The following is a 57671-nucleotide window of genomic DNA, read 5'->3' on the forward strand; positions in this document are numbered from 1 at the left end:
ACGTTGCCGGCGGCCGAACCATCGGCAGGGCCGCTTGTTCCCGCGCGGCCCTCCTCTGCGTCCTTCGTCACCTCAGGACGCGTGAAGTGGAACTGTTCTTGAATCACAGCCTGAGTGTTGCCTCGGCCGATATTCTGCTTCACCACCTGGGGAATCAGCACCTGCTCAGACAGCAGGGAGCGAATGCTCTCCTCAACGAAGCCGTTCAGCTCCGGCTCCTTACTGAATCGCACCTCCAGCTTGGCCGGATGCACATTGACATCGACCAGGGAAGGATGCATGTCCAGCATCAACACGCCAAGCGGATAGCGATTAATCGGCAGCAGCGTATGATAAGCGCGAAGCATCGCCTGATGCAAACCCTGGTTGCGGATATATCTGCCGTTAACGATCGTCGACATTCCGCTGCGATTCGAACGTGTCAGCTCAGGTCGGCCAATATAACCGGTTAGGCGATAATCCAGGTTTTCCGCCTCAATAGCTACCATGCCCTTGGAAGTGTTCACTCCATAGATCGCTGCAATGACCTGCAGCAAATCTCCGCCGCCCTGGCTTTGCAGCAGCATATTTCCGTTGTGCCGGAAGGTAAACGCAATCTCCGGATGGGAGAGCGCCTGCCGGTACATGACATCTGAGATATGGCCAAGCTCGGTCTGAATTGTCTTCATATATTTCAGCCTTGCCGGGGTATTGTAGAATAATTCCTTAACGGTAATATCTGTTCCTTGAGGGGTGGCGATTTCTTCGTTCAGCTTCAAATTCCCGCCTTCGATCTCAACAGCCCGTCCCAAGCCTTGATCGCTATTCGCTGTTACCAATCTTACCTTGGCAACAGCGGCGATACTCGGCAGAGCCTCACCCCGGAAGCCAAGGCTGCGAATCTGGAACAAGTCGCGGCCCTGCAGCAGCTTGCTCGTCGCATGACGGTAGAACGCTGCCTCACAGTCGTCAGGATCGATCCCTGAGCCATTATCAATGACCCGAATCAGGGACAGTCCCCCTTCCTCCACCTGTACCTCAATGCTCGTAGCACCGGCGTCGATTGCATTCTCCACCAGTTCCTTCACCACAGAGGCGGGCCTTTCTACAACTTCCCCCGCGGCGATCTGATTGGCAATATGCTCGTCCAGGACAACTATTTTAGCCATTGCTCATTCCCCCCTCAATCAATCCATTCCTCATCATGCTTCAGTATGGTGCTTCAACTAAATAATCGCAATAGTAGCCATAGTACAACTAATAAAGTAAAGCTAGAACTCGGACAAACATCATTTTAAGTATTTAACGTTCACCTAAAGTATTGGTGTTTACAGATACTACGAACACGAGCCCACTCCACCATGTAAAACACTTACCCATCGTTTTTGGGTTACCCTGAGACCCCGGATTAGGCCCAGACTTTCCTCTAACGAAACTGGATATCGCTATTTAACCATAATCGTAGTGCCAGAAATCGTAACGAAACAGGGTATCGTTATTTAAGCAAATTATCCGCTCAAGACGTTGATTTTTGCCGAATAACGTTCTGTAGTTTCGTTAAACTTTTTTAGCCGCTATTTTTACGGAAATAACGCTCTATAGTTTCGTTAGAGTTTATAATGACTTGTTCACAGCTCATTTGCCTTCATTTTCAGCTCATTAATCAACTGCATCGCCTGAATCGGTGTCATGTTCATCAAATCGGCATGCTTCACCATGCTCACCATCTGCTTCAACGCAGCCGGCTGATGAACAGCAGAGGCTTGCTTGCCTTGTCTTGGCTCGGGCAGATCATCCTCAAACATCGATAGTTGGACAACCTCACCGGCCGCATTCTGAGCTGCACCAGGGATATCCACATTGGCAGCACCTGACAGGGAGCCATTGCTTCCTGTTCCATTGCCGCTAGGACCAAGCCCTTCCGGCTGGCCTGTCCCCCCCGTTTCCGAGCTTTGCCGTACTGAAGAGTAATCCGTACCAGCCTCACCAACAACGGAGTCAGCTTCAAGTTTTCCCGTAGAAATCTGTTCACTCGAAGCTACGCTCCTCACATCTTCAGAAGTATGTTGACCGCTTATTCCAAGTCCGGCAGCATTTGTGCCCCGATTTCCGGCAAGCGGCGCAATAGGATCTTCCTGCCGAGCTGCTGCCGCTTCCGCCGCCGACAGTTCAAAGCCCTGCAGCAAACCGTATGCGCGGTCAATGATGCCTTCCGGCAGCCCTGCCAGACGGGCGCAGTAGATCCCGTAGCTGGAGTCTGCCGCGCCTGGGATCAGCTTGCGCAGGAAATGGACCTTGTCACCGCTCTCCTGTACAGCCATGCTGTAATTGCGGAGACTCGCCAGACTTTTATCCAGCATAGCCAGCTCATGGAAATGCGTTGAGACAAGCGCCTTACAGCCGATATGATCATGTACATATTCGATTACCGCTTGCGCGATGGCCATGCCTTCGCTAGTCGACGTTCCGCGCCCCAGCTCATCGATAATAATCAAGCTGCGCGGAGTCGCCTTCTCCGTCATGATCTGGATGTCGGCCATCTCGACCATAAACGTACTCTGCCCGCCGATCAAATCATCAGCGGCCCCGATCCGTGTAAAGATACGGTCCACCAGCGGTATTTCTGCTTTTCCCGCCGGTACAAAGCTGCCGATCTGCGCCAGGATGGAAATAAGCGCAACCTGCCGCATATACGTACTCTTCCCAGCCATATTGGGACCGGTAATCAATAGAATGCTTGCTGCATCCTTACGCAGATCAGTCCCATTGGCGATAAATGCCGCATCGCTCAGCACCGACTCCACCACAGGATGCCGGCCCTGTTCAATCACCATGTCGTAACCTTCACTGAGGACCGGACGGACGAATTTTCCATCCGATGCAACGATAGCCAGTGAGCGATACACATCGATCTCCGCGATTCTCTCCGCCAAGGACTGCAGCCTCGTGATCTCCGCCGCGATCTTCTCGCGCACCTCCTGGAACAGCGCGTACTCCAGGTCGACCATTTGCTCCTCTGCTTCGAGGATGAGACGTTCTTTCTCCTTAAGCTCCGGAGTGACATAACGTTCGGCATTGGCCAGCGTCTGCTTCCGTTCATAACGCCCTTCCGGCAGCATGGACAAATTGGCCTTGGTCACCTCGATGTAGTAACCAAACACTTTGTTATAACCGATCTTCAATGACTTGATCCCGGTCAATTTCCGCTCCGATGCTTCCAGCTCGGCGATCCAGCGTTTTCCGTTCACGCCCGCTTCCCGGAGCTCGTCCAGATGAGCGTGGAAGCCCTTCTTAATAATTCCACCATCACGCAGCGATATCGGAGGCTCGTCCGCAATCGAAGTCTCGATCATCTCGGCCAGGTCCTCGCATATATCGATGCTGTCAGCGATTTTACGCAGCGTGTCAGATGCTGAAGCCGCACACAGTTGCTTGAGTGCCGGTGCTTGCCGTAAGGAAGATTTCAGGGCGATCATATCCCGCCCATTTGCACTGCCAAAGGCAATCCGTCCGGTCAGACGCTCCAGATCATAGATCTCGCCAAGCAAGATGCGAAGGTCCTCCCGCAATATGAAGTCGCGATGCAGCGCATCAACCGCCTCCAGCCGCTCCTCAATTCTGCTTCTCTGCAGCAGCGGTTTATCAACCCAGCGACGCAGCAGGCGCGCGCCCATCGAGGTCTCGGTCTTATCAAGCAGCCACAGTAAAGATCCCTTCTTAGAGCGCTCCCGCACCGTCTCTACCAATTCCAGATTACGACGGGTAAATGGATCAAGGATCATATATTGCTCTGGCTCATAGGCCGTGATCTTTGTAAGCTGCCCCAGCGAACGCTTCTGGGTCTCGCTCAGGTATCCGACAAGCAGAGAAATTCCCTGCTGACGCTCCGGTTCAAGCCTTAGCCAGGCTGCTTCACCAAATTGCTTGCGTCCCGTCTCTTCCTTTCCCCGATCCCAGGGGGTATACACAACTGGCTTGCCAAGCGTGGACGCCTGACTTTTGATCCATTCAAGCAGCTCGGCGTCGCCAATGATCTCGGACGGATCATACAGTCCGATCTCGTCACGGAGCCATTCTTTATTGGCAGGAGCGGAAGTAACATAAAGCTCGCCTGTTGAGAGATCGCAGACCACCAGCGCCATATTGCCGCTTTGTTCGGTAACGCACAGTATGTAATTATTCGTATGCTCCGCCACCGTCTTGCCTTCCATGATCGTACCTGGCGTAACCACCCGTACAATTTCACGTCGGACGACGCCTTTGGCCGTGGCAGGATCTTCAACCTGCTCGCAAATCGCCACTTTATAGCCTTTTTCAATCAGGCGCTGAATATAGGTCTCAGCCGAATGATAGGGGACGCCGCACATTGGAATCTTCTCGGAAGTGCCTCCGTCGCGGCCGGTTAACGTAATCTCCAGCTCCTTGGACGCCAGAATTGCGTCATCAAAGAACATTTCATAAAAATCGCCCAAACGAAAAAACAGAAAGGAATCCTTCGCCTGAGCCTTCACACTCAAATATTGTTGAATCATCGGCGTATAGTTAGCCATGAGAAACCTCCACATTACCATTTATAATAGACATTTTTAGAGTCCATTTATAAACTCGCACTAGAAGTCTATTATAACAGAAAGGAATGGAGGCTTACGAGTGATTTTGTATTTTCCAGGGCCTGCGAATGTCGGTGGATTCATCCCAAGTTGCCCCTGACTTTACAGCCTTTAAAAATGGGTCCAGATATTTTTCATAGCGACCAAAGCCTTCGGCCTCCGCGATATCTGATAATAGCGAAAGGATCGATGGCCTGATCCGCTCCGGCTGACCATTGTAAAAAGCGCGGAACACTTCCTCATCTTGCAATGGTCTTCGCTTGAAATGTCCCGGATTCTCCGCAACTAGCCTGGCCAAAGCGATAACTCCTTTGGTGACTAGAGGCGAGATGAGAAAGCTGGGCAGTGTGCGATATTCGAAGCCGCCATAGCTTTTGACTCGGTAATCGCCCAGAAATCCGTAATTCGGCCTGCGGCGAAAGCTGCTGTTGTCCTCAAGCAGAAATACAGGGAGCGCCAAATAATTGTCAAGAATTCGTAAAAATTCGCTGGTCAGTGGAACTCCGCTGAAATGGACATGACCGCCTAACGGAAAGCCGCGTTGCGGCATCCCCCCGGCCTGCCAGAGCAGATTTCGGTCAGAAATGTGAGTATTTGCCGTTCGAAAAGCATGCAGCAGATGGCGGACAACCTCCTCTGGCTCACGCCCTGGAGCAGGGCGCAGTTCCGCCAGCGGCAGCAGTCTGCGGCCCTGAAAACGAAGCACATCGCAGCCCGCTTCTCCGTGATGGCTGAGGAACCGCGAAGCAGGCACAACTTTGCCCGTATGATGGTTATAGAGTATAAATTCCGGATCCATTCCGATGAACACCTCGGCTTCCTCGCTGGAGAACTGATCCAGCTCCCGCAAATGCTCCGTCATCGCCTCCGCGTACAGTTGCACCGTAGCAGGATCGGCAAAATCAAGGATGGGTGAGACCTCTTCAACCGTATACTGGCCTTCCTCGCCTGCAGCGATAACCACTTCCCCCATGTCAAGACCATACGCATACAGCGCTCGAATCGCCGTCTTCCCCAGCCGCCTCCATAAGGGTGTGCCCTGTTCCGGTTCAAGCCCGGGGGAACGGACAATTCCTGAGCGTCCTAGCGGAATTGCACGCAGGGCACGCAGATGAAATACGCTCACTTTGAATCGGCGCTTGTATATTCGTTGTCTACCGGGCCTGGAGGAGGATTCAAAAGAAGCAAGTAAACCAGCGGTAATCAGACGTTGCTCTCGCTCAGTTAAAGTAAGCTTCATATAACGACCCAGCTCGCGGTTGATATTCCATTCAATAACCTCATCCGCCAAATAGGCCTCTGGCAGCCCGTAGACGAGGTTGTTTATACCGATTGCAGAGTCATTCTCCCATGTACGAGGATTGGCAACAGGGTCTTGCAGAACACGGTAGGGCCCAGCTAACGCGTTAAGCTTATGGGTCATTTCCCGGGAAGATACACTGGTGGGCATACAGATTCGCAGGATATGGCTTTTTTTAGCATTCATTTCGTGACACCCCCACTCAGCTTGAATTAATACCATTTGGATCCCCGTCCATAGATAAACCGTTAACAACCCGACTACCCAGGCATGGACCATTCAATCCCTCAAAATTAAAAACAAAAAGAGGGCAGCCGCCCTCGACGACGACGCCCCTGCCGCATATAGTAGACTATAATCCAATTACCCGCTTCTTAAGAGGTAGCTCAAAAAGTCCGCTTTTGATCACGAAGTAAATCAGGATGTATTCTCAGCATCGAATCTTGAATTCAACCGGGCCCTCCGGGGTTCATGTACTCCCTACGTACACTCCACTCCTCGGTCCCTAGCTTCATTCAACCTTCTCGGTGCTGAAAACCGGTCTTTTTGAACCGTACTTATAAGAGGTAGCTCAAAAAGTCCGCTTTTGATAAGAAAACCGATCGAAGTTATTCTGAGATGAGCGACCGCGATGTAAAGGTAGGTTTTCTTGCGATATAGAATTTCATCAGCTTCCGCTGATAACGAAATAAATTCTATATCTAACACGAAGTAAATCAGGATGTATTCTCAGCATCGAATCTTGAATTCAACCGGGCCCTCCGGGGTTCATGTACTCCCTACGTACACTCCACTCCTCGGTCCCTAGCTTCATTCAACCTTCTCGGTGCTGAAAACCGGTCTTTTTGAACCGCACTTATAAGAGGTAGCTCAAAAAGTCCCCTCGGATCACGATTTAGACGATCAGCCAAAGCTTATCAAGACAACGCTTATCGGAGCAGGAATCTCGGTGCTGCTTGGTGCTGAAGGTCTGACTTTTTGAACATACGTTTTAAGGATGTCAAAAAGCTTCGGGGCTCAAACTGCAATGCAGCAGCTCGCTTCTTGAAGCACTCTCCTAAAGCTCGTCGTCGAGGAGGTCTGGATCTAAATCCTCGTAATCCTCGGAGTCAGATCCGAAATCATATTCTTTGTCTTCCGCATTGCCAGGCACGACAAGAATATTCAATTTCGTCTCTGCCACGAGTTCTACGGCGAATTCACGTTCTACACGAATCGATACCCGCCCGTCGCCAGTCACACTTGCCTCAACGGTGCTCGGCTCTTGCGTTGCCTCCGCAGTAACCTCCACCGTTGAAGGGCGGTGTCTGGAATCCAGGTAATTGAGCGGAACATTCTCTACATAAGACACCGTTTCTTTTGCTACCTCGGTCTGCGAATTTTTATCATAGGAGTACCAGATGTTGATATCGTAAGTACCAATAACTTCAATTCCGTCGCCGGCCGCTACCGCTTCATACTGGTGGTTGATAATCCAGGCCCCCAGAATGCTAGACGGCTTGTGAGGCGGAGTCACGGTATGTGTTACGGTAGAGAACTTACGACCTTTTCCGCAGATCGCTTTCGTGATAATCTCTCTACTTTGATATTTCAATGACATGTTAGAACCTCCTCCATACATCATTCCATACATATGTATGCGGGACATAGGCAAATGTTGAATATGTAAGCATAAATAATTATGTGAATGCCTATAAGTCAAGCATTATCCATCCATAATCCTTAAAAAATATATATGTAATGATAACTCAAAATATTTGTTGTCTGGTTATTTCGCAATCGATAAAGAACCTCTCGGCCCTTTGTGCAAAGGCACCCCGAGAGGTTCTTTATTCGCTACAATATGAACAAAACATGTGTATTTTCCTGGCTCAGGACTCTTCTGCCTCAGCTCCAGCCGTATTCTGAACCGTACGACGCGACTTGTCCTTCTTAGCGATATCAAGGAAATAAGCTAGCTCGCGGGAGAGTTGCAGGAGATGGGCACGCAGCTCGAATTCTTCCCGCGATGCTGGCAGTTTCATCTGCTTGAATTGCTGGTCAAGCTGGAGCTGCATTTCCTCCGTCTGCCCCGAATAGAACTCCCGGGTTACATCAATACTAAGCTGCTCAAACAGTGTAGCTACAGCTTCCCCTTGCGGAATCCGTTCATAAACTAGAGAGATCATCTCAAGCATCCCCTCAATTCGATCCAATTGCTGCTTGCGCATATAGAAATAAACATTCCATGCCTCATTCGGCGAGATCAACTGGTTCTCAAGGGCGCGATTCGCAGAAGCCAGACCTTTGTCTACCCATTTTCCAGCCTCAATCAGCTCTTTGCCATCCCATAGATGCTCCGGATCGCGCAGAGATGCCGCAATATGCTTAAAAATAACCGAAAATAGCCCGTCCACTTTAAAGCGGATTTTGAACAGCTTATCTTCCTCCTTCGGCATATAGAGCAGGTTTACGATCATAGCAGAGCCCAGACCGATCAATAGCAATTCGATCTGCGTTGCCATCACCTGCAGACTGATCATCTCGCCGCCGAATACGCGGAACACCACGACAGAGCTTGTAACGATCCCTTCTTTGAATTTCGCGCGGGAAAGGAGTGGGAATGCGATTAAGATGTAAACGGCCAACACCCAAATATGGAAGCCAAGTATGTAGAAAAGAATAAACGCCATTATTAATCCTAAGATAGAAGCGAAAAACCGGGAGGATACCGTTGCAATGCTGCGTTTTCGCGTTACATCAACTCCCAGAATGGCCAGCAGGCCGGCGGATAGTGCGCCTTCGATGTTAAACGCATCGGATATGATGATAGCCAGTACCGTGGCGATCGCTGTCTTAATAACTCTGAATCCCATCTAATTAATCACCCTTTAATTAACAGACTATAGATATACCATTTGAACATTTGCGCAAAATTAACCTGAAATTTCTAGGTATATCATTCGCTCTATTTCACTTCATCATCGTACTCGATTTGCTAACGACGGGCAATGCGGCAGCAACAAAAAAGAAGGAGCTTACCGCTCCTTCAGCAGTTTGCGTTCAATATATACGACCATCTGGTACATCGCCGTCGCCACAATAGCAATAATGACCAGACTGGACAGCACCAGGGTGAAGTTAAACACTTGAAAACCATAAACGATCAAATAGCCTAGCCCGATTTTGGCTACGAGGAACTCTCCGACGATGACACCTACCCAGGCCATACCCACGTTCACCTTCAAGGTGGATACGATCGTAGGAAATGAGGCAGGCAAAATCGCTTTTAAGAATACGTCGCGACGTGAGCCGCCAAATGTTCGAATCACCTTGATCAGGTTCTGGTCAACCTCGTTAAAGCTGTTGTATACCACCAGAGTCGTTACGATAACCGTAATGGACAGGGTCGTAATCACGATCGCTGTATAACCCGCTCCGAACATCACGATAAATATCGGCCCTAGTGCCACCTTAGGCATGCTGTTGAACACTACCATATAGGGGTCCAGCACTCTGCACAGAAACGGCGACCACCAGATGAGGACGGCCAGAGCTGTTCCGATCAACGTGCCAAGCAAGAACCCAACCGCCGTCTCAGCTACTGTGATTCCAAGATGCGGCCACAGTTCTCCGGACAAGGCATCTTTGGCAATTTGCCGGGCGACCTTGGACGGATAGCTGAAGATTAGGACGTCAATCCATTTCAATTGGCCAGCCAGCTCCCATAACCCGATGAAAATAAACAGAAGCGCTAATTGCGTACTTAGCACAAGACGTTTACGCCTGTTCTTTTGCCGGCGATGCCTGTGCCATTGATCCTTAATCCAATCCTTCTCCTCATGTTTAACCTTCAAAGTTTGTGTGAGCGACATCCTTCATCCCCCTCTCCTCCGAAGTCTCCAGATCGCGCCATATTTCCTGAAATAACTCATTGAAGCCCTCTTCCTCTCGAGCATAAAAAGGCTGCAGTGTTCGAATATTGTCCGGGATTTCATAAGTACTCTTCATTCTTCCCGGCTTTGCGGCAAGCACAATAACCCGGTCGCTTACCGCAATAGCTTCTGACAAATCATGCGTGACTAGTATCCCGGTCTTGCCCCTTTGCCTCAGCGTATCCACAACAAGATCCTCCAGCTGAAGCTTCGTCTGATAATCAAGCGCCGAGAAAGGCTCATCCAGAAGCAGCAGATCCGGGTCTGTTGCCAAAGTACGGACGAGCGCGACCCGCTGCCGCATCCCCCCTGAGAGCTGATGCGGGTACTGATTCGCTGTATTCTCCAGCCCCATCCCCTCCAGAAGCTCCATGACCATAAGGGTGCTGCGTTCATTTAATCTTCCGGTTAATTCAAGACCAAGCTGTGCATTACCCAGAATCGTTCGCCAAGGAAATAAATAGTCCTGCTGCAGCATATAGCCGATCTCGGGAGTTGGCCCCGTTATCGGCTTGCCATGCAGCAGCACCTGCCCCCGGGACGGGGACAATAATCCGGCAATCAGTGATAGAAGCGTGGTCTTGCCGCAGCCGCTTGGGCCAACCAGACTGATAAATTCCCCCGCATTCACAGCCAGATTGATCCCCTTGAGTGCAAGTATCGCTTCCCGATCCGTTAAATATAAATGATCCAAATCCTTCAGTTCTACGACAGGAACCACCGCTCACACTCCCTTCCATCCGGTTAATTATTTGGAACTCGCCTTAACGGCAGCTTCCGCAAAATCGTTGTTAACGACCTTTGCCATCTCTACGCGTTCTTTCAGTTCTCCCGCACTCTCCATAACATCAAGCAGGTTGTTCCAGGCATCTTCATGCAGGGCTGGTGTTGTAGCGTAGGTTCCCTGCTCGAGATAGCGCTTCACTGAACTGGTCAGAATGTCCATATCTGTATCCTTGAAGTACGGCGCTATCGTCTTCGCCGTCTCCTCCGGCGTATGGGATCCCACCCACATCTGGGCCTTATAGATCGCGTTCGTAAACTTCTGGACGGCATCCTTATGCTTATTCATATAACTCTGCTTGGTCATGAACACCGTATAAGGCAGCTGTCCGCTCTCTGTTCCAAACGAAGCTACAACATGGCCCTTGCCTTCACGTTCAAATATCGAAGCCTGTGGTTCGAATAATTGAACATATTGCCCTGTACCTGATGCGAACGCAGCGGCTATGTTGGCGAATTCAATATTTTGAATCAATTCCAGATCGGCATGAGGATCGATTCCATGCTTCTTGAGTGTGAACTCACCAGCCATTTGTGGCATCCCGCCTTTTCTTTGACCGAGGAAGACACTCCCGTTCAACTTCGACCAATCGAAATCACCTGTCGCATCCCTTGCTACAAGGAAGGTACCATCCGTCTGTGTTAGCTGGGCAAAATTAATGACTGGATCTTCCGCACCTTGTTGGTATACATATATGGATGTTTCAGCTCCCACCAGAGCTACGTCTATCGCACCGGACAGCAACGCCGTCATCGTCTTGTCTCCGCCAGCCGTCGTCTGCAGCTCGACATTCAGACCTTCTTCCTTGAAGAATCCCTTCTCCAGGGCAACATATTCGGGGGCATAGAAGACTGAACGCGTAACCTCACCGATTCTGATCTTCGCCCCGCCCCCGCCTGCACAACCCGTCAATCCCGACGTCAACAGCAGCAGAAGAGCCATCAGCAGCATCGCATTTCGCTTGAACATGCCTGTCACCTCTTTCACAGTCACCATAAAATTAGGCTTTGTTCTATGTGTATGCGTGAACTGGGCAAATGGTTAAGTCACCGGAGAGGTGTGATGCCGCTCTATTGTCGAGATCCACATCAGGTTTATCCCATTTCAATTTTTAGCTGTATAATGTTGAGAGGAACGTGATTTATATACTGATTTTAAAGTTGAAAAGATTTGAATGGGATTCGCTAAGACCTGAAGAAGTGTGCCAGGTTTGCTTCGAGCCGCTAATACGCATTTACAAGCAAAGAATGGCCGATCATCCTTTAGAAAATAGCGAAGTGATCAAGGAAGATTTTTATAGTGATCTTACCAAGCGTCAACGGGGATTGTTTTCATTTCACGTATTTTATGATCACGCGGTTGAGTCGCTAGAAGAATTTTATTGGTGGAGTACGTATTTTGGGGCACAGCCCAAAATTTGGTCGGCAATCCAATCCGGAGTCAACTATTTGGGGGATGAACCTATGCTGCAAATTCTCGATGACATCGGGTTGGTTCTTAAAGCCTACCCTCATCCGCGTAATTTGGACGAGTTTAATGTAACGCGTGAAGATTTCGTCCGTAACCAAGCATTGCTGGATTCCACCTCCCCCTTGTTCACTAAATTCAAAGCATCCTCTCCCTTAACCCTACAGAAGATCGCAGTTATATTGGCGATAACCTCAAGGAATTCATCGTGTTCGAAGATTAGCTCATAAATCAAATGTCCTCTGAATCTTTGGAAATATAGAAAAACGGATTTGAGATTACTCAAGTCCGTTTTTCTATTCAATCCAAACTGCTTATTAAGTGTTGTTTATTTATATCACATGTAATAAAATTATTACATATGAAAAACAATTTAACCGGTGATGAACTTTTAAAGATTTTGGAGGCATTGTCAAATCCATATCGGCTCCATATTATTGCAATGCTTCGTCAGGAAAAAAAATATGTGAGCCAGCTTGCCAGGGAGTTAGGTATTAGCAGACCCTTGCTCTATTTGCACTTGCAAAGATTGGAGGACGCCAATCTGGTCAATGGATACCATGAAATTTCCGATAACGGAAAAGCAATGAAGTATTATGAGATCAATCCCTTCAGCATCGAGTTGAATGAGGACTTGATCGCTAAGGCAGCAAGCAGTTTAACCGTCAGAAATCAATTGCAATGAGGAGCTGAATCATTTTGAGTATTATCTATCCCAATATTATTATTACTTTGATTCCTTTACTCGTATTTATCATCATAATCTATTATGTCATTAGTATTGCTCGACGAATGGGGAAGCGCGCTGACGAACGGCTGAAACTGGATAAGGAAAATGCACATCTGCTGCAACAACAAATGCAAGAAGTAAATCTGCGTTTAACCCGCATTGAAAAAATGCTTAAGGAAGTAGATTGATTCTCAAAAGAGAGTAGTCGCAAAGACAGTTGACACTTTGTAAAAAGAAAAAGGTACGAAACCTTATGGTTTTCGCACCTTTTTTCTTTGGATATCCAATTATAATTTGTAAACTTCTTTGTACTTCTGCTCCAAATAATCGGCCAGGTAGTCTGGATTGAGATCTTCGCCTGTCACCTGCTTAATAATTTCCGCAGGCTTGAGCGATTTGCCGTATTTATAGATTTTATCAGTTAGCCAAGCTTTGATCGGCTCCAGATTGCCAGCAGCAATCAGGCTGTCAAACTCAGGCAGCTCTTTGCGAATGGTATGGGCAAATTGGGCTGCGTACATATTGCCAAGCGCATAGGAAGGGAAGTAACCAAAGCTGCCTCCGGACCAGTGCACGTCCTGCAGCACTCCTTCACCGTCATTGGACGGGGTAACTCCGAGATAGGACTGGTATTTCTCATTCCATACCTGCGGCAAGTCGCTAACGGCCAAACCTTCGTTGAAGATCATCTTCTCGATCTCATAACGAATAATAACATGGAGGTTATAGGTTAACTCATCTGCCTCAATGCGAATAAGCGAGCTCTCCACGCGGTTAATCGCCCGGTAGAATCGATCGACAGACACATCCTTCAGCTGTTCTGGGAACTGCTGCTGCAGCTCTCCATAGTAGCGATTCCAGAACTCACGGCTGCGACCGATAAAATTTTCCCAAAAGCGGGATTGTGATTCGTGAATGCCCATCGAAGTCCCCTGGCTAAGCGGAGTCCCGTTCAGCTTGGAATCCACGTTCTGTTCGTAAAGCGCGTGACCGCCCTCATGCAGCGAACTGAACAAAGCGCTTGTCAGATCATCCTCATAGTAATGCGTAGTTATCCGCACATCTCCCGGATTAATCGTCGTCTCAAACGGATGCTCGGTCTCATCGACCCGACCCCCGTCGAGATCATAGCCGATCTCCTTCAGCATAGCCAGACTGAACTCGCGCTGCTTGGCGATATCAAATGTACTGTCCAGGAAGGACGCATCCGGTCTGTCCGCAGCTTCTGCAATTTGCTGGACCAGAGGTACAAGCCGATCACGAAGGCGTCCGAAGACTTCATCCAGCTTCTCCACCGTCAGCTCAGGTTCATACATATGTAAGAGCGTATCGTAACGAGTGGCCTTCGGTCCCCAGTAGTCGATGAATTCCTGTGTTTTTTCCACAATTTTTGTTAGGTAAGGCTCAAAGCCGGCATAATCGCTATTTCTCTTGAAGTCGGTCCACAGTGTCTCCGCATGTGAGACAAGCTCTGTATATTCTTGGAACTTCTGCGGCGGAATCTTTACGTTATAGTCATATTGCTCCTGCACGGTGCTAACGAGACGTTTGCCCGTCTGATCAAGCTCAGCGAGCACCTCCGGCCGATTCAAATAAGCTAAGTAAACGCCCATTTCCTCGGAAGTTTGCAGCTTGAAATGTTCCGTAGCCAACGTACCGATTGTAGCGGCACGCGCCTCGGCTCCGTTCTTTGGCGCTCCGGTTCGCAGATCCCAGTGCAATAAGGCAACTGCTTCATCATAACTGGTCATTTTGCGAAGAAGATCCCGGAACTGCTCCCAGATTTCCGTCGTTTTTTGATTCATCCCATATTCACCTCTCTTTTGGATTTGGGCCCATCTCTGTTCATTATCTAGAAGATGTTATCCAGCTACATAAATAGAACGAACACACCATGACATTATCACAGACGAGCCCTATAATTCAACGTGACTTCAAGCGGGATACCCCCAAGCTCGTATATACGGCAGATTTATATTTGAAATTTTACAGCGGTTTTCCTGGAAGTGATTGTATGGTGAACAGGATATCATATGCCTTCCACATCGAAGCTCATGGCAACCCGGCTTAGCGGATGACCACAAAGGGCCTTCCATTGACGATCCATTTACGGATTAGCAGAAGTTTTTTATTTGCACAGTTCTCTTGCTGATACTTTTTCAAATACGTATAATTAAATTTTAAGCGGATTTATTATTTGTTGTCCATATTAGAGCCCCGCTTAATTTGAAAGGAGGTTCACACTATGAACCGTGTAGAAACTATTCTAGAGCATAACCGCCACTTTGTTGCGAACAAGGACTATGAGTCTTATATCACTGACAAATATCCCGATAAGAAGCTGGCTATTGTTACCTGTATGGATACAAGACTGGTAGAACTGCTTCCGAAGGCCATGAATCTGAAAAACGGCGATGCAAAAATAATCAAAAATGCCGGAGCAATTATTTCGCAGCCTTTCGGTAGCGTTATGCGTAGTCTTATCGTAGCGATCTATGAGTTAAAAGCAGAGGAAGTGTTCATCGTCGGACACACCGGATGCGGGATGGCTGCCATAAACTCGGATAGAGTTATCGAAACGATGCGGGAACGCGGCATTTCCAACGAAGTCCTGGATACATTGGAGCATTCCGGAATCCGACTGAACAAATGGCTGCGTGGTGTGAATAACGAGAAGGAAGGCATCATTCATACGGTTGGCATTGTGAAAAATCACCCGCTCCTCCCGGCTAACCTTCCGGTTCACGGCCTGCTGATCGACTCTACAACCGGAGAATTGGAACTGATCATTAACGGGTATGAATAACTGCATGATATATCTGCAGATAAATAGATCATCTCGCAACTTAGAAAGGAAGGCAGTAAAATATGACTTATCAGTTTGATGAACAATTCGAACGAAAAGGAACGCTCTCTTTAAAATGGGACCAAGCTGAGAGCTTGTTTGGCGACCCGGAGGTTCTTCCGCTTTGGGTAGCCGACATGGATTTCCGTTGTCCGCCGGCCGTCATCGAGACCGTTAAGCAGCGGGCTGAATTAGGGATGTATGGTTATACAATTCGAACACAGGAGTATTTGGATGCTATAATGAGCTGGTTCAGCAGGCGCCATCAATGGCAGATCCGGCCTGAATGGCTGACGGATACGCCAGGAGTCGTTCCTGCGCTCGGGATTGCTATCCAGGTATTGTCCGAACCAGGTGATCAGGTGATTCTTCAATCACCAGTATATAATCCGTTCTACGATGTGATTCGCAAGAACGGTCGCCGGGTTGCCCTGAACCCTTTATTGCTTCGCAACGGCCGTTATGAGATGGATTATGAACAGCTTGAGGGTTTAATGCGTAACGGTGCCAAGCTATTGCTGCTCTGCAGTCCTCATAACCCGGGCGGCCGCGTATGGGATCGAGAGGAGCTGGAGCAATTGGGACGGCTGTGCGAGCAATATGATGTCCGCGTCATCTCCGATGAGATCCATTGTGATTTGATCCTGGCCGACAAGAGGCATATTCCGTTCGCAACGCTATCGAAGGGCATCGCCGACCGTACTGTCACCTGTCTTGCACCATCGAAGACCTTCAATATGCCCGGCCTTCATTCCTCGTTTACTTGCATCTCAAATCCCGAGATTAAGCAGTTGTTTGATGCGCAGGTTCAGACGCTTGCTGTAGGCGGAGTCAGCTTCTTCGGGCCCCCGGCTACTATCGCTGCTTATAACGATAGTGAAGATTGGCTTGAAGCGCTGCTTCAATATGTACGTGGCAATATGGAATATGCGGTTTCGTTCATTAAGGAGCAGATCCCTATGCTGAATCCGATTGTATCGGAAGGAACTTATCTGCTATGGGTAGATTGCCGCAAGCTTGGGCTGAATCCCGATGCTCTGAAGCAATTGATGTATCAGGAAGCCAAGATCGCCTTCAACGAAGGCTCCATCTATGGCGAACAAGGAACAGGCTTCCTTCGTATTAACCTGGCCTGCCCTCGCGCTCTGCTCAGCAAAGCGCTGGATCAATTCAAAGCGGCCGTTGAGCGCGTATAATATTTCAGGGGACCCTATCCAGGGTCCCCTGTTATTTTGGCCTCCATTACAGATGAAGTCCTATAAATCATTCAGAAGACAATACTGCTGCAATGAGCTTCCGGGCAGCGGAATGGTCTTTACGATATGGTAATGATAATGCTCATACATCGGCAAGTTGCTCTCCGTCTGCGTCTCCAGCGAGCATATTGCCTTTTCCTCCTGACATTTCTCCAATAGAGGCCTCATGATTTGCGAGACATAACCTTGCCCCCGATACGGTTCCTGAACGGCTAACATATCCAGATGTAAATATTTATGCCCTCCCAGCATAGAGAGCCAGGATGAGTCCATTTGGCGAAGAATCAAGATGCCGCGTACGAAGCCGTGAAGCCCTATATAACGGCAGATCGGCAAGGATTTACTTATTGCCCTGGCAATTCCAAGCCAATAGCCCATTTTTGAACGCCATGTTCTCGGCTCCCGTTCCGAATGAAAGATCAGGGCTACCGCTTCATAGCGCTCCGAGGTTGTTACCAGGTCAGAATAGGGGTATAACATCTCGATATAATGCTTGAAAAATATGTTCAGCACCTGTAATCTTGACTTCTCGTCCGGCAAAATATGACGGTATAGCGGGTCATCCATCGCAAAAGCTTCGGCCATTACAGCGGCCGCTCTAGGAATGTCCCGCCGACCGACTTGATGTAATTTACTACAAATAGTTCCACCTCATTTAGTATAAATCCAAGTGTATCTAATCCCCATTATATCACTTCCTAATCAGCCAGGATCAGGAGCCCTTCATATTGGGAGATATATTTGCCGATTCAGTATAGCAACCGACCGGAGGACCTAGAATAACTGCCTCCTGAATCGGTGCTACCGCCTTCGCGTAATCCTCCTCATTAATGCAATAGGCACGCTGCATGACCTCCTTCGGAATACCGCGCAGGAAATCCGCCCCGTAAACAATATCCGGTGTTGGCTGATCGAATATCGTAAGCAAATGTACATGTTCACTTTCAGCAATAATCCAATGGAACCAGCCCTTAGGCAGCAGCGATATTTGTCCTGGCTTCAAATAATAGCACATCAATCTTCTGGTAAAAGGATTAAACACAGCCGTAATAACCTCGCCGGATATGACGAACACCATTTCATCGACATTTGTATGCCAGTGTGGTGTAATGATAATCCCCTTCGTCATATGAACATTAAAGAACCCTGTCTTAATCGCCGGAAGCTGCCTGCCGAACACCTGAGTTATATAATTTTGCGGATCTCGCTTATAGTTCAACACCTGATTCGAATCTGCCGCGAGCTGCAAATTAGGCTCCTGCAATAAGTCCACCATAATCTTGTTCCTCCTCATATAGGTATGCGTCTATTCAGCATATGCCCAGGGCAGGAGAATGACACTGGCAAAGCAGCGAAGCGGATCCGTCTTTTTACCGCGAAGATGAGCTTCAGTGTGACGGCAAGGTTTGACATATTCTTTTACCGGACACCATAATATAATTACTTATGCCATAAGGGAGCTTATTTAATATGCAGCGCATTCGAAGTCTCATCAATAGATTACATATAAAAAAATGGATCTCCACCCTGTATCAAATTAAAGCACTTCGGCTCATTCCTCCCATTGTTATCATCGGTCTCGTGTATTGGGAAGGCCAAAAAGAATTCCGTACGATTCATTGGGGTAAAACCTTGTACTATCTGCGCCATATTCACCCGGAGACCTTATTGTTTCTATTCTGCTTCTCCCTCATCGCAGTCTCCATCATGACCCTATATGACCTGTTAATCAGACGTCATTTCCAGCTTCCGCTAAGCCGCGGGCAGACGTTCAGATACGGATGGATTGCGAATACCTCCAGCAACCTGCTGGGCTTCGCCGGGCTTACCGGAGCAGGCATAAGGACCGCGCTGCTGCGCAGCCGCGGAACCTCGTACTCCACAATTGCCGCTGCCGTTGGTTTCCTATCCACCATTCCGTTTACCGGATTATCTTTGCTTGCCTGGTTCAATATTTCCGCGGTCTTTCCCGCTGGTCAAATTACAGAGGTCCATCACTGGCTCATCTACGCAGTATGGGGCTCCGCATTATATTTGCCGTTATTTGTCCTTCTACAGCGAACGACGCTGTTCTCTAAATGGTTCAATCGCGACCGCGGGCAGATGCAGTGGCGAACCATCGTCTCGGTAATTACCGTCTCCTTCATGGAATGGCTTTTCGCCGGGCTTACTTTCTGGTTCATTTGCAGAGCTTTTTTCCCGAATCTATCCTTTACTGCAATCTTTGGGATATATATAGTAGCAGCGATTGCCGGTATGATCAGTATGGCGCCCAGCGGGATTGGCGGCTTCGATCTGACGGCGCTGCTTGGACTTCAACTGCTCGGACATTCTCCGGAGAAAAGCGCAGTTGTCCTCATTTTGTTCAGAATTCTGTATTACATTCTGCCCTGGTTGATCGGCCTTATTATGGCGGCCTTTGAATTTTCAGGGGATCGCAAGAAAGGGGCTCCTCCGGGTGCATCTGCTGAATTATCGCAAGCAAGACCTGCAAGGAAGTCATTGGACGAGAGCGTTGAGGCGGCAAATGTCGAAAATAAATGGCAGAAGCTGCGCCGTTGGCCAGGCCCTCTCGGTTTCATCGGGGAAGTTAGCGCCTGGTCATTAAGCAAGCTTGTGTTTGTCGCGGGGGCGCTGTTGATTCTATCAGCCGCTACCCCCGCCCTGCTCTACCGGTTCCACTACATTGAGAATATTCTGTCATTACCGATTATGCGTCTATCCCATCAGCTAAGCGTCGTCATCGGCATTATGCTGATCGTGCTGTCGCGGGGAATATCGCTGCGGGTCAAACGCGCCTATTCCTGGACATTCCTCCTGCTATGCAGCGGTGCTATTTTTACTTTGGCCAAGGGATTTGATTATGAAGAGGCCATCATTCTACTGGTCATCGCACTTTTGCTCTGGATGTCAAGACAGCAATTCTACAGATTATCGGTTCCTCTCCGAAAATATCATATTATCGGTTGGATGATCATTACGACATGTATTGCTGGAGTATATTACTTCATCGGGGCCAGTACACGTCCTTTTCTGAAGAAGCCTTTTCATTTTCACGTTGGCGAGCATGCGCCAAAGCTGCTAGGATCCAGCGCATTCATTCTCTCGGCCGTGAGCGGACTGCTTCTTGCCTGGCTTCTGCTGACCCTCTATTACTTGCTTCGTCCAAAACAGCTGAATATGCCTGGCATTAGTCATGCAGATCGCACTAAACTATGCGATTTCCTGGAGCACTATCCCGGCAATATGCTTACTCATATGTTATTTACCGGAGATAAGAGCTTCTTCTGGGCAATGGACCATCAAGTGTTGATCCCTTATGCAAAGATTCACAACAAGCTCGTTGTACTGGGGGATCCGCTGGGACCTAAGGAAATGGTTAGCGAAGCGATCCAGCAATTCCAAAGCTATGCCGATCAATATGCATTAGAGAGCGTGCTCTATCAGACGACTGCTGACTATCTGCCGCTCTATCATGAGAATGGGTACCGTTTCTTCAAGCTGGGTGAAGAAGCGCTGGTAGACTTGAGCAGCTTTACCTTGAGCGGAAAGCGTAATGCAGCTCTCAGAGCGGTGCACAACCGCTTCGAACGAGAGGGCTTCCGGTTTGAGATTGCACCTCCGCCCCATCCGGAGAAGCTGATGCAGAGGCTGAAATATATTTCAGATCAATGGCTTCGAGGAAAAAAAGAAAAAGGCTTCTCCATCGGCTGGTTCGATGAAAATTACTTGCAGCTCGCGCCCCTTGCTCTGATTAGCGATCAAGAAGGCCAGGTAATCGCCTTCGCTTCCATCGCTCCTGTCTATGACCATGACGTTACTTTGTCCGTAGACCTCATGCGCCATCTTCCAGAAGTGCCAAATGGAACGATGGATCAGCTGTTCCTCGGTCTGTTCGAATTCGCCAGGGAGCAAGGTTATGCCCGCTTTAATCTTGGAATGGCTCCGTTAGCCAGTGTAGGCAAAAGTCAGGCAGCGATGCGGGAAGAGAAGCTCGCGCATATTCTGTTCGAGCATGGTGAGAGCCTTTATGGATTTACCGGCCTCAGGAACTATAAAGAGAAATTTGCGCCAAGATGGGAGCCCCGATATCTGGCATATCCGACGAACGTCTCTCTGCCGGTGCTGCTGCTCGAACTAGTCAGCTTGGTGTCACGCAAGCCGTATAAACAGCAGAGCAAAACCAAACAGACCATCAAACAGATATGAAACCTAAAGCGCCAGAGGCCAAATGAAGGCCGCTGTCCGGGATATTCCGGCAGCGGCCTTCATTTGGCCAATTACATAAATACATCTGTAATCTCGATATTCCGTTCCGTCGATAAATCGTAAAACTTCTGCTCCGATTGCACTAACGGCCGGAAGATGTCCGAAGGATTCGTCCATACAATGGTTGCGGTATCATCGTTGCTGAGCCGTACCTTCTTCCCGATAAAGTTAGGCATCAGATTGCGGGTCAGCACTTGAACTGCCCGTTCATTTAATACACCAAAACCAAGTTCATATATTTTGCGAAGCACGGTCAATAACGCAAGCTTGTTGCCGTTGTCATCCGGAGCGGTCATATCAACATATGCATTCGCTACCGCCACGATTTGAGCGTACGGATGAATTTGATCCCTGTACAATCCATGCGGATGGCCGGAGCCATCCTCCCGCTCATGATGCTGCAAGGCCACCAAGGCAATCATTTCATCGGTCATCGAATCCCGGATAATGTCGTAGCCATATCTCGTATGTTTTCGAAGCTCCACCTTCTCCTCATCGCTCAAAGGATGGGATTGATTGCGAATTTCCTGCGGTACTTTGCTCTTGCCAATATCATGCAAATACCCCGCTTTACTAACCGCTATACACTCTTGCTTGGAATAACCCAACCAATAGGCGATGTAATAAGACAAGAGTCCTACTTGTAAGGAATGATTATAAATGTTGACGTCATCCTGCCCGAAATAAATCAGCAGGGACACAACATCCTTCTTCTCATCTATGACCTCAAGCATGGGCTGAAGCTTGTCATCCACCATCGATTGATTGAATTTCCCGGTAGTCAACGCCTCCAGGAAGATCGACTGGTATCCCTTGATCGTGAGCTCGAAGTTCTCATGCAATCGGCTGGAGAATCCCCTGCGATCAAGCCCGAATAAAGCGCTTGAATCAACCCGCGGCTCGATGTCGATATAGTCGATGCTCTGCCTGTACAGAAGAGCAATTTCTTCCTTATGTATGCTCGTTCCCTTTGGTAATACGTGAAGCCCGGCACGGGTAAACAAATCCGATTGCAACCGGTCCCCATCCTTGAGATCAGTAATATGCATTTTCATAAAATACTCAGCCTCCTCTCGACTTAGGCCTTCTTCATCTGACGAATCTATGACGTATAGGTGTATGTAACTGTATCACAATAATCGCGGCACTTCGCACTATTAATATCGAATAAAAAGCGCTTTCTCTAAATAGTACTTAAGATTCATTTGCATAAAACCCAGCCCAATCGCTAATCTTAACAAACATAATTTGGGTTGGAAAGGAGATGTTGTCATGTCACCCTGGGGTCGAAAGAAACGGATACAGGAACAAAATAATCATGTAGCGCCAGCAAAAACCGGACAACCTCCACAGACGGAATGGCCCGAGTTGGAAACAGACAGCCCTAGTCTAAAGACACGGCTTCATTGGTTCAAGCAGCGCTTCAACAATTGCTCCGACATCATTTTTCGGGAATTTACCCTGACATCCGGTGAGAACTGCGCGATTATTTATTTTAGCGGAATGATAGACCAGGATTCGCTCCAGCGCTTTATCCTGCAAGATTTGCAGACGGAGGCTTCGGAATCCGCAACTATATATAAAGCTCTGTTTCAGCGCAAATCTTTGTCTGTGTCGAACTATACGATTACCTCTGATCTCAATGAATGCCTGACCCATATTCTGAACTCCTGCGCTACCCTTATCATCGATGGCGACAAGCGTATGATCAATTTTGAGGTGGCCTCTTACCCGACGCGCTCTATTGAAGAGACCCCGAACGAATCCATAATTCGCGGCTCGCGGGAATCCTTCATTGAAGATTTGCCAACGAATTTGACGTTATTGCGAAGGCTCTTGAAGACACCTGACCTAAAAACCGAAAGCATTGTCGTAGGCAGAAAAACCCAGACCCCATTGGTTCTTGCTTATATAGAGGGAATCTGTAAGCCGGAGCTTATTGCCGAAATGAAGCGCAGGTTATCCTATATTCAAATCGATGGCATCATAGGTTCTTACTACATTGAGGAGTTCATCAAAGACAATCCTTACTCTCCATTCCCTCAGGTTGAATACACAGAGAGGCCGGATATCGTTATCGCATCTCTGCTGGAAGGACGAGCCGCGATTATGCTTAACGGAACTCCTGTATGTCTGCTCGCCCCGGTTACTCTGTACATGCTGATGCAATCGCCGGATGATTATAATATGTGGTTTATCGCCGGCTCCTTTATTCGGTTGATCCGCTATCTCTTCTTGCTTATTTCTTTGCTGCTGCCGTCTATCTATATCGCGGTTACGACATTCCACCCGCAGATGATTCCGTTTCCGCTGCTGATTACAATCGCTTCCGCGCGTGAGATTGTACCTTTTCCGGTCGTCTATGAAGCGTTCATTATGGAGATCACCTTCGAGGCATTGCGGGAGGCATCGATCCGTATTCCTAAATCAATCGGGCAAGCGGTGTCCATCATCGGGGCGCTCGTCATCGGAACGGCGGCCGTTCAGGCCGGGATCATATCGGCAACTATGGTAATCGTAGTATCGGTGACCGGAATTGCTTCTTTTATTATCCCGCATTACGATCTTGGTTTATCCGTCAGGCTGCTCCGCTTTCCGATCATCATTCTGGCATCTATGTTTGGGCTTTACGGAATTGCCTGCGCCTTGATCTTCATCTACATTCACTTAGTTAAAATGAAGTCATTCGGGGTGCCCTATTTATCTCCATTAACACCGTTGATTAAGGAGGATACGGGCGATACGTTCATACGACTGCCTTGGACGTTCATGCGTACCCGGCCGTCAATCACTTCCAATAATCGGCATAGAATTGCCAAGAATGCGCGCGGATGGTCCGAACCAAAGGGTGAAAATGAATGAAAAAGTGGCAGACTAGGCTATTCACTACAATATTTTTGCTAGTGTTGGTCCCCCTGTTGAGTGGATGCTGGTCATCTGTAGAATTAAATAATCGGGCCTTTCCAACCATGATGACCATCGATCGATTAGAAGACGGTGATCTGGAAATCTCTCTTGGCTTCCCCCTTCCCAATCGAATGATTCCAAACCAGACTGGGGGCTCCAACAATGGTGGCGGTGAACCGTTCACTTTCATCTCCAAAAAAGGCAAGGAGATTGGCCCCATATTGCGGGATATTCAACTGGATGCTTCGCGGGATATCTTCTTCGGCCAAACGCGCGTGATTGTCGTCGGCAGCCGTCTCGCCAGAGAAGGTCTGGACATGGTTATTGACCTGGTAAGCAGACAGCCCAATTTTCATATTAGCGCCAATTTATTCGTCACTGAGGAAAATGTAGAGGAGATAAAAAAAGCTCCGACCACATCGGAACGATTTATCTCAACGGTTCTCACCAAGTTTATTGACGACCGGCTGACCCTGAATACAACCATCAAGGATTTCTTGATGGCCAAGTATAAGACCGGAGATATTCTGATTCCAAGAATTGGCTTCGAGAAGCTGCCCACCAGCGAGGTGGTTACTTCGGGGAAAAATCTCTGGGCCAGCTCGGAAGGGGCCGTCATTATATCCAATGGAAAAATGGTCGCTGAGCGGCATTTATCAAATGAGGAGCTTCGAGGCGCTTTATGGATTACTTCGCAAGTCGATTCTGCCATATCGGTCATCAAGTCACCTACAGACAAGCAGGAAATTACATTTAAAATCAACAATATCAATACGAAAATTAAACCTACGCTCAAAAACAATCAAGTGGTCTTTAAGGTAAATAGCAAAGGCACCGCATATATCTTCTCTTCCAACTCAAATATTGACGTCAAAAATGCGGAAATGATGATCAAACTGCGGGAAACCTTAAACAAAGATATAGAATCCTTGATGCATCAAACCTTTAAAGCAACAAAACAGGTAAAATGCGATGCCTTCCGGCTTAGCGACTATCTGGACTGGCGTTATCCCCAAGTATGGAACCAAATCAAGGATCAATGGGATGACTATTATGCAGATCGAGTGAAGATCGAAGTTGACGTAGACATCGCGCTAAACCTTACCGGAACCTTCTACCGCTCGGCAGGACGAACTGAGAAAAATTAAAATTCGGAGGAAGAACATGGTCTGGATCGGACTTGCCTTTGTTCTGATCATGCTCTTTGACGGGCATAATCAGCATAAATTGAAAATGAGCCGGAGGAAGAAGCTGACCAGTCAAGCGGTCACAATGATCCTTCTGATCCTGATCGAGATTCAATACGTATTTAGGGAAAAGTACAACTTGCTGCTGTTCATCGAGTTCATCGCAAATCACATTTTCACGGGATCTGCGGGCAAATAATTGTGGGAGGCTGTGAAAATGAAAAAAATTACTTCCTTGCAGATTTTTACAATGTATAGCATGTCCATGTTTACCACTTTCACAGCCTTTCTTGAGAATCCCTTAGCTTCGTCCAGTAAATATTCTGCCCTGCTCGCTTCGCTGTTAGGGGCTTTTCTAGCCTGGCTGCTGATCTACCCCGGTCTGAAAGTAAGCCAGTCAAGACCGGATGAATTTGTAGTGGAATACGGTCACGAGCTGGTTGGCAAAATACCGCATACATTTTTTATGATCATGGTTATATTGGTGAATATTATACTTGGTGCCGGCACCATCAGACAGATGTCCGATTTTCTGCTCACCGAATATCTCATCGGGACACCGGCCTGGGCTGTTCTGCTAATCTTCTGCCTGGCTGTAGCTTACGCCGTCTATTCAGGATTGTTGACGATATTTCGGGCAGCGCAAGGGATTTTTCTGTTCAGCGCCCTGTCCTATTTCATTATTCCGTTCCTCGCTCTCCGCGAGCTCAACAAAGGGATGCTGCCTGCCTTCTTTACGCATATTACCCCTGCCGAATTAGGAAACGGCATTTATTTAAACGTCGGACTGTTCGGCGAAATTTCTTTTCTGTTTCTGTTAATGCCCTATTTGAAAGCTCCCCAAAAAGCATATAGGACCATATTTGCGGCCATTTTGTTCGCCGTAGTGATTAATATACTTCATATGTTCCTTGTCTTGTCCGCCTTCGGCCCTGAGATCACGGCAAACCTGTCCTATCCCGATCTGGAATTAACCGCCTTTATTCAGACGGGATCATTCCTGCAGACAGGGGACCCGATTCTTATCATTCTCTGGCTGACAAGCCTGTTTGTTAAAATATGCTTCATTATCTTCATCACCTCTATTTGCATCTCGCAGGTCACCAAGGTTAAGGATCATCGCATATTCACCTTGTCTACAACCGCGTTCATCCTGATACTATCCATGATTATGTCGCGGACACAGACCGAATTGCATGACTTCCTGTCAATGCGATTGCCGGGAGTAATGATCGCAGGCGAAATACTCATTCCTATCATCTATTGGATCGCCTATCTGATCCGCAGCCACGCCTCCAGGCGAAAACAGCAGCAATCATAAAATGCCGCCCCTGTTGGGGCGGCATTTATTCAATATTATTTATTGGTTAACGACTGAATATCAATAAACGGTGTTGCCCCGCCTGTTACAGATGGAAGCTTCCCATCCCATTTCTCCAGCGCCTTCTCTTGAACCTCGATCTGCTTCAACTGGATGAGCTCCGGCGTAACTTCCTGCTTCTTCAACTTAAGGGACTCCGCCTCGGCCTGGGCCTGGGCAATCTTCTGCTTGGCCTCGATCTCGACCCGCTTCAGATCATTGCTGGCTTTAAGTGCCTGTTGCTGAGCTACCTGCTTCGCTTCAATTGACTGATTGAAAGCATCGGAAAATTTAAAGTCCACGATGTTGATCTCATTGACGATAAGATCGTACTTGGCAAGCCGGGCTGTCAGCAGCTCGCTAATCTCTCCGGCTACGACATCGCGCCTGGCAATCAGATCCTCGGCCTGATATCTTGCGGTCACCTCTTTGACGATCTCCTGTACGGCCGGGTTGATAATGATCGTATCGAAGGACCCTCCAATATTGTTCATTAGATTGTAGGCCGACTCTTTATTTACTGAATAGTTAACGGCAACATGGGTTGACACCGGCTGCAAATCCTTCGAGGAGGCTGTCGTATCCGTCTCTGCCTTGGTCACCTGGGTATTCACCTGAATGACCGACTGAATGAACGGAATCTTGAAGTGAATTCCTGGGGATAACACGTCGCTATTCAATTTCCCAAATGTCTTATACAATCCAACATGCCCGTATTCAATCTGTGTGAAGCTGCCCATTGCAATAATTCCAACAATAATGACCGTAATGATAAGACCTGTTAATCCTCGCAGCTTGACTGGCTTCTTCGCTCCCGGGTTTGTTCCCGTCTCCATATGGATCCCTCCGTTTAATTTGCTATTCTGTAGAGGTTGCTCAAAAAGTTCACCCCAGCCTCATCCAATGGAAGCATTTTTGATAAAATTCACCTCAGTAGCCTAAGCTTCGGTACTGGCAACGGGCCTTTTTGATCATACATTACTAATAGTACGTTGCACCCTGAAAAAAGTAGCAAAATGGATAACAGAGTTTATTTTCGCGATAGCCAGGCCCGTCCTTGATTCCAATTCAGATCAACCGGCATCTCGAAGAAATCGGATAGTCGATCGCTATTCAATACTTCCTGTGTCTTGCCCTGGGCAAATACCTCGCCGCGCCGAATCAATAAGGAATGGGAGAAGATCGGCAAAATCTCCTCTGTGTGGTGTGTCACATAAATCATGCTTGGGGCTTCAGCTTGCTTCGCCAGTTCACTGATGCTGTCCAGCAACCCTTCCTTCGATATGAAATCAAGGCCGTTCGCCGCTTCATCAAGAATAAGCAGACGCGGTGCCGCCATTAAGGCTCTGGCAATCAGCAGCTTCTGCTTCTCTCCTTGCGAACAGGTCTGGTAGGTACGGTCCAGCAAATGTCCGCAGCGCAATTGCTCCATCAGGGACGCAGCTTTCTCAAAATCCGCCTCCGTCGGCTTCTCATAAAGACCAATCGAGGCAAATTTACCGCTCACAACGAGATTTTGCGCTTTCTCATTCCCATGCAGCCGCTCTTGCAGCGAAGAGCTGACCCAGCCGATGGATTTGCGCAATTCTCTTAAATCTACCTCGCCAAATTTATGGCCGAGTACGCTGATCTGCCCGCTCGTCGGCCAGATATAACCACAGAGCAAATTAAGCAGAGTGGTCTTGCCTGAGCCATTGAGGCCAAATAGAGCCCAGTGCTCTCCTTCTTGTACGGTCCAATCGATTTGCCGCAGCACCGTCTTTCCTTCACGCCGCCAGCTGACATCCTTCATCGTTACAACATTCTTCTCCATAGCTCTCCCCTGCCTTCCTCCGTTTTTTGTATAATAATCCCAAGCTACTCTGCTGAAATGAATTTGTCAAGAATTTGATGTATTTAGAGGGGGAATAAATCGCACTTTCTGTGACATTGCCAATCCACGCTTCCTTATACTAGAATACTAGCAAAGGATGGTAGATATATGTTGAGAGTAAATATAGATGAATTGCAAAAGCTGCAGACGATCTGTGAACAACATGATCAGATCAGCCTTAAGCTGAATTGGGATATGCTGCTTAACCCGGCGGAAGACAATCGCCTCCACCTCACAGAATACATGGATGGTCGACTCATCGCCTTCTTAGGCAAGTATATTATCGGTGGAAGTATGGAGATTTGCGGGATGGTACATCCCGATTTCCGGAGATTAGGGATTTTTACAAGATTACTTCAAGATGGAATTACTAGAGAAGATACAGTAAGGTACTCTTCCATCTTGCTTAATACGCCAGCGGCTTCTGTCTCAGGCCAAGCTTTCCTGAATAGGGTCAGCTGCCGTTATTCCTTCACTGAATACCAGATGCAATATGCCTCGGCAGAGAATAAACTCGGCAATGTGCGTCCGGGCATATCGCTTCGTACTGCCACGCCGGAGGATGCGGAATTGCTCAGTCAGCTCGACACGGATGGCTTCCAGGATGACTATGAACAGACGCTGCAGGATTATATCCGGCTGAGCCCACAGGACATGGCCGATAATGAATTGATCCTTGCGGATGGCCATATCGTCGGTAAAATCCGCATCTCCAGGCTGGAGGATCGAAGCTGGATCTATGGCTTTGTTATTCACTCCCGCTATAGAGGCAAAGGGATTGGACAAGCGGTGTTGCAGCAGGTTATCACTCGGGAGATGGCCGCCGGACACACCATATGGCTGGATGTCGCCATAGAAAACCCGGCTGCCATGAAGCTTTATGAGACAGCCGGTTTTCAACTGCGCGCTGCGCAGGACTATTTTACTTATAAGAGGTAGTTCCAACAATTTCCCTTTGATCACAAAGTCATTATCGATAGGCTGGCTTCTTAAACCTACACTATTAAGCTTGGATAGCGCCGAATTGCGCCTGATGCAGGCGGCTGTAATGGCCGCCTGCCGTCACCAGCTCCTGGTGACGTCCCTGCTCTGATATGCCCTCTTCCGTTACAACAACGATACGATCGGCATTCTTGATCGTTGCCAGTCGATGCGCAATCACCAGCGTTGTCCTTCCTTCCGATAATTCAGCAAGAGATTGCTGAATCGCCAGCTCCGTCTCTGTATCCAGTGCCGAGGTAGCCTCGTCAAGAATCAGAATTGGAGGATTCTTCAGGAACATGCGGGCGATAGCTAGACGCTGCTTCTGTCCGCCAGAGAGCTTGACACCACGCTCCCCAATCACGGTATTCATCCCCTCAGGCTGCGCTTCGATAAAGCCCTCAAGCTGGGCGCGCCGCGCCGCGGTCCATATCTCTTCATCGCTGGCTCCCAGCTTCCCGTAAGCAATATTCTCGCGAATACTGCCTGAGAATAAGTATACGTCCTGCTGGACAATCCCGATGTTGCGGCGCAATGAGGAGAGGGTAACATCCCGGATGTCTGTGCCATCAATTGTAATCCGGCCCTCATCCACCTCGTAGAACCGCGGCAGCAGGCTGCACAAAGTGGTCTTACCGGCACCGGAAGGGCCAACAAAGGCGATGGTCTCCCCAGCGTGGATGTTCAGACTAATATTATTTAATACCCTATCCTTGCCGTCGTAACCAAAGCTTACATTTTGGAAGGCGATATCTCCCTTTAACTGGCCCGCTTCCGATGCGTCCGCTCTGTCCGCTACATCTGGCTCGGTATTCATGATCTCCATATAGCGCTTGAATCCGGCTATCCCTTTTGGATAACTCTCAATGATCGCATTGATCTTCTCGATCGGTCGAACGAAGACGTTGGCCAGAAGCAGGAAGCCGACGAATTCCCCATAGGACAGCTCGCCGCGAATAACGAACCAGGTCCCGCAAATCATGACGAATAAAGAGACTAGCCGCATTAGCATATAGTTGACGGAGAAGCTGCCGGCCATAATCTTATAGGCGCGCAGCTTCGTGCGGCGATAGAGTCCGTTGTTCTCGGCGAACAGCTTATTCTCATGTTGTTCATTGGCAAAAGCTTGAACGACACGAATGCCGCCAATGTTCTCCTCCACCCGGGAGTTGAAATCTGCCAGTGCCCCGAACAGCCCGCGATAGGTTTTCGTCATTTGACGATTGAAATGCAGCGCAGCCCAGACGAGAACGGGCACCACCAAGAAGGTCAATACAGCCAGCTTCCAATTAATCGACAGCATCAGCAAAAATGAACCAACCAAGGTCATACCGGCGATAAATACATCCTCTGGTCCGTGATGAGCGACCTCCCCGATATTGTCGAGATCATTCGACAAGCGGGACATTAAGTGACCGGTCTTATGATTGTCATAAAATTTGAAGCTTAGCTTCTGTAAGTGCTCGAACATGTTCTTGCGCATATCCGTCTCGATGTTAACCCCTAGCATATGTCCCCAATAAGTAACAATATAGTTCAACACCGTGTTCAAAATATATATTCCGAGCAGCGCGGCACAGGCCATCGCGATTAGCGACCAGTCCTTGCCAGGAAGCAGCTTGTCCACGAATTGGTTAACTGCAATCGGGAATCCCAGCTCCAGCAGCCCTGCCACGACTGCGCAAGTGAAGTCTAACAGGAATAAATTCCGGTAAGGACGATAATATGAAAAAAAATCTCGAAGCATTTCGACGTTCTCTCCAATCTGTCATGCAGAAAGCATTTTTGTGTAAAGATTATCATAGTTATTCGTCTTTTCACAGTCCTAAGTCAGTTATAATTATTTTTGGTTCGGTCAAGATTCGTCAATCAGTAGCATGGAGACCCTATAATAAGGTACAATAACTACCGAATGAATCGTCCCGGAGGCTGCTCGTGATCGGGAATTCAATGAACTACCTTGTCTTGGAAGGAAGGATTATAGTAAATGTACGTTTCTAATGAATGGAATGACTATGAAGTTATCGATACAGGAAATGGAGAGAAGCTGGAGCGTTGGGGCGACGTAATTTTGCGCCGTCCGGACCCGCAAATTATCTGGCCGATCGCTAACGAGGATAAGGCATGGCGGGATGTGCACGGACACTATCACCGCAGTTCTTCCGGCGGGGGCAGCTGGGAGATGAAGAAGCCGATTCCTGAACGCTGGACGATCTCTTTTGATCCGCTCAAATTTTATATTAAACCGACCAGCTTCAAGCATACGGGGCTCTTCCCGGAGCAAGCGGCTAACTGGCGCTGGATGATGGACAAGATCTCCAATGCAAAGCGCCCGATTAATGTACTTAACCTGTTCGCTTACACCGGCGGCGCTTCCGTCGCTTGTGCGTCCGCCGGCGCTTCTGTTGTACATGTTGATGCGGCAAAAGGAATGGTGCAGTGGGCCAAGGAGAATCTTGCTCTCTCCGGACTCGGCGATCGTCCTGTCCGTTTTATTACGGACGATGTATTCAAGTTCGTACAACGCGAGCAGCGGCGCGGCAATCGCTATGATGCGATCATCATGGACCCCCCTTCCTACGGCAGGGGACCATCGGGGGAGACGTGGAAGCTGGAACAAAGCCTGTATCCGTTCGTGGAATCCTGCTTGTCGATCCTGTCGGATAAACCGTTGTTCTTCCTGATCAATTCCTATACCACGGGAATTTCGCCAACAGTACTGAACAACATTCTAACGATGACTGTAAAGCAGCGGTACGGCGGACGAATCTCTGCTGGCGAGCTGGGTCTCCCGATTACGAAATCCGGCATGAATCTGCCTTGCGGTATTCTCGGCCGCTGGGAGGAATAATGATGGTTCCTGCAGTGTCCTGGACGACGGGACATCCGGCAATGAAAATTTTGTATGAGGACAACCATCTGCTCGGCATTGAGAAGCCCGTGAACATTCCGACCCAAGAGGATGCCAGCGGAGATCCTGACCTGTTAAATCTGCTGAAGGCGGATATTAAGGAAAGATTCAATAAGCCCGGAAATGTATATCTGGGCCTTGTCCACCGCCTGGACCGTCCGGTTGGCGGAGCCATGATCTTTGCGAAGACGTCCAAGGCAGCCTCGCGCCTCTCCGATGCTGTGCGTACCCGGAAATTCGCTAAATCCTATGTGGCCGTCGTTCATGGACGGCCACCGCAGCAGCATGGACGCCTGATTGACACACTGCTGAAGGAGGAGCGGACCAATACGGTATCTGTCGTGGCCAAGGGGACGCCTGGCAGCAAGGAAGCCATTCTTGATTATCAGGTGCTTAGCGTCTCGGTTGAGCACGAACTGTCGTTGGTACAAATCGAGCTGCACACCGGGCGTCCGCACCAAATCCGCGTGCAGTTGAACCAGCTTGGCTGCCCGTTATACGGCGATCAGAAATATGGAGCACATATCAACAAGCCCGGCCAGCAAATTGCGCTCTGGTCGCTGTACGTTGGTTTCCCCCATCCGATCACCAAAGAGCCGGTCGACCTTGTCTCTTCTCCTCCTTCCCAATTTCCATGGAATTTGTGGGATTCTCGGATGTATTCGCAGATTGCGGAGAACTTGGTCTCGAGCACCCATCTGTGAATGGGCCTTCGTCTCGTGCAAACAAGCCATCCACACCTCTCCTACGGCTAGCCGGGTTGGCCCGGATATGAACGAATGCGGACATCAGCCGTTTCTAAAGATGAATAAAGACGCTTCAGACCCATGAAATTAGCGGGCGAAGCGTCTTTTTATACCTATTCATTGCCTCGTTGAGCATAAATTTGCCGATCAAACTGCACTATTGTATGTTCCCTTCCCCATTCATGGTTTTTTTTGCAGCTTCTCTTTGATCCGCAGCGCTTTATTCAAATGCAGAAAAAGATGGCGGGTCGCAGGCATCAGAATTAATCCGCCTAGCCTTTTGCTCCCCCAATAATCAAGCAGCCATGATTCTCCCTGCTTAACAGCCCCATGATCACCCAGCTTCTTAATTCGGGTCGGGTCAACCTTCTGATTAAACTGTCCAGGCAGCATTGAGGCGACGATCTCACGAGTCCTGCGCCCTACTTCGAACCGATATGCCAGCAAAGCGGAGTAATTTATATTCAAGCTTAGATCAGCGACCTCTTCCTCTGTCATCCCGTTCCCCGTATGAATATAATTCACCTGCAGCTTATCCTTCCAATCCCCAATCTCGAAAATCTGATTCTCATCGTTCAGAAGAACATTCATTGTCATATCCTCGATTCTGGTGATATGCCATAAATGCCAGGCAATGGAGTTCTTCGTACCCGGCACTTTCACAGGATACGTGCGAAAGACATGCTCCGCCATCTGATCCAATAAATGATCCTCCAGCGTCGTAACGCCCGAAGGACTCATTGGCGAGGAATGCAATAAAGCGTGCTGATTCAGAAAAAGCTCAATTGCCTGCGCATGCTTGTCCACCGCAAAGATCAGGCCAGTTAATTGCTTGTGATTCTCGTTCCAACGCTTCCTTTGTTCCAGATTCATATGCAATCCACCTTTTAACCCCTTATAAGAGATATTTCTCACAAGCTTAGCTAGAAATTCGGCTAAGAAACTGAAGGATCGAATCATTCACGAGCACCGGCTTCTCTCGAACTGTGTGTGGCCTATGGCTGCAGTCCGGGCAAACGAAATACTGCGACCTTGGAACGAGCGAGCTTAACTTCCGCAGTTTCTCTTCTCCTGCAAAAGGATCATGCTCACCGGAAATGAATAAGGCTGGGCAGCAAATCCCACTTAATTGATCCTCCGTCAACTGGGGGTAGTAACGCCATTCATTGGCCGATTGGCGCATAAATTCCTGCCAATTTCCGCGATACGCTTCTTCATGTCTTTCAAGCATTTGCCCGATCAGTTCTTGCTGTCCGTGCCGGGCCAGCCACTCCGGCTCAAACTCCTCGACGCCGGCGGGTTCGGCAAAGCCGCTTGTTCCGATCGTAACGATGGAAGCAACTCGCTCCGGGTGCTCAACCGCACAATACAGAGCTACATTCGCTCCCAAGCTGTAGCCAATCAGATGGGCCTTAGGCAGATGAAGCACATCCATGAAGTGAATGATATCCTCAGCCAATCGGGGAGAATTCCAGTCCATCCTCTCGCAACGTGTTCGACCATGCCCCCTAAAGTCGGGGTAATAACAAGTGTAACTCTTTTGAAAATCGAGCAGTTGGCTGGCAAAAGCCAATATCCCCCTTGAATAGCTGCTATGTAAAAAAATGATCGGTTCTCCTGTACCCAGCTGCTCATAAAACATGTGCAAATCCTGAACCTGTACGTGCGGCATACGCGCTAACCTCCGGCACTTGTGTAATCAAGAGAAATCCCCGTTTCTTGAGACTATCCTTCCTTTATCGGAACAAATACATCGACTTTTCCCGGCCATTCCGGGTCGGCAAATCGATATATTTCCAAAGCCAGCGCTCTTGGATGATGTTCGATTCGGCTGTCTTTGATGTAGGCATGGAGTACTTCATAAGGATCGGTATCCGATCTCGTTGTCACATAATTACGCGCTGGAATCGTGAATCCGATCATCCCTTCCGGGATATTTTCAAGCGCACTAACTTCCATACAGTAGAAATAAGTAAACAATACCTCTGAGGCGAAGTGTGGACATACGTATTCTTCAGGATGAACTACCTCTCTAATCTCATGCCTGCGCTCAAGGAACTGACGTTTTGCCTCCTCGATCCGGTTAGGATCATGGAATGAAAAGCTGGAAGTGACGGGGAAGCCGACGAATTTCTTCTCTTCCAAATGCACCGTTTTAATTGGGTTTGCACTCATCATACGCTCCTCCTGAAAAATAATTATTTTAAGCCCTGTACTGATTAATAAGCTCAATCAATTGGGCTCTTTTATAGACGACAAACTTGAATTCACTGCCATAGCGATTGATAATTTTGATGCCATTAGGTACCAGACCGATCGTGTTGCGCTTCTCGACTCCAACAATGTCGGCCATATTAATCTCAACAGGCTCTGTCTGAATGTTGATCATATGCGGAGTGAACAGCAGTCTTTCATTGGTAATGGTTAATCTCCCCCCGACCGCTTCAATACTTCTAAATAAATTGGCCGGTATTCGTTCTTTCACTATATATTCCGACGACCTTAATTCCATATTTCCACGCACCCCTGCATTATTTTCATACCGATCCATCCTGTTGTGCAATTCGACCTTGCACTTTCTGATTACAATACTATTTTCAGTTATATCATGCATTCCATATTTTGAGAATCACCCTATTATAATGAAATCAACTTATTTCATCTGACATATCCGCATGAGCTGTAAAACATAAAAAAGAACCGCCGAAGCGGTCCCTTTCCCATTTCATTTTGTTCCTTCTAAGGCTCTACTCCCCATACCAACGTGCCATTCTGATACAAGGTGACCTTATTCCAATCCGCAAAGGCTGTTTTGGTTGGATCAAAGGAATAGTCATTCGTCTCATCGAAGTTCGACCAGTCCGACTTGGCCATTCGCAGCTGAATTTCTCCCGTCTGGCCTCCTGCCTGAATTGAGCCTGCTGCTGATGTAAAGCTGAGCTCAACATAAGCATCGTTAAAGGTCCGCTGGATGTTAGCGACTCCAATGGATGCCCAATCGATCCAGGACTGCATACTCTGTGAACCATCCTTCGAGAAATAATAACGAAGCTTGAGATCACTTAGGTTTACAGCAGTCGTTCCATTGTTCTTAATATTGAAGAATGGCTTAATCTGATTGTCTGTTGCGTTAATATCGCCAGCCCGGTATTGAACTACCAGATTGCCGGTAGGAGTGGACCCTCCCCCTCCCGCTGGCGTAGCAGAGACTGCAGCTGAATTGGCACTTTCACCTGCGGAATTTACAGCACTAACTGCATAGTAATACACGGTTCCATTCGTTAGCCCCTGATCGGTATAGGACGTGCCTGCGACTCCCGTTGCCACAGTCGTGTAGGGGCCACCGCTCGTCGCTGCTCTCTTCACATGATAAGTGCTCGCTCCAGCCGAAGCCGACCAGCTGAGACTCACCTTCGCATCACCTGCCGTAACCGTCAATCCGGTTGGAGCAGCAGGCACATTCGTTCCCCCGCCTCCGCCACTCAGCGGCTGCATGATCTTATCCAGCATCGTCTGCTTCGGTGCGTTCCACGTAGTCCAGTCGTCCTGCAGGAGCCCCCCCGTATCCCCGGAATTCGGGTTCAAGCACCAATAAGTCCAGTAAAGATTGTTCGCTCCAATATAATCTACCAGCTTGTTCTGCCATTTGCCCTCGACACTGGTCAGATCAACACCGCGACCGCCAAATTCACCGACGATGACCGGAGCGATGTTCTGTTTGCTGATATATCCCCAGTACGCATCCCAAATCCCCGGCATATTATTTGGGAATGACGGATCTGAGAACCAGGTCTGATTGGACACGCCCGGACCATAATCATGGGCGGAATAGACAAGTTGATTCGGGACATTAAGTCTGACCGGATAGTTGGCAACTCCCTTGAGATTGCCTCCCCACCAGTAGCCGTCACTAAAGCCCTGCACATTCTTCTCGATTCCTTCTACAATGATAAGCCAGTTCGGATTCACGGACAAAATTGCATTGCCCGCACGCTCTGCGGCAAGTCTCCAATCTGTGGATTGGTTTCCGGTCCCCCAGCTGGCCGTGCCGTGCGGCTCATTGTGCAGATCCGCTCCGATAACGGTGTCATTTCCATTGTAACGAGTGGCCAGCATCTTCCAATCATCGATCCAGCGTTGTTCCGAATAGGCGGAAGTGTACCAAAGCTCGGATTGTCCGCCGGAATCAGGGCGATGACGATCCAGGAATATTTTCATGCCCCGGGCGCCCGCTTTGTCAACCAGCTTATCCATGATCTGGATCGGAGTCAGACCATTGAGGTCCGGATTCTTCGCATAATCAATTCCGTTCGCCGCTGAACCGGCATCAAACATCTGGTTGCTGTATGGGAGACGGATCAAATTGTAGCCGTGAGACTTCATCTGATCGAGTACATCATCCATAGATCTGGTCCACAAGCCATGGGGCGAATAGTTTGCTGTCTCGAATCCAAACCAGTTAATCCCGTTGAACACGGCAGGCTTTCCAGCGGAATCGACGATCTTATTCCCGGATGTATGGTAATAATTAGCGGCTGCCTTGGCCTGCTGGGTTCCCGCACCTGCGGCGCCTAGTCCCACGGCTCCGATCACGAGCGAACCGATCAAGAGAGTTTTAGCCAATATTTTGAACACTCATTCTCACCATCTTTCATGGATTCAACGAAATTGAATGAATATGAGATCGGTCGAGCTTATTAAGGCTCAATCCCCCAGACTAGTACGCCGTTCAAATACAGCGTGACATGATCCCAATCTGTGTAGGCTGTTTTTGTGGCGTCATAGGAATAATCATTGCTCTCGTCAAAATCAGACCAGTCCGCCTTCGACATCCGCAACTGAATATCCCCCGACTGCCCTCCGGCTGCGATCGATCCGGCTGCAGCGCTAAAGCTCAGCTCAATATAGGTGTCCGCCTTCGTAGCGGAGGCTGTGCCAAAAGTATTAGTAATATTGGCTGAACCTACCTGAGCCCAGTCAATCCAGGCATTAACGTCCTGATTGCCATCCTTCGTGAAATAGTAGCGAATTTTAAGGTCACTTAAATTTACAGCAGCAGTTCCGTTATTCTTGATATTCAATTGAGGCTTGATCTGATTGTCAGTAGCGCTAGTGTCTCCAACCTTATATTGAAGTACCAGATTGGATGTTCCTGTTCCGCCGCCGCTTGGCGTGGCCGTCACCTGTGCAGAATTGACACTCTCCCCTGCGCTGTTCACTGCGCTAACGACATAGTAATACGGCGTGCCATTCGTCAGCCCCGTATTCGTATAGCTTGTCGCTGTGACGCCGGTCGCTACCGTCGTATAGGGGCCGCCGCTTGTCGTTGCCCGCTTCACATTATAACTTGTCGCTCCGCTTGTCGCTGCCCAGCTCAGCGTTACTTGCGCATTGCCCGCAGCAGCGGTCAAACCTGCCGGCGTGGCTGGCACAGTCGCTGTCGCTTGCGGCGTGGCCATCACCTGTGCAGAATTGACACTCTCCCCTGCGCTGTTCACCGCGCTAACGACATAGTAATACGGCGTGCCATTCGTCAAACCCGTATTCGTATAGCTTGTCGCTGTGACGCCGGTCGCTACCGTCGTATAGGGGCCGCCGCTTGTCGTTGCCCGCTTCACATTATAACTTGTCGCTCCGCTTGTCGCTGCCCAGCTCAGCGTTACTTGAGCATTGCCCGCAGCAGCGGTCAATCCCGTCGGCGCAGCAGGAACTGTAGGTGTTCCGCCGCCACCTGTTGGAATCGCCGGATATGCATTTTGAACCAGCTCTACGAATTGATTATGGAACCAGTGTCCGGATACCGGAGCATTTGGCAGTGCGCCTGTTAAGGTTCCATTGGCATTGGTATAAGTCGGGTCACACATTCTATCGAAGCCTTTGCCTTCATTATTCGGAATCTCGGAGCTTGAGCCATCCGATTCACCTGGCGGCTTCACCCATACAAAGGCATCGAGATGCGAGTTCGAATAACCTGCTGGTGCCGCTTGTGGGGGCTGCCCAATGCCGGCACCGCTGGCATTACACCAGTTGCCCCGATGAAGGCGTTTGTCGACCCGCCCGGAATCAACATAGGCATTAACGGAAGTTCCGCTGGCACTAGTAGGCCGGTTTGGTCCGCCCCAGCCGTTCCGGGACGTATCAATCAGGAAGCCAATGCTGGATGGCCAGCCTTTGGCCACGAAGCCCGAATACAAAGCAGCGGTGAAATCAGCTTCATCGAAATACGGATTCCACTCATAATAAGTGGCTGACTTGATCTGATTGCCATTAATCGTCAAGTTCGGATCAGGCAGATTCGGCTCCTCAAGTGGGGTTGTATTTGCTGTATTCGTAATAAATCCGTCCACACTGGCGAGTCCTGCCGCTGTCCCGCTAACCACCGAAGTAAAAAGATCAATCGTCGGTTGACGGTTGCTGTCCCAGCCTAACCATCCGGAGTGTGCAATGTCCATGTAATTGTACACATTAGGAATCGCATGCAGCTTATCGAGTGCATAACGCGTGGCATCTCTGTAAATATTGGTGGAATTCGCTTGTGCGCATCTGGAATCACTCAGATTCGTCACCAGATTCGGCAACGAATCAGGCTCGATGATAGCGACGATCCGGATGCTTGAATATTTCGGATTTGCGAAGATCCCGGCAATTCGGTCGATATAATCCGTCTTATAAGTTTGCAAGCCTGCCGCTGTCAAAGGCAGCTCTCCATTGGAAGCCAGGGCATGACAGTCCCGGCCAGGCAGATTATAGATTACAAATTGAGCGACGATAGGCGTATTCCCCTGTTTCTGGGCGAGTATAGCATCCATCGTCTGCTCCAGGCTCTTCCGACCGCCATTCTCCTCACCGCCGTTAATCGCAGCGATGCGGTCCAGCCAGACGGCTGTTGGATATGATTTAACGGTCTCCATCTTGGCCTTCAAAGTGCTGTCGCTAACTTGAGCGATGGAAGTATCGATCAGCGCCGCGTAATCGGGGTTCACATACATCGTGGCCCCCAGGAACGGATTGTCGACATGCGCTTCAGCAGCATAACTCTTCTCTGCCCCAAAAGGCTGAAGTAACGTCAGCGCCAAAGCTGCAACTCCCGCAATCGCCACTAATCGTTTGAATAAACTCGAATTCATGGGATCACTCCTTAATTATTGATGGTTTGCGGTTCAATTCCTAACTGGCGTACCGTCCGGTACACCGTCACTTGTTCCAGTCAGCGGTCTCCTGTGCCATGAGGGAAAATCGTCTGCTTCTCATCCTTTTGAATGTATTGGCTACCACCCCCTTTATTAGAGCAAAGGTTTGCTCCGGGCCCCTGTAATAAAATAAACAGTAGGCTAAAAGCTGCAGGTTCCAACAAAGCTGTATCTGGTCCATATTCTATGAATCTTTGAATGTAATGAGACAGATTATGCGGCTAGGGGTTACGTGTATTAACAGAATTGAATAAACGTGCCGTCCTGGGGAGTATTGGTATGCGCTTTCAATGAACATCGCTGCTCTTTTGCTGACGAAATGATGAAAAATTTTCTTTTAAACCTATGTGATGGATAACGAAATAAAAAAAGATATTTATGTAATAAAAAGTAAAAACTTGCACCTTTATATTATTGATCTGCGCGATATTTGTATAGTTGAAATTTTTCTGTGTTCTGGTTTAAAATCTTCTATCCCCGGTGCCTATAACGGCATACAAAAATCCGCGCCTTCGCGCGGACTGCTTCTTCCTTCCCTATTTATTCTCTAAGAAGGATTCTGAACCAGACTTGTTCAATAGCCCTCCTTGTTGATACATTCATTAAACTGTTGTCTCTACTAATATTAACTTACTTTTCTAACTTACGGGAATTAGAAATAGAGGGCATGCACGATGCCCCCCTCTTCAATGCGTATTCTTGTATCTACATCGCGTATTTAATCGTCATCCGGGACACCTGTTTCTCCCAGGAATCACTGCCTGATAATTCGATCTTCAAATATTGTGTTCCCGGCGGTGGAAGCTCTGAAGAATAGTAGGTTTTCTGGTACCATTGGCTGCCCATATATACCCCTGGGGTGCTGGCATGAGCCAGCTTTGTCCAATTCACCTGATCGGAAGAAGCATAGAAGGCGATACCGTCCCAAACGCTGAATTGATACATATCCGCTCTAAAGGAGATCATGTTCGGGAGGGAATATACGAAGCTCTCTGTCGTTCCATTAAGGCGCTTAACCCGAGATTTATCGCCGTTGAAATATCCGCTATTGCTGGAATCCATCGCAAGTCCGCTGGTATGAGAGAAAGTCTTAGACCAATCGTCAAGCTCATCGATAAGGGTCTGCTCTTGGGGAGCTGGCGAGCCGTTCTGACCAACAAAGGTTACAACGCTGTGAGCCGGAATAATGGTCTGGAATTTTCCATTGTTAGCCGCTACAGCAGGCCCCTGGGCCAGATTCAATTGATCATCCGTCGTGTATGGAGTCAATGTTCCGGCGGTAAAGCCGTTTGGAATCAGATTGACCTCTGCGGTCGCATCCCCGGTATTGATCGCTACAATCGTGAACTTGTCTGTAGCAGGATCTTTGTAAGCCGAGAAATACACATTGGATTTAGGATTCTCGGTCGCACCGATCCGGACATATCCCGGCTTAATAAATTTACTGTAATTCCCGAGCGTATAAAAGCGCTTTGTTATCTTATAGGTACTGGTATCTTTATCCACATTAATCAAGCCTTCATCATTGTCGCCGGGTATCGCCCCTGTCCAGTACATCCAGGCATTGACACCCGCCTTCGTCATGAAGTCATGGGTTTGCTTGGCGAATTTGAGACCGGAATTGATGCCAGGATCATAGGAGTCCACCTTGGACACCTCGGTCATCCATACTTTTTTACCTTTGGAGACGGCTGTGGAGAACGGCGTAGTTGGCATCTCCAGATTCAGAATCGGAATCGGGTAGTTATGTCCCCCAACGATATCAAGCCTCTCGGCCGAGGCAGGATCATTTAACGAATCCTTGATCAGATCCTCAGACCACCAGGAAGATTCACCGGCGATGACTTTCGTCTGGGACACGCCTTCATCTATCATAGCCTGCTTCAAATAATCCTTCAGGAACACCTGGAAGTTCGTTGAGTTCCACTCCGATGAATCCCAGGTAAGGAAGGTCATTGAATTCGGCTCATTGGCGATGGAGACCGCATACAAATCGAGGTCAAATTGCTGCTTGTACTCCTTAATAAATTTGGACATCAGCAGCGCATAGTCACCGTAATTCTCCTGCTTCAGATACCCGCCATGCGTCGTTGAATTGTTGGTTTTCATCCAGGCCGGAGGACTCCACGTCGATGCAATCAGCTTGTCAACACCTCTGGCCTTGGCCTGCTGCATTACCCAAACCTGGTCCGGTCTGACGGTAAAATCGAATTGACCCGGTGCCGGGTTGTATTCGGCGAATAAAGCGCCCCGCAGAATAGACAAGCCGATTCCTTGATCCTGCGTAAATAAGAGATCCATAATTTCGCTCCTCGCCGGCTCCTGAAGGTCATATATCGCGCCTGACCAGCCAGCCTGCGAGACTCCAAATCCGTCGATTTCCTGCTTTACGTCATTCCAATTGATGCTGACATCCGCAGCTGCGGCATGCGTGGGAAGCGGCATTGTCATTACTGTCAGAAGCAATGTGCTCATTACGGCGGCCATCAGCTTGCTAACCATCTTTGTCCTCATTTCAAAACCACCTTTGATTTAGAATGATATGACTAAAAGATTGAACTAGTGAACCCGCTATCCATAAACGCAAAGCTTAATTAGTTCCCTCCCTTCCTTCCAAATACATGCTTACGCGCCGATTATAAACGGACAACGAAAATGGAAACTACTATTTTGGTGACCTTATTCTAGCATTTTGGTGACTTCTTGATTTTGATGCTGCTAGAAAGTACTAATGCATCAGTTAATCTCGTTCTATGTTTCGGGATAACCCGAAATTCCAGTCGCATTTTACCTATTTTCCCTTATAATGATTATGTACTGTGTATTTATCATTGATTTGTATTTTCATTAAACATAAGGCCCTATGAAAGGACACCCTATGAAAAATAAGTACGGTATGAATAGATGGCTTAAGGCATTGCTGTTTTTGCTAGGCGCTGCGTTTCTGACCCGGCTGATCCCGTTCTCCGGCTGGTTTCGTATTCTCGATACGATGTTTCATGAGCTTGGCCATGCCCTGCTGACATTGATTATGTCCGGAAGCGTACTGCGGATTGAGCTTAACCCGGATCATAGTGGGGTGACTTATTCTTTACTGCAGCCCGGCTGGAGCCAGATCACCGTCTCCCTCGCCGGCTATATCGTATCCTCCTTATGTTCCATCTTGATGTTCTACGGCTATTACAAGCGGAAGCAAACAGCCGGGCTTATCGTGATTAGCGCGCTGGCCTTGCTGACCATTGTACTGTTTGTGCATTCGGGCTACGGGCTATGGTGGCTGCTCATTTTCATCCTATTAAATGTACTGATTTATTTCTTGGGGGAACGGGTGCGCAATTTCTATTACTTGCTGCTGGCCTTCCTTTGCCTCGAAGAATCCGTTGTAGGTCCCATTTTCCTGCTGGCACAATCGATTATCAGCCCCGATCAAGCGGGGGACGCAACCAATCTGGCCCATATGACAATCCTTCCTTCGGTTGTGTGGGCTCTGCTCTTCGTAGTCATTGCATGCAGCTGCGCAAGATTAGCGCTGCAATTTTATTGGAAAAGCGGCAGCCGGACCTTGAGCAGCAAGTAGTATCCAAGGGCCAAGGATAGAACCATTTCATCAAATTGCGACTGCGCTTCTGCAGCAAGAAAGCCCCTCTTCTCGAGGGTCCTTGCCTAGTTGGACTTGTTCATTTCTGTACTGCTCCTGAAGTTAAGAATTGAGCATAAAGATCAACGATAGATTGCATTCGACTCAAATTCTCTCTAACGCTGCCTGTCTCCAGTCCATGATCCGCTCCGGGGGATTTCTATAATTCCATGACTATGCTGGGGAGCGATTTGCTGTAAAGCCTCATCTCCGAATAAAGAGTCCGCACTGCCGTAGATCACGATTCTATCTGTAGAATTGATAAATGGAACCGTCTCAATCACCGACGTCAGGAAAATATGCTTAACCGGCAACTGCCGCTTGCCATCCACTTCACCCGCTACGACGGTCCCCATACTCTTGCTAATAAATACCACTTCATCTTGGCCTCCATTCGCCATCGTCACCTTGTTGCTGATCTTTTACCTTCCACCCGCAAAGCGCTTTTATGCTTTTATGGACCCTCCCTTGATATATTTTATCTCAGGCTGGGTTAGGGGATTTCCGAACTAATATTATGTTATTTTCCTATCTCATATATCTCCTTGAGCACAATCCGTACATCTCGTTCCGGATTCAAGGCTAGGATCATCTCTTCACTAACGGGCTCACCTTTGTAAACCTGGGCTACTATGTCGACAGGCAGCTTCATATCATAATAGTCCTCCGCCCAGTCCACATAATCCTGCGGAGCTTCGTAGATCATTCCTAACAGAAAACGGGAACCGTCATCCAGTCCCTTGAAGTCTATCTCACCGCATCTCCATACTTGATCCCCGGATTCTCTCCATAAGCAGAAAGTAACGTCCTCCTTGCCAAGTGCTTCGTCATTCAACCTGTCAAGCAAGGAAGAGGGTGTCTGTTCATAGATGCCCGGCCAGATCTCCCCATCCTCCCTGGCATAGGGACTCATTCCCGATTCATGATCAAACCCCTTCACGATGACTCCTTCTGGCGTAAATACAATATAAATTTCGTCTCCTGCACCATTTCTTACAGAGGCCAAAGCGGCATCCTCATCCCACCGGGGGTTATACTGGTATCTGCGCAGCCAATCCTCTGAACACAAGATAACATCCAGAATACTCATCGCTGCTAACCGCTGCCTCAAGCTTTCCGGTTCCATAAACGTCGTAGGCCAATTCATCATCTCCGCTCCCGCCCCTCCTATTTAATCATGATTGAAATCGCACTATACACTAGCAAAACTGCCATAACCGCACGAAAAATCTTCTGATGACTCAAGATCAGCCTCTGAAACACGGTTCCGAATAATCCCCAGCTAAAGGTACTTAATAAACCGATAATCCCCAGAAGAAGCGCGAAAGCAAAATAGCTGGAATAACTATGATAATAAGGGAGAATAAAGGCGGAGACAACCGCTATGCCAAACAATATCCCTTTCGGGTTCATAAATTGCAGCAGTATTCCTGCCAGAAATAAATTATGGTCTTCCTTGACACTTTCAGCTTCATGTTTGTTACTAACCACGATACTGAACGCTAAGTATAACATATAGACTGCGCCAAAAATGGTTAACGGGAGCTCAATCACCGGCATGAATCGAGTAAGCGCTCTATTAAAACCGCTGCTTAACAAAATAATTAGAAAAAAACCTCCGGCCACACCAAAGCAAAACGTGATGATTTTTCTCAAGCCATATTTCTGTGCATAAGCCATAGCCATGATATTGTTGGGACCTGGAGTAAAACTAGTCGTTACGACAAAGATCATAAATGAAAACCAAGGCAATTCCCTCTCCCCTTCCATGATGTATGTTATAATGTCCATAATAGACAATATAACGTTCGTGCTATTTATTATACAAATCGGTCGTTATATTGTAAACCCGAAAAGAAGGTGTGTTTTAATTGGAGGAAATTCATCTTGCTCTAGCCAATAATCTGAAAGCCATTCGAGAGAAGGAAAAGTTAAGCCTGGAGAAGCTGTCGCAATTAAGCGGAGTAAGCAAGACGATGATCGGACAAATCGAAAGAGGAGAGTCCAGTCCCACGCTGGCAACCATTTGGAAAATAGCGAACGGATTGAAGGTTTCCTTCACTTCGCTAATTTATAGTCCGCAGCCTGATGCGACAGTCGTCCGCAGTTATGAAATGCAAGTATTATCCGAGGACAAGGGGAGATACCGGATAGCTCCCTGTTTCCATTTCCAGGAGGACAAGCGTTTTGAAATCTATTCGATTGAAATCGATCCAAAGGGAACGGTTCATTCGGATTCGCACCGGGAAGGCACCGAAGAATTTATTACGGTCTTTGACGGAGAAGTAACCGTTCGGCTAGGGGAAGCGGAATACACCATCCAGAAAGGCGATTCCTTACGATTTAAGGCCGACAGACCCCATACCTACCACAATTCAAGCAATGCATTAACCCGCCTGAGCATGACGATTTACTACCCAGTAAACTAGAGGTTAAGCCATATAATTCAAAAGAACCTCACCTCCGGATTTGTTCCAGAGATGAGGTTCTTATTTCCTATGCATTCGGATAGGTTCTCTTCAAAAACTCAACCGATTGCCGGATCAGTTCTTGCAAGACTGATACATCAATATCAGCTGTTTTGTTAATATAAACGCATGACTTTCCTGCTGTATGTTTTCCGAACTTTTGCAGTAGCTGCTCCCGTTCGGGGTCACCTGTGGCAAAATACAAGCTCGTCTTCGCTTTCCTGGGTGAGTAACCTACAAGCGGCGCATCCCCCTCATGACCTGAGTCGTATTTATAGTGATAGCTTCCGAAGCCGATAATGCTTGGTCCCCACATTTTCGCTTCGTAACCTGTCGTTTCCGTGAAAATATCGAGCAATTGATAAGCATCTTCACGCTTTTTAATATTCTCAATACATTCAATAAACTCGATAACACTGCGGTCGGTTTCTTTTGTCTTTAATTCATACATGGGGGTTCGGTTCCTCCTCAGTTGAAATCTAAGCAAAGAGTAGAGTAGTCACATAATTTCCTGTTCGCTATGCTTCTATCACAGTAAACGTGGAATCCCCTGCAAAGGCAAGCCGGCCGATCCCTTGTATGGAAACTCGCAGCGGGTAATACTCCGCAGGCTTCTGATTCGAGAAAAACCAGGTCCTCCCCTTCTTGACAACGATAAATAAGCCATGCTCATCTCCTACCGGAGTGAGTCCCTCGCTATCCTCTTTCCAATTAGGCAGACCGATCTTATTCAAGGCCCTTACAAACGGGATAACCTCATCAACAACTACACCGATCTCACTCACGCCGTTGATCTCACCGCTATGAAAAGAATGAGAGATCGCATTTGAGAGGTTATGACGAGCGATAAATTCTACAATATTGCCCGAAGGATCCTCGAAATATACCGAGTGGGCATTCCAGGAGGTGAAGAATACCTCGTCATCCCCTTCTTCCTGAATCAATGGCACCCGGGACTGAATCCAGCTCTTCGCTTCGCGGAATTGATTCTCGGGGATATTCAGCGCAAAATGATAGAATGGACAATTATAGCCCTCCGTTGCCTCAAATCGGATGCGGGTCGCCCCTGCCTGGACCGTAAAAGTATCTTGCTTGTCTTCAACAAGCTGCAATTCCAGCACCTCTTGATAAAATAATTTCGTGGCTTGCAGATTTGCTGTCAGCAATTCGAGTTTTTCCAGAATCATCCTTTTTCCCTCCACTTATCTATAAAGTTTCACTTGCCGTTTCTTTATGTCTAGCGCCGGTTCTTTTGTCTTCAATTCATAGGGGAGCTGACTTGATATTATAAGCCAGGATCGGCCTTGTATCTATCCGCTGTTCTGCTCTGGCTGAATTGCTTCAACCAAGTTCCACCTCATCATGATTATACATGGGGACGGGGAGGGAGTGAAGTTCCTTTCTACTCTAAAAGTCTGTTCAGACCATTGCAGGCAGCTCGATGATCGCTGTCATTCCTTGACCGTCCCCGCTGATCAACAGCAACCGTCCCTGATGCGCCTTGGCAATCCGGGCTACCAGAGGCAGCCCCAAGCCGTGCCCATGATGGGCCGGACGTTGTCTTCTGGATGAATAAGGAAGCTCAAGCAGGTCAGGCAGATCACCCTCCGCGACACCTTGCCCGTCGTCCTTTACAATAATCTGACAGGTCTGTCCATCTGACAGGGCACTCGTCTGCAAAATAATACGGCACCCCTCGGGGTTATGATGAATACTGTTCTGCACTAAATTTGTAATTGCCCGGGTCAGCAGCTGCTCATCGACATTCACCTGAAGTTGTTCCTCGGATATATCCACATCCAGCATAAATTTATCCTCCAGCCCCTGATTCAGAAAATCGGAAGCAATCTGCCGGGCCAGCACCGAAAGCCGCAGCTTTCTTGGATGAAGCGGCTGCATCTCGTACTCCAGCATAGAAACGAGGTTCAAATCGCTGACCAGGGAACGAAGCTTCTCGCCTTGTTGCCGGATAATGGCGGCCTGCTGACGCTGTTCTGCGGGTACGGCCTTGCTCTCCTCCAGTTCGCTTGCGTAGCCCAGCACCATTGACAATGGCGTGCGGATGTCATGCGATATGCCGGCGATCCAATTGGAACGGGCTTCATCTCTCGCTTTGAGCGCGGCATCCTTCTGCTCCAGCAATAAGGATGTGTGATTGATGCTCTTAGCCAGGCTACTAAACATTCCTTTAGGCTCTACATAGGCGTTCTGTTCATGAGCCAGCAAATGGATTCCGCGCAGAAGCGGTTGGATCGATTTAATCAGACGAGAGCCGATCAGAAGAGACAGCACAAGAGCAAGCAGCGCATTCCCAATGATCAGGGCAACGATTCGGAAAGGCAGGCTCTGGACCCATTCGACGGGAAAATTAAATTGATATTTGGCTATACTTGTCTTCGGGAAACCCACCACAACCAACCCGCTCGCATGTTCCCAGACATACACAGGATAATCCATTAAGTAATTGCGCGTAAATTGGGTTATCTCGGTAAGCGTATAGGATCGGGGCAGCGAGGGTGGCAAATCGTAATCCCATACTACATCCCCCTCGCTATTAATCAGCATGGCCCAGGCCTGGTTCTGTTCAAGGAGCCTCTGCCCCTCCTCAGGGAAGGAATACCCGTCGGCAGAGAATTGAAGGGCGTTTGCTGCCTGCTGTGTAACGCTATCCGGAGATTGCCCCTCATTCATTCCCTTGAAGATCCAGACTGCCAGCAATATGAAGTTTAGGATGAGCAAAAGCACGGAAATGACGATGGTTGTCCTGGCAAAACGCTTTAAAATGCGTGCAGTTCCGTCCATGTTAGCCCTCCTTCACCAGCAGCTTATAGCCAAGCCCCCTTACAGTTATTAAGTGCTCCGGGCTAGAGGGATTGGTCTCTAGCTTCTCCCGAATTCTTCTGATATGCACCATTAGCGTATTCTCATATCCGAAATAATCGTCTCCCCACACGGCCTGACATAACGCATCGCTAGTAACGATCCGCCCCCGTTCGCGATAAAGCTTCACTAACAGCGCATGCTCTTTGGCGGTTAAAGCCTGTACTCCTTGCTCACTGCGTACCTCCGCGCCCTCCAAGTCCACGATATAATTGCCGAGTCCGAAGACCGGCATATGCTCCACGGTCGGAGAAGCATATACCCGCCGCAAAATCATATTAAGTCTCAGTACCAACTCACGCGGCAGAAATGGCTTCACCATATAGTCGTCCGCCCCAAGCCCAAGACCCAACAGCCGGTCTTCGTCCTCTCCCCGAGCCGACAGAAACAGGACAGGCATTGCCGAAAAGCGGCGGATCGAAGTGAGCAGGGCGAACCCATCGCCATCAGGCAGCATGACATCCAGGATCGCGATATCCGGCTTGTCTGTCCGGCAGATGGCCAGAGCCTCCTGACAATTAGCCGCATGAAATATGCGAAAATAACCCTCGTTACGCAAAAAACGATCCACCATCTGGCGGATTTNCTCAGTACCAACTCACGCGGCAGAAATGGCTTCACCATATAGTCGTCCGCCCCAAGCCCAAGGCCCAACAGCCGGTCTTCGTCCTCTCCCCGAGCCGACAGAAACAGGACAGGCATTGCCGAAAAGCGGCGGATCGAAGTGAGCAGGGCGAACCCATCGCCATCAGGCAGCATGACATCCAGGATCGCGATATCCGGCTTGTCTGTCCGGCAGATGGCCAGAGCCTCCTGACAATTAGCCGCATGAAATATGCGAAAATAACCCTCGTTACGCAAAAAACGATCCACCATCTGGCGGATTTCATACTCATCCTCAACGATCAGCAATTTCTTGTGCTTTAAATCTTCCATTTGTTCATCACCCATGGTCATTATACCAAGGGAGCTCTGGTGAATCAGCAGCCGCGGCAATTCGTACAGCGATTTAAGGTTCTCGTAAGGTAGTCTTCAGGTTCAAGAAGGGTCCTGGCTATATGCTGAGAGGGTGAATCTAGAAATTGGATGGGAGAGAAGTCAAATGAACGCAATCGTCTCAACACATAACCTTTCAAAATGTTATGGAGATACCTATGGTGTCAACAATGTGAATTTAAGCGTCTACGAGGGTGATGTATATGGGTTTCTGGGGCCAAACGGGGCGGGAAAATCAACCACGCTGAAGATGCTTCTTGGATTAGTCAAGCCGACAGACGGTAAGGTTACCATCTTTGGCAAAGATTTCAGCAAACACCGTCGCCCTATACTCAGTCAAACCGGTTCGCTGATTGAATCGCCTTCCTTTTACGGACATCTGACCGGCCTTGAGAACATGAGAATCATGCAGAGCTTACGTAATGTTCCGCATCAAAATGTGAACGAAGTGCTGCAAATTGTCAGATTAGAGAAGCAAAAGGACAAGAAGGTAAGTCAATACTCGCTTGGGATGAAGCAGCGCTTGGGGATTGCTATGGCCTTGATCGCTTTTCCCAAGCTGTTGATTCTCGATGAACCTACCAATGGGCTGGACCCTGCCGGAATCGGAGAAATACGGGAGCTGATTCAATCGCTGCCACAGCGTTACGGAATAACTGTGCTTATCTCCAGTCATCTCTTGTCAGAGATAGAGCAAATCGCGACCTCGGTAGGCATTATCAGCCAAGGCAAGCTTGTATTTCAGGGAAGCATGGACCAGCTTCGGGGCAAGAGCGAAGGCCGTATAGCAATAAAGACAGCCAATAATATGGAGGCTAAGAGAATCCTTCTCCATCAAGGGCTGCCATCGCTGCGCGCAGGTGAATACCTGACGCTGAAAAGTGTTGGGGATCGCGAGGTCGCCAGGATGAATAAGACCCTTATCCATGCAGGGATAGATGTCATTCGCATTGAGGAACAGAGGAAAAGTCTGGAGCAGTTGTTCCTCGAAATGACGGGAAAGGAGAGCAGCCTATAATGAGTATGCTGGGTCTGGAATTTTATAAGCTGCGCAGAAGACATCTGTTTCTCATGATCGCCCTGTTCCTTAGCGTAGAGCTGGCCTGGATCTTCCTTTCAACAAGCATCTCCCTCTCACGCAATCCGGATCTTGCAGGCTGGGAAGGGCTGATTACCACAACGGCCTCGATGAACGGGTTATTTCTTCCGATCTTATCCGCGGTAATCGTATCCCGCGTCTGTGATATGGAGCATAAGGGCAGCACCTGGAAGCTGCTGCTCTCCGTCTCCGTTACCCGCGGCAGGATCTATGCCGCCAAGTATTTTTGCGCCTCAGCCCTGATGCTGCTCTCCATCCTGATTGAGTCTGCGGCGATGATTGGCTTCGGCAGGATACATCAATTTCAATGGTCCACACTGTTTCCTCTGCTGATTCCGTTTATGGGCGGAGCTATTTTGACCAATCAGGCGGTTATCGCGCTCCAACAGTGGATGTCCTTGTCTGTCAAGAATCAAGCATTTAGTCTTTGTCTCGGAATGATCGGCGGGTTCATCGGCATGACGTCGCAGTTGTTTCCGGCGAGGGTCAGACATCTATTCGTCTGGTCCTACTACACCGAGCTTAGTCCAGTTACCTACGATTATGCGGGCTCAATTATGCGGTTCGTAACCCGACCGGTTGGATTTATACTGCCAGCCACTCTAGTCATCATGGGGATTGTTATTTACATCATGGGCAGTTTCCACGTATCCAGGCAGGAAGTGTAGAAGTAACTTAACCTGTTGAATAAACCACATTATAGGAGGACCATTATGTTAATCAGATGTATTCGTGCTGAGCAGCTTAAGCTGCGTCATTCCCGGATGTGGCTGATCCTTGTCACACTGCCTGTTTTGGCAGTGTTCATCGGCTGCGCCAACTTTTATTTGAACCAGAGCGCCCTGCAAAATGAGTGGTATAGCCTTTGGACACAGGTAAGCCTCTTCTACGGCGAGTTCTTCCTGCCAGTATTAATAGCTATCTGCTGTGCTTATGTATGCAGGCTGGAGCACTTAAATAAAAATTGGAACATGGTCATGAGCGCCCCATGCTCTGCTGCGCACGTATTTATCTCCAAGCTGGTCATCATCAGCCTCCTTATTCTCACAGTTCAGCTGCTATTTCTTGCTCTATACGGCACTGCCGGCTTACTACTGGGATTGCGGCAGCATTATCCCCCGGAGACCTTGGGCTGGATCACCCGCGGCTGGGTCGCAGCCACCATGATCGGTGCGATTCAGCTCCTGCTCTCGATGCGTATCCGCAGCTTTGCGGTGCCTATCGGTATTAGCGTATGCGCCGTATTTATCGGATTGGGGATGTATGTGATGAAGATAGGCTTGTATTTTCCCTATTCCCTACTGACGATCGGAATGGGCGTATTAAGCCAGGAGAGCTTAACCGCAGCAGACACCCTGCAATTCTTCATTATGAATAGCGTATTTATGTTATTAACGTCCGCGATGGCCATTCGGTGGCTGAAAAGCTCAGACGTGGCTGCATAAGCGAATAACCCTGTTGCAATAAAAATCACCCGGTTCTCGCGGACAAGTATCCCGAGGCTGGGTGATGCTTATTTCAGACATAAAATTTACTTTATCCGTAATTTGCTGCTGTCCAGAAAGGAACGGAGAATCGGCCTGATTCTAGCCATTTCCACAGCGCTTTTAGGGATAAGCACACCTTGGTTTTTAGTCAGATAGATAATAAACAGATCCTTCGACTCACTTACTTTAGCGACTTCATTCCATGGAATCAGCGAATCATTGGTCTCAATCGCCATCTGTATTCCGTCCTCGGATAAGGTTAGCGTCTGCTCACTCTTCAGTATCCCACTGGTTTCAAAAGCCCGCCTAGACTTATAAAGTGTAAGCAACCACATGAAGAAAGTCAGAACAAGGCTGAGAATAATACCTATTGGAGCCTTGGACAACATCACGTCAAAATTTGAACTTTTGATCCATGTGGTTGCTATAAACACCACAAAAATGAATACACCAATGAAAATCAACTGATTTTTCGAATGAGCCAGGGTTAGTGACTTGTATTCTTTGTAAGTAATCGAGAAACTGAACTTGTAGGGAAGCTGTTCTTCTGTCATTTACGAGGTATCTCCTTTGAATTCTCCATTTCTTTTATTTTAAACCGCATCTATATCCCCTGCAATCCCTCTCTTAATTGATCAATTCCCGCTAGCTCCCCGCCCATGTTGTTCCCCACATCTTTCCTATGGTATCTGGCACACAAGGACGGGCCTTAACGATTCTACTGAATTTCCAAACGGCTTCATCCACTTAGATCTTGGAACCATCCATAAGTGAAAATAATGCCTCGTATCCTCATGATAGAAAGCAGCCCTCCTCTATTGCAGGCCTGGTTCCTTGCGCTCTTCTAATACCGTGGATCAACGGGATATATTCCGATTGTTCTGCGCCGTAAGCTCGTCCATATCAACGTTTTTCCCATTAGCCCAGTGATTTGTCGCGGCACGGAACAGCTCTTTTCTTATGGATCATTTATTTTCTATATCGCAGCACGAGCATAATTACAAACAGCACGACTAATAAAGATAGACTGTTTGTCATCAAAAATGCAATTCCAGCACCATTACTGACTAAATCGATAGCATAAATCTCCATGAGCGCGATTCCTGATAACATGAACAAGTAGGATTTCAGGCTTAGATCTCGGACGGACTTCGTCTTTATAATCTGCAAAATCTGAGGAATCCAGCCGATAGCCAGAATCACTCCGCCGATAAGTTGCAAGATTGAGAAAACCACTATATATCACCACCCTGCCGGTTGATGGGGTCAAGAATATGTATGTTGTTAAATATATTCCCGGCACTGTAATTTCATCCTTTATTCAGCAAAAAAGACAAATCGCAACTCTGGCGACTTGTCTCCGGCGTAAAAGGTCCACCTGTTTCATTCATTAATCCTATGATTCTCCCCCTTGTATTGTTCAGGATTTCGCGCCTGAGATTTTCCCAAGCAAATAAACCAGCAATTGCTGATTATGCGTTGAGATTCGGTCCAAAATACTGTTGATATATGTATCCCGAATGGAGACTCCGCGCTCGAGTTCTTCTTTTCCCTTCTCCGTAAGGGATACCCATACGATCCGACGATCGGTCTCATCGCGCTCCCGACGAATCAGTTCACCGCGTTCCATCCGGTCCAGCAGCATCGTTACGGCAGCAGGCGTAGTAGAGAGGAACGGAATAAGATCCGAAGGCTTCAAGCTGTGTTTCTCCTGTTGAATCATGACTTCCAGAACACTCAATTGCGAGGTTGTTAAGGAAGGTGCAAGATGATCTTCCATATGGGTCTGAAAATCCTTCATGATTCTTCCAAGTAATTTGACAAATTCCTCTGTATGCAATCCGATCCCTCCCCAGGTTGAACTCCAATCAATAACTTAACTCATAAAATATAGGGATATCCCGTTTATCGGAATATATCATGCATTCGTGAAGTTGATATCGCTTGAGCCACAAAGCAGCAGGTTGACGTAACAGATGTGGAGTGATCACAATCGCGTGTAATTAATTTTTCGACATTCATTTTCAAAATCCTGCCATGGGACAAAAAGTGGTTCTTCCTATTCAATTATTTCTGATCGCAAACCTAGATTCAGGGCGCTCAGACTGACATGGAACAAAAAAAGGCCGCCCCTTAGGCAGTCCGTCATAAAACAGTATATTCCTGAAGTGTAGCTTAAAAGCTACGCCATTTCTTCATGTATCGGGGTATTCAATTCCGGCATCCCCACCAAATCATAGCTGATGTGAATATTTGCGTTTGCCCTTCGACTTGTCCGGGGCATCCACAAAGACCTTGCACACCAAGTCATTCAAGATGGTGGGCGTGAGTTCCTGCAAATCTGTGTATTGCCTGCACTTGCGGATAAACCGTTCTACATCTTCGGCGTATTGCTCCTGTTCGTCCAGTTCCGCTTGTTATTGCTCCAGTTTGTTTTCTAAATCAGCCTGTTCCGTTTCATAGTCAGAAGTTCAGTTTCTTTTGATAGTTATTTCACTACCGTTGACCACTATCGCTTCGTTATTGCTAATCGGGGATAAGTTTAATACGGAGGAATAGGTGTCCACTATTTTCTGTCCAATTTTCTTAAAGGGTGGATTGGTATAGTGCGGCACAGTGCAAAACTCCACCAAACCTAAAGCATCAAAATTTTCTAAGCCCGACGCTTTCTTTACACTATCCATCCCTTTGACATATTCAATGTTTGCAGATGTAACTATTGCTCCGGCAGACTCTCCGATATACAGTTTTCCGGCATTGACTTCATCAATGATTACTTGATCTGCGCCGGTTCTTTTCAATTCCTGCAACAAGAAAAATGTGTTGCCCCCTGTCACATAGATGAAATCGTTGTTTTTTATTTTTGCGGTAATTTCAGCGGTTGTGGCGAGTGATATATCCAACTCGTCAACAATCAGTCCCATCTTTTCAAGAGCCTTTCTTCCTGCGCTCACATAAAACACGACCTTTTCCACTTTGCTTGCAGTCGGAATAAAGGTGACGGTTTTGCCGTTTAGGTCTTTCTCGAAGTCTGCAAATATGTCAGCTACATCCTTAAAGGAGGATACCAAAAATAGTTTTTCCATAAGGCATTTGATCCTTTCTCTGTGGTCTTGGTTATAGTATAATCCATAATGGTGTCAATTAGTGACACCATTTATTTAAAAAGAGGAAATGCCATGAAAAAATCCGAGCGTCAAGCAGGGCTTTCCTATTATTAGGACACAAAACAAAAAAGAAGCGTACTGTCTACTTGGAGAAATACGCTTCTTTTAGACATTTCATTTGGCAGTTCGGCAGTTGCCCATAAACAATATAGTTTTATACTGTCTTATGACGGAACACTCTTAGGCAGCCTGCTCCAATCTGTTTGTCCGATGATCCTATAAATTCACAAACCCCTTCACCCGATCCGATATCTCCAGTGCAGAGGATCGTCAATCCTGCCTTGCTGTATTCCTGTAATCGCATCATACAGTCTCCCGGAAACTTCTCCGATCTGGCCCTGATTGATCTGAATGCTCTGCTCCCCCCACTTCATCGCGCCGATCGGGGAGATTACCGCAGCGGTTCCTGTGCCAAAGGCTTCCTCCCATTTTCCTTGCTGCTGCGCCTCGAACAGCTCCTCGACGGTAATTTTGCGCTCCGTCACAGGGATTCCCCAATGCCTCAGCATCGCAATCACGGAGTCCCGCGTAACCCCTGGCAAAATACTTCCGTTCAACTCGGGCGTAATGACCTCGCCATCCACCTTGAAGAATACATTCATACTTCCAACTTCCTCGATATAACGCTGCTCAACGCCGTCCAGCCACAACACCTGAGAGTAACCCTGACGCTTGGCCTCTTCTTGCGCTTTGATGCTTGAAGCATAGTTGATCGAAGTCTTGGCTGCCCCTGTTCCACCGCGTACCGCCCTGACATATTGATCCTCTACGTAGATGGATACGGGCGCCAGCCCGCTGGAATAATATGCTCCAACCGGTGAAGTAATGATAAGCAGTTGATATTCCTTCGCTGCGCGTACACCAAGGCATGGCTCGGTGGCAATAATGAACGGACGAATATAGAGCGAATTTTCCACCTGCTGTGGAATCCAGTCACTATCGGTCTCAACCAGCTTGCAGATCGCTTCAAGCATCCATTGCGGCTCCACTTGTGGAATACCTAATCGATCACAGGACATATTCATGCGCTGGATATTCTTCTCCGGTCTGAACAGATGGATCTCTCCGTTCATCCCCCGATACGCCTTCATGCCTTCGAATACTTCCTGTCCATAGTGAAGCACCATTGCTGACGGCTCCAAGCTTATAGGTCCATAAGGAACAATTCTAGCATTTTGCCAGCCTCGCTCTGATGTATAATCCGCAACGAACATATGGTCACTAAAATATTTGCCGAAGCCCAGCTCCCCTTCATTTGGCTTGTTCTTCGGCTGATTAGTCCGAATCACTTGTAACGGTTCCATATCAAGCGCTCCCTTTCTTTAGGTACGATATTTATTGTTAATAACTATAGCGATTTAATCTCTATTGATCAATAATATGGTATCGATTATAATCATAGAAATTATCTATCGATAAGGGGAGCCTGCGAATGGAACATCGATTGCTGGAGTACTTTCTGGCCGTATGCGAGGAACTGCATTTTACGAGGGCTGCTGAGAAACTGGGCATTTCCCAACCTACATTAAGCCATCAGATTCGGCTGTTGGAACGCGAGCTGGGAGCACCGTTATTTCACCGTTCTGGCAAGAAAACAATACTGACACAAGCCGGTCAAATTCTGCTCG

The 57671-nt window shown here is 48.2% G+C and carries 54 protein-coding genes and 1 pseudogene (1 of these 55 cut by a window edge); 19 read left to right on the forward strand and 36 right to left on the reverse strand.

The genetic code is table 11. The features are described 5' to 3' along the window. The 8 genes from mutL to BN1360_RS19825 all read right to left on the reverse strand — a co-directional run. Positions 1 to 1148: DNA mismatch repair endonuclease MutL (gene mutL, locus BN1360_RS19790; protein WP_148466623.1), on the reverse strand; the 1148-nt coding region annotated here is incomplete at its 3' end. A gap of 459 nt (positions 1149 to 1607) precedes the next feature. Beyond that, positions 1608 to 4529 carry a DNA mismatch repair protein MutS gene (mutS, locus tag BN1360_RS19795; protein ID WP_068781593.1) on the reverse strand — a complete coding sequence of 974 codons (2922 nt, stop codon included), beginning with the start codon at positions 4527 to 4529 and terminating at the stop codon, positions 1608 to 1610. A gap of 94 nt (positions 4530 to 4623) precedes the next feature. Further along, a complete protein-coding gene (locus BN1360_RS19800; RefSeq protein WP_068781594.1) occupies positions 4624 to 6075 on the reverse strand; it encodes a putative amidoligase domain-containing protein in 1452 nt (483 codons plus the stop codon). A gap of 871 nt (positions 6076 to 6946) precedes the next feature. Beyond that, positions 6947 to 7489 carry an outer spore coat protein CotE gene (gene cotE, locus BN1360_RS19805; protein WP_068781595.1) on the reverse strand — a complete coding sequence of 181 codons (543 nt, stop codon included), beginning with the start codon at positions 7487 to 7489 and terminating at the stop codon, positions 6947 to 6949. A gap of 271 nt (positions 7490 to 7760) precedes the next feature. Continuing rightward, positions 7761 to 8744: an aromatic acid exporter family protein gene (locus BN1360_RS19810; RefSeq protein WP_068781596.1), complete on the reverse strand. Its 984-nt coding sequence runs from the start codon at positions 8742 to 8744 to the stop codon at positions 7761 to 7763. A gap of 162 nt (positions 8745 to 8906) precedes the next feature. Continuing rightward, positions 8907 to 9743 carry an ABC transporter permease gene (locus tag BN1360_RS19815; RefSeq protein WP_068781597.1) on the reverse strand — a complete coding sequence of 279 codons (837 nt, stop codon included), beginning with the start codon at positions 9741 to 9743 and terminating at the stop codon, positions 8907 to 8909. Further along, positions 9715 to 10524, reverse strand: coding sequence for an ABC transporter ATP-binding protein (locus tag BN1360_RS19820; protein ID WP_068781598.1), 810 nt, complete (start codon positions 10522 to 10524; stop codon positions 9715 to 9717). The genes BN1360_RS19815 and BN1360_RS19820 overlap by 29 nt, the downstream gene beginning before the upstream one ends. Positions 10525 to 10551: 27 nt before the next feature. Further along, on the reverse strand, positions 10552 to 11556 hold the full coding sequence (locus BN1360_RS19825; RefSeq protein ID WP_068781599.1) for an ABC transporter substrate-binding protein: 1005 nt from the start codon (positions 11554 to 11556) through the stop codon (positions 10552 to 10554). A gap of 191 nt (positions 11557 to 11747) precedes the next feature. Between BN1360_RS19825 and BN1360_RS19830 the strand changes: the two genes are divergently transcribed. The 3 genes from BN1360_RS19830 to BN1360_RS19840 all read left to right on the forward strand — a co-directional run bounded on the left by BN1360_RS19830 (position 11748) and on the right by BN1360_RS19840 (position 12972). After that, complete coding sequence (locus BN1360_RS19830) at positions 11748 to 12284, forward strand: hypothetical protein (protein WP_195714285.1); 537 nt, start codon at positions 11748 to 11750, stop codon at positions 12282 to 12284. A gap of 131 nt (positions 12285 to 12415) precedes the next feature. Continuing rightward, a complete protein-coding gene (locus BN1360_RS19835) occupies positions 12416 to 12739 on the forward strand; it encodes an ArsR/SmtB family transcription factor (protein WP_068781601.1) in 324 nt (107 codons plus the stop codon). Positions 12740 to 12753: 14 nt separating this feature from the next. Next, positions 12754 to 12972: a hypothetical protein gene (locus BN1360_RS19840; protein WP_068781602.1), complete on the forward strand. Its 219-nt coding sequence runs from the start codon at positions 12754 to 12756 to the stop codon at positions 12970 to 12972. 99 nt (positions 12973 to 13071) lie between these two features. Here BN1360_RS19840 and BN1360_RS19845 read toward each other — a convergent pair whose 3' ends face one another. Next, entirely contained in the window at positions 13072 to 14589 is a 1518-nt protein-coding gene (locus tag BN1360_RS19845; protein WP_068781603.1) for a carboxypeptidase M32, read from the reverse strand. 440 nt (positions 14590 to 15029) lie between these two features. Between BN1360_RS19845 and BN1360_RS19850 the strand changes: the two genes are divergently transcribed. Together BN1360_RS19850 and BN1360_RS19855 are read left to right on the forward strand one after the other, a co-directional pair. Continuing rightward, complete coding sequence (locus BN1360_RS19850) at positions 15030 to 15590, forward strand: beta-class carbonic anhydrase (protein WP_068781604.1); 561 nt, start codon at positions 15030 to 15032, stop codon at positions 15588 to 15590. Positions 15591 to 15652: 62 nt separating this feature from the next. Beyond that, complete coding sequence (locus BN1360_RS19855) at positions 15653 to 16825, forward strand: MalY/PatB family protein (protein ID WP_068781605.1); 1173 nt, start codon at positions 15653 to 15655, stop codon at positions 16823 to 16825. Between the two features lie 60 nt (positions 16826 to 16885). Here BN1360_RS19855 and BN1360_RS19860 read toward each other — a convergent pair whose 3' ends face one another. Both BN1360_RS19860 and BN1360_RS19865 read right to left on the reverse strand, forming a co-directional pair. Then, on the reverse strand, positions 16886 to 17470 hold the full coding sequence (locus BN1360_RS19860; RefSeq protein ID WP_229521059.1) for a GNAT family N-acetyltransferase: 585 nt from the start codon (positions 17468 to 17470) through the stop codon (positions 16886 to 16888). A gap of 127 nt (positions 17471 to 17597) precedes the next feature. Further along, positions 17598 to 18161, reverse strand: a complete 564-nt coding sequence (locus BN1360_RS19865; protein WP_068781606.1) for a cupin domain-containing protein — start codon at positions 18159 to 18161, stop codon at positions 17598 to 17600. A 194-nt stretch (positions 18162 to 18355) separates the two neighbouring features. On the opposite strand from BN1360_RS19865, the gene mprF reads away from it, so the two are divergent. After that, positions 18356 to 21094, forward strand: coding sequence for a bifunctional lysylphosphatidylglycerol flippase/synthetase MprF (mprF, locus tag BN1360_RS19870; protein ID WP_068781607.1), 2739 nt, complete (start codon positions 18356 to 18358; stop codon positions 21092 to 21094). 71 nt (positions 21095 to 21165) lie between these two features. Here mprF and BN1360_RS19875 read toward each other — a convergent pair whose 3' ends face one another. Further along, entirely contained in the window at positions 21166 to 22209 is a 1044-nt protein-coding gene (locus tag BN1360_RS19875) for an HD-GYP domain-containing protein (protein ID WP_068781608.1), read from the reverse strand. Positions 22210 to 22426: 217 nt separating this feature from the next. Here BN1360_RS19875 and BN1360_RS19880 point away from each other — a divergent pair, with 217 nt between their 5' ends. Genes BN1360_RS19880 through BN1360_RS19895 form a run of 4 tightly spaced genes read left to right on the forward strand, consistent with a single transcriptional unit; the run spans position 22427 to position 26569 of the window. Further along, positions 22427 to 24016, forward strand: a complete 1590-nt coding sequence (locus BN1360_RS19880) for a spore germination protein (RefSeq protein ID WP_068781609.1) — start codon at positions 22427 to 22429, stop codon at positions 24014 to 24016. Continuing rightward, positions 24013 to 25209, forward strand: a complete 1197-nt coding sequence (locus BN1360_RS19885) for a Ger(x)C family spore germination protein (RefSeq protein WP_082790145.1) — start codon at positions 24013 to 24015, stop codon at positions 25207 to 25209. The genes BN1360_RS19880 and BN1360_RS19885 overlap by 4 nt, the downstream gene beginning before the upstream one ends. Before the next feature lie 16 nt (positions 25210 to 25225). Then, the gene (locus BN1360_RS19890) at positions 25226 to 25447 is read left to right on the forward strand and encodes a hypothetical protein (protein ID WP_068781611.1); all 222 of its coding nucleotides are present in this window, start codon (positions 25226 to 25228) and stop codon (positions 25445 to 25447) included. Between the two features lie 18 nt (positions 25448 to 25465). Continuing rightward, complete coding sequence (locus BN1360_RS19895; protein ID WP_068781612.1) at positions 25466 to 26569, forward strand: GerAB/ArcD/ProY family transporter; 1104 nt, start codon at positions 25466 to 25468, stop codon at positions 26567 to 26569. A gap of 35 nt (positions 26570 to 26604) precedes the next feature. On the opposite strand, the gene BN1360_RS19900 is transcribed toward BN1360_RS19895, so the two are convergent. Both BN1360_RS19900 and BN1360_RS19905 read right to left on the reverse strand, forming a co-directional pair. Further along, positions 26605 to 27444, reverse strand: coding sequence for a prohibitin family protein (locus BN1360_RS19900; protein WP_068781613.1), 840 nt, complete (start codon positions 27442 to 27444; stop codon positions 26605 to 26607). A 194-nt stretch (positions 27445 to 27638) separates the two neighbouring features. Next, positions 27639 to 28421 carry an ABC transporter ATP-binding protein gene (locus BN1360_RS19905; protein ID WP_068781614.1) on the reverse strand — a complete coding sequence of 261 codons (783 nt, stop codon included), beginning with the start codon at positions 28419 to 28421 and terminating at the stop codon, positions 27639 to 27641. Positions 28422 to 28589: 168 nt separating this feature from the next. Between BN1360_RS19905 and BN1360_RS19910 the strand changes: the two genes are divergently transcribed. Continuing rightward, positions 28590 to 29420, forward strand: coding sequence for a GNAT family N-acetyltransferase (locus BN1360_RS19910; protein WP_068781615.1), 831 nt, complete (start codon positions 28590 to 28592; stop codon positions 29418 to 29420). Between the two features lie 64 nt (positions 29421 to 29484). Here the strand turns inward: BN1360_RS19910 and BN1360_RS19915 are convergent, their stop codons facing one another. After that, positions 29485 to 31209: an ABC transporter ATP-binding protein gene (locus BN1360_RS19915; RefSeq protein ID WP_068781616.1), complete on the reverse strand. Its 1725-nt coding sequence runs from the start codon at positions 31207 to 31209 to the stop codon at positions 29485 to 29487. Between the two features lie 240 nt (positions 31210 to 31449). Here BN1360_RS19915 and BN1360_RS19920 point away from each other — a divergent pair, with 240 nt between their 5' ends. Both BN1360_RS19920 and BN1360_RS19925 read left to right on the forward strand, forming a co-directional pair. After that, positions 31450 to 32313, forward strand: coding sequence for a class I SAM-dependent methyltransferase (locus BN1360_RS19920; RefSeq protein ID WP_068781617.1), 864 nt, complete (start codon positions 31450 to 31452; stop codon positions 32311 to 32313). Next, positions 32313 to 33077: an RluA family pseudouridine synthase gene (locus tag BN1360_RS19925; protein WP_420707914.1), complete on the forward strand. Its 765-nt coding sequence runs from the start codon at positions 32313 to 32315 to the stop codon at positions 33075 to 33077. Before BN1360_RS19920 ends, BN1360_RS19925 begins: the two co-directional genes overlap by 1 nt. Positions 33078 to 33299: 222 nt before the next feature. On the opposite strand, the gene BN1360_RS19930 is transcribed toward BN1360_RS19925, so the two are convergent. The 7 genes from BN1360_RS19930 to BN1360_RS19960 form a co-directional block, all read right to left on the reverse strand. After that, entirely contained in the window at positions 33300 to 33992 is a 693-nt protein-coding gene (locus BN1360_RS19930; protein ID WP_068781619.1) for a DinB family protein, read from the reverse strand. Positions 33993 to 34038: 46 nt separating this feature from the next. Beyond that, complete coding sequence (locus BN1360_RS19935; RefSeq protein ID WP_069188388.1) at positions 34039 to 34791, reverse strand: alpha/beta fold hydrolase; 753 nt, start codon at positions 34789 to 34791, stop codon at positions 34039 to 34041. 53 nt (positions 34792 to 34844) lie between these two features. Beyond that, complete coding sequence (locus BN1360_RS19940) at positions 34845 to 35294, reverse strand: GyrI-like domain-containing protein (protein WP_229521060.1); 450 nt, start codon at positions 35292 to 35294, stop codon at positions 34845 to 34847. A gap of 28 nt (positions 35295 to 35322) precedes the next feature. Next, positions 35323 to 35631 (reverse strand): GRAM domain-containing protein, encoded by a 309-nt coding sequence (locus BN1360_RS19945; protein WP_068781621.1) that lies wholly within the window; start codon positions 35629 to 35631, stop codon positions 35323 to 35325. A gap of 227 nt (positions 35632 to 35858) precedes the next feature. Continuing rightward, on the reverse strand, positions 35859 to 37742 hold the full coding sequence (locus BN1360_RS19950; protein ID WP_229521061.1) for a cellulase family glycosylhydrolase: 1884 nt from the start codon (positions 37740 to 37742) through the stop codon (positions 35859 to 35861). Positions 37743 to 37816: 74 nt separating this feature from the next. Then, positions 37817 to 40246 (reverse strand): glycoside hydrolase family 6 protein, encoded by a 2430-nt coding sequence (locus tag BN1360_RS19955; protein ID WP_068781623.1) that lies wholly within the window; start codon positions 40244 to 40246, stop codon positions 37817 to 37819. Positions 40247 to 41014: 768 nt separating this feature from the next. After that, a complete protein-coding gene (locus BN1360_RS19960) occupies positions 41015 to 42823 on the reverse strand; it encodes a glycoside hydrolase family 30 protein (RefSeq protein WP_068781624.1) in 1809 nt (602 codons plus the stop codon). 382 nt (positions 42824 to 43205) lie between these two features. Here BN1360_RS19960 and BN1360_RS19965 point away from each other — a divergent pair, with 382 nt between their 5' ends. Then, positions 43206 to 43886: a M50 family metallopeptidase gene (locus BN1360_RS19965; protein ID WP_068781665.1), complete on the forward strand. Its 681-nt coding sequence runs from the start codon at positions 43206 to 43208 to the stop codon at positions 43884 to 43886. A 176-nt stretch (positions 43887 to 44062) separates the two neighbouring features. Here the strand turns inward: BN1360_RS19965 and BN1360_RS19970 are convergent, their stop codons facing one another. The 3 genes from BN1360_RS19970 to BN1360_RS19980 all read right to left on the reverse strand — a co-directional run bounded on the left by BN1360_RS19970 (position 44063) and on the right by BN1360_RS19980 (position 45698). Continuing rightward, positions 44063 to 44353: a hypothetical protein gene (locus tag BN1360_RS19970; RefSeq protein ID WP_229521062.1), complete on the reverse strand. Its 291-nt coding sequence runs from the start codon at positions 44351 to 44353 to the stop codon at positions 44063 to 44065. 113 nt (positions 44354 to 44466) lie between these two features. Further along, entirely contained in the window at positions 44467 to 45096 is a 630-nt protein-coding gene (locus BN1360_RS19975; protein WP_068781626.1) for a hypothetical protein, read from the reverse strand. Between the two features lie 17 nt (positions 45097 to 45113). Next, the gene (locus tag BN1360_RS19980) at positions 45114 to 45698 is read right to left on the reverse strand and encodes a LysE family translocator (protein WP_068781627.1); all 585 of its coding nucleotides are present in this window, start codon (positions 45696 to 45698) and stop codon (positions 45114 to 45116) included. Between the two features lie 119 nt (positions 45699 to 45817). Between BN1360_RS19980 and BN1360_RS19985 the strand changes: the two genes are divergently transcribed. Beyond that, positions 45818 to 46375 carry a helix-turn-helix domain-containing protein gene (locus BN1360_RS19985; RefSeq protein ID WP_068781628.1) on the forward strand — a complete coding sequence of 186 codons (558 nt, stop codon included), beginning with the start codon at positions 45818 to 45820 and terminating at the stop codon, positions 46373 to 46375. A gap of 67 nt (positions 46376 to 46442) precedes the next feature. Here the strand turns inward: BN1360_RS19985 and BN1360_RS19990 are convergent, their stop codons facing one another. The 5 genes and pseudogenes from BN1360_RS19990 to BN1360_RS26040 all read right to left on the reverse strand — a co-directional run. After that, positions 46443 to 46865: a DUF1801 domain-containing protein gene (locus BN1360_RS19990; RefSeq protein WP_068781629.1), complete on the reverse strand. Its 423-nt coding sequence runs from the start codon at positions 46863 to 46865 to the stop codon at positions 46443 to 46445. 67 nt (positions 46866 to 46932) lie between these two features. Then, the gene (locus tag BN1360_RS19995) at positions 46933 to 47601 is read right to left on the reverse strand and encodes a VOC family protein (RefSeq protein ID WP_068781630.1); all 669 of its coding nucleotides are present in this window, start codon (positions 47599 to 47601) and stop codon (positions 46933 to 46935) included. A 232-nt stretch (positions 47602 to 47833) separates the two neighbouring features. Next, the gene (locus BN1360_RS20000; protein WP_068781631.1) at positions 47834 to 49216 is read right to left on the reverse strand and encodes a sensor histidine kinase; all 1383 of its coding nucleotides are present in this window, start codon (positions 49214 to 49216) and stop codon (positions 47834 to 47836) included. A 1-nt stretch (position 49217) separates the two neighbouring features. Then, the gene (locus BN1360_RS20005) at positions 49218 to 49868 is read right to left on the reverse strand and encodes a response regulator transcription factor (protein WP_082790146.1); all 651 of its coding nucleotides are present in this window, start codon (positions 49866 to 49868) and stop codon (positions 49218 to 49220) included. A gap of 14 nt (positions 49869 to 49882) precedes the next feature. Then, positions 49883 to 50230 (reverse strand): annotated as a pseudogene (locus BN1360_RS26040) (response regulator); the annotation flags it as partial. A 166-nt stretch (positions 50231 to 50396) separates the two neighbouring features. Between BN1360_RS26040 and BN1360_RS20015 the strand changes: the two are divergent. The 3 genes from BN1360_RS20015 to BN1360_RS20025 are packed head-to-tail and all read left to right on the forward strand — an operon-like array spanning position 50397 to position 52834. After that, positions 50397 to 51308: an ABC transporter ATP-binding protein gene (locus BN1360_RS20015; RefSeq protein WP_068781633.1), complete on the forward strand. Its 912-nt coding sequence runs from the start codon at positions 50397 to 50399 to the stop codon at positions 51306 to 51308. After that, complete coding sequence (locus BN1360_RS20020) at positions 51308 to 52057, forward strand: ABC transporter permease (RefSeq protein WP_179014036.1); 750 nt, start codon at positions 51308 to 51310, stop codon at positions 52055 to 52057. The genes BN1360_RS20015 and BN1360_RS20020 overlap by 1 nt, the downstream gene beginning before the upstream one ends. A 45-nt stretch (positions 52058 to 52102) precedes the next feature. Beyond that, entirely contained in the window at positions 52103 to 52834 is a 732-nt protein-coding gene (locus BN1360_RS20025) for an ABC transporter permease (RefSeq protein ID WP_068781635.1), read from the forward strand. An 86-nt stretch (positions 52835 to 52920) separates the two neighbouring features. Here BN1360_RS20025 and BN1360_RS20030 read toward each other — a convergent pair whose 3' ends face one another. The 6 genes from BN1360_RS20030 to BN1360_RS20055 form a co-directional block, all read right to left on the reverse strand. Beyond that, the gene (locus tag BN1360_RS20030; protein WP_068781636.1) at positions 52921 to 53430 is read right to left on the reverse strand and encodes a YcxB family protein; all 510 of its coding nucleotides are present in this window, start codon (positions 53428 to 53430) and stop codon (positions 52921 to 52923) included. Between the two features lie 415 nt (positions 53431 to 53845). After that, positions 53846 to 54112: a PQ-loop domain-containing transporter gene (locus tag BN1360_RS20035; protein ID WP_068781637.1), complete on the reverse strand. Its 267-nt coding sequence runs from the start codon at positions 54110 to 54112 to the stop codon at positions 53846 to 53848. A gap of 184 nt (positions 54113 to 54296) precedes the next feature. Then, on the reverse strand, positions 54297 to 54716 hold the full coding sequence (locus tag BN1360_RS20040) for a MarR family winged helix-turn-helix transcriptional regulator (protein ID WP_068781638.1): 420 nt from the start codon (positions 54714 to 54716) through the stop codon (positions 54297 to 54299). 394 nt (positions 54717 to 55110) lie between these two features. Then, positions 55111 to 55284 (reverse strand): DUF4368 domain-containing protein, encoded by a 174-nt coding sequence (locus BN1360_RS26045; protein ID WP_256872288.1) that lies wholly within the window; start codon positions 55282 to 55284, stop codon positions 55111 to 55113. Between the two features lie 63 nt (positions 55285 to 55347). Continuing rightward, entirely contained in the window at positions 55348 to 55962 is a 615-nt protein-coding gene (locus tag BN1360_RS20050; protein WP_068781639.1) for a peptidase E, read from the reverse strand. A gap of 317 nt (positions 55963 to 56279) precedes the next feature. After that, positions 56280 to 57347, reverse strand: coding sequence for a branched-chain amino acid aminotransferase (locus BN1360_RS20055; protein ID WP_068781640.1), 1068 nt, complete (start codon positions 57345 to 57347; stop codon positions 56280 to 56282). Between the two features lie 128 nt (positions 57348 to 57475). Here BN1360_RS20055 and BN1360_RS20060 point away from each other — a divergent pair, with 128 nt between their 5' ends. Then, positions 57476 to 57671 carry the 5' portion of a LysR family transcriptional regulator gene (locus BN1360_RS20060; RefSeq protein ID WP_068781641.1) on the forward strand. The gene runs 671 nt beyond the window's last position, so 196 of the gene's 867 nt are visible here — the first part of the coding sequence; it begins with the start codon at positions 57476 to 57478; its stop codon lies off the right edge, out of view.

It is taken from the genome of Paenibacillus sp. GM2, from assembly GCF_900069005.2.
GTDB lineage: Bacteria > Bacillota > Bacilli > Paenibacillales > Paenibacillaceae > Fontibacillus.

What these genes read in the sequence shown, in the direction of transcription:
- mutS (WP_068781593.1), bottom strand. Translation starts at nt 4,529, where the DNA reads ATGGCTAACTATACGCCGATGATTCAACAATATTTGAGTGTGAAGGCT.
- BN1360_RS19800 (WP_068781594.1), bottom strand. Translation starts at nt 6,075, where the DNA reads ATGAATGCTAAAAAAAGCCATATCCTGCGAATCTGTATGCCCACCAGT.
- cotE (WP_068781595.1), bottom strand. Translation starts at nt 7,489, where the DNA reads ATGTCATTGAAATATCAAAGTAGAGAGATTATCACGAAAGCGATCTGC.
- BN1360_RS19810 (WP_068781596.1), bottom strand. Translation starts at nt 8,744, where the DNA reads ATGGGATTCAGAGTTATTAAGACAGCGATCGCCACGGTACTGGCTATC.
- BN1360_RS19815 (WP_068781597.1), bottom strand. Translation starts at nt 9,743, where the DNA reads ATGTCGCTCACACAAACTTTGAAGGTTAAACATGAGGAGAAGGATTGG.
- BN1360_RS19825 (WP_068781599.1), bottom strand. Translation starts at nt 11,556, where the DNA reads ATGTTCAAGCGAAATGCGATGCTGCTGATGGCTCTTCTGCTGCTGTTG.
- BN1360_RS19835 (WP_068781601.1), top strand. Translation starts at nt 12,416, where the DNA reads ATGAAAAACAATTTAACCGGTGATGAACTTTTAAAGATTTTGGAGGCA.
- BN1360_RS19845 (WP_068781603.1), bottom strand. Translation starts at nt 14,589, where the DNA reads ATGAATCAAAAAACGACGGAAATCTGGGAGCAGTTCCGGGATCTTCTT.
- BN1360_RS19850 (WP_068781604.1), top strand. Translation starts at nt 15,030, where the DNA reads ATGAACCGTGTAGAAACTATTCTAGAGCATAACCGCCACTTTGTTGCG.
- BN1360_RS19855 (WP_068781605.1), top strand. Translation starts at nt 15,653, where the DNA reads ATGACTTATCAGTTTGATGAACAATTCGAACGAAAAGGAACGCTCTCT.
- BN1360_RS19860 (WP_229521059.1), bottom strand. Translation starts at nt 17,470, where the DNA reads ATGGCCGAAGCTTTTGCGATGGATGACCCGCTATACCGTCATATTTTG.
- BN1360_RS19865 (WP_068781606.1), bottom strand. Translation starts at nt 18,161, where the DNA reads ATGGTGGACTTATTGCAGGAGCCTAATTTGCAGCTCGCGGCAGATTCG.
- mprF (WP_068781607.1), top strand. Translation starts at nt 18,356, where the DNA reads ATGCAGCGCATTCGAAGTCTCATCAATAGATTACATATAAAAAAATGG.
- BN1360_RS19875 (WP_068781608.1), bottom strand. Translation starts at nt 22,209, where the DNA reads ATGAAAATGCATATTACTGATCTCAAGGATGGGGACCGGTTGCAATCG.
- BN1360_RS19880 (WP_068781609.1), top strand. Translation starts at nt 22,427, where the DNA reads ATGTCACCCTGGGGTCGAAAGAAACGGATACAGGAACAAAATAATCAT.
- BN1360_RS19885 (WP_082790145.1), top strand. Translation starts at nt 24,013, where the DNA reads ATGAAAAAGTGGCAGACTAGGCTATTCACTACAATATTTTTGCTAGTG.
- BN1360_RS19890 (WP_068781611.1), top strand. Translation starts at nt 25,226, where the DNA reads ATGGTCTGGATCGGACTTGCCTTTGTTCTGATCATGCTCTTTGACGGG.
- BN1360_RS19895 (WP_068781612.1), top strand. Translation starts at nt 25,466, where the DNA reads ATGAAAAAAATTACTTCCTTGCAGATTTTTACAATGTATAGCATGTCC.
- BN1360_RS19900 (WP_068781613.1), bottom strand. Translation starts at nt 27,444, where the DNA reads ATGGAGACGGGAACAAACCCGGGAGCGAAGAAGCCAGTCAAGCTGCGA.
- BN1360_RS19905 (WP_068781614.1), bottom strand. Translation starts at nt 28,421, where the DNA reads ATGGAGAAGAATGTTGTAACGATGAAGGATGTCAGCTGGCGGCGTGAA.
- BN1360_RS19910 (WP_068781615.1), top strand. Translation starts at nt 28,590, where the DNA reads ATGTTGAGAGTAAATATAGATGAATTGCAAAAGCTGCAGACGATCTGT.
- BN1360_RS19915 (WP_068781616.1), bottom strand. Translation starts at nt 31,209, where the DNA reads ATGCTTCGAGATTTTTTTTCATATTATCGTCCTTACCGGAATTTATTC.
- BN1360_RS19920 (WP_068781617.1), top strand. Translation starts at nt 31,450, where the DNA reads ATGTACGTTTCTAATGAATGGAATGACTATGAAGTTATCGATACAGGA.
- BN1360_RS19925 (WP_420707914.1), top strand. Translation starts at nt 32,313, where the DNA reads ATGATGGTTCCTGCAGTGTCCTGGACGACGGGACATCCGGCAATGAAA.
- BN1360_RS19930 (WP_068781619.1), bottom strand. Translation starts at nt 33,992, where the DNA reads ATGAATCTGGAACAAAGGAAGCGTTGGAACGAGAATCACAAGCAATTA.
- BN1360_RS19935 (WP_069188388.1), bottom strand. Translation starts at nt 34,791, where the DNA reads ATGCCGCACGTACAGGTTCAGGATTTGCACATGTTTTATGAGCAGCTG.
- BN1360_RS19940 (WP_229521060.1), bottom strand. Translation starts at nt 35,294, where the DNA reads ATGAGTGCAAACCCAATTAAAACGGTGCATTTGGAAGAGAAGAAATTC.
- BN1360_RS19945 (WP_068781621.1), bottom strand. Translation starts at nt 35,631, where the DNA reads ATGGAATTAAGGTCGTCGGAATATATAGTGAAAGAACGAATACCGGCC.
- BN1360_RS19955 (WP_068781623.1), bottom strand. Translation starts at nt 40,246, where the DNA reads ATGAATTCGAGTTTATTCAAACGATTAGTGGCGATTGCGGGAGTTGCA.
- BN1360_RS19960 (WP_068781624.1), bottom strand. Translation starts at nt 42,823, where the DNA reads ATGAGGACAAAGATGGTTAGCAAGCTGATGGCCGCCGTAATGAGCACA.
- BN1360_RS19965 (WP_068781665.1), top strand. Translation starts at nt 43,206, where the DNA reads ATGAATAGATGGCTTAAGGCATTGCTGTTTTTGCTAGGCGCTGCGTTT.
- BN1360_RS19975 (WP_068781626.1), bottom strand. Translation starts at nt 45,096, where the DNA reads ATGATGAATTGGCCTACGACGTTTATGGAACCGGAAAGCTTGAGGCAG.
- BN1360_RS19990 (WP_068781629.1), bottom strand. Translation starts at nt 46,865, where the DNA reads ATGTATGAATTAAAGACAAAAGAAACCGACCGCAGTGTTATCGAGTTT.
- BN1360_RS19995 (WP_068781630.1), bottom strand. Translation starts at nt 47,601, where the DNA reads ATGATTCTGGAAAAACTCGAATTGCTGACAGCAAATCTGCAAGCCACG.
- BN1360_RS20000 (WP_068781631.1), bottom strand. Translation starts at nt 49,216, where the DNA reads ATGGACGGAACTGCACGCATTTTAAAGCGTTTTGCCAGGACAACCATC.
- BN1360_RS20005 (WP_082790146.1), bottom strand. Translation starts at nt 49,868, where the DNA reads ATGGTGGATCGTTTTTTGCGTAACGAGGGTTATTTTCGCATATTTCAT.
- BN1360_RS20015 (WP_068781633.1), top strand. Translation starts at nt 50,397, where the DNA reads ATGAACGCAATCGTCTCAACACATAACCTTTCAAAATGTTATGGAGAT.
- BN1360_RS20020 (WP_179014036.1), top strand. Translation starts at nt 51,308, where the DNA reads ATGAGTATGCTGGGTCTGGAATTTTATAAGCTGCGCAGAAGACATCTG.
- BN1360_RS20025 (WP_068781635.1), top strand. Translation starts at nt 52,103, where the DNA reads ATGTTAATCAGATGTATTCGTGCTGAGCAGCTTAAGCTGCGTCATTCC.
- BN1360_RS20030 (WP_068781636.1), bottom strand. Translation starts at nt 53,430, where the DNA reads ATGACAGAAGAACAGCTTCCCTACAAGTTCAGTTTCTCGATTACTTAC.
- BN1360_RS20050 (WP_068781639.1), bottom strand. Translation starts at nt 55,962, where the DNA reads ATGGAAAAACTATTTTTGGTATCCTCCTTTAAGGATGTAGCTGACATA.
- BN1360_RS20055 (WP_068781640.1), bottom strand. Translation starts at nt 57,347, where the DNA reads ATGGAACCGTTACAAGTGATTCGGACTAATCAGCCGAAGAACAAGCCA.